This is a genomic window from Neisseria sp. P0019.S002, from assembly GCF_051957155.1.
Lineage (GTDB): Bacteria > Pseudomonadota > Gammaproteobacteria > Burkholderiales > Neisseriaceae > Neisseria > Neisseria perflava.
In genome coordinates, this window is the sequence record NZ_JBQCWS010000002.1 from 230,356 (window position 1) to 286,696 (window position 56,341).

General features: G+C 50.8%; 52 protein-coding genes, 2 tRNA genes and 1 pseudogene (1 of these 55 cut by a window edge). 26 read left to right on the plus strand and 29 right to left on the minus strand.

Annotated elements, in window-relative coordinates:
- The 5 genes in view from ACTHTY_RS04460 to ACTHTY_RS04480 are tightly spaced (at most 38 nt apart) and all read left to right on the plus strand, a layout consistent with a single transcriptional unit that may run on beyond the window.
- On the plus strand, positions 1-277 hold the 3' portion of the coding sequence (locus ACTHTY_RS04460) for a F0F1 ATP synthase subunit delta (RefSeq protein ID WP_004519004.1). Its footprint begins 257 nt before the window's first position; only the last 277 of its 534 coding nucleotides appear in the window; its start codon lies off the left edge, out of view; the stop codon is at positions 275-277.
- Between the two features lie 10 nt (positions 278-287).
- Positions 288-1,835: a F0F1 ATP synthase subunit alpha gene (gene atpA / locus ACTHTY_RS04465; protein ID WP_003676111.1), complete on the plus strand. Its 1,548-nt coding sequence runs from the start codon at positions 288-290 to the stop codon at positions 1,833-1,835.
- Positions 1,836-1,859: 24 nt separating this feature from the next.
- Positions 1,860-2,735 carry a F0F1 ATP synthase subunit gamma gene (gene atpG / locus ACTHTY_RS04470; RefSeq protein WP_101755791.1) on the plus strand — a complete coding sequence of 292 codons (876 nt, stop codon included), beginning with the start codon at positions 1,860-1,862 and terminating at the stop codon, positions 2,733-2,735.
- A 38-nt stretch (positions 2,736-2,773) separates the two neighbouring features.
- Positions 2,774-4,171, plus strand: coding sequence for a F0F1 ATP synthase subunit beta (atpD, locus tag ACTHTY_RS04475; protein ID WP_003683789.1), 1,398 nt, complete (start codon positions 2,774-2,776; stop codon positions 4,169-4,171).
- 10 nt (positions 4,172-4,181) lie between these two features.
- Complete coding sequence (locus ACTHTY_RS04480) at positions 4,182-4,607, plus strand: F0F1 ATP synthase subunit epsilon (RefSeq protein ID WP_049331696.1); 426 nt, start codon at positions 4,182-4,184, stop codon at positions 4,605-4,607.
- A gap of 378 nt (positions 4,608-4,985) precedes the next feature.
- Here ACTHTY_RS04480 and ACTHTY_RS04485 read toward each other — a convergent pair whose 3' ends face one another.
- From ACTHTY_RS04485 to ACTHTY_RS04505, 5 genes are all read right to left on the minus strand, one after another.
- Positions 4,986-6,692, minus strand: a complete 1,707-nt coding sequence (locus tag ACTHTY_RS04485) for a flotillin family protein (protein ID WP_440366585.1) — start codon at positions 6,690-6,692, stop codon at positions 4,986-4,988.
- 211 nt (positions 6,693-6,903) lie between these two features.
- Complete coding sequence (locus tag ACTHTY_RS04490; protein WP_250578954.1) at positions 6,904-7,569, minus strand: YqiJ family protein; 666 nt, start codon at positions 7,567-7,569, stop codon at positions 6,904-6,906.
- A gap of 99 nt (positions 7,570-7,668) precedes the next feature.
- Positions 7,669-8,103, minus strand: coding sequence for a hypothetical protein (locus tag ACTHTY_RS04495; protein ID WP_440366586.1), 435 nt, complete (start codon positions 8,101-8,103; stop codon positions 7,669-7,671).
- Position 8,104: 1 nt separating this feature from the next.
- Entirely contained in the window at positions 8,105-8,773 is a 669-nt protein-coding gene (locus ACTHTY_RS04500) for a PspA/IM30 family protein (protein WP_440366587.1), read from the minus strand.
- Positions 8,774-8,826: 53 nt separating this feature from the next.
- On the minus strand, positions 8,827-9,327 hold the full coding sequence (locus tag ACTHTY_RS04505) for a hypothetical protein (protein ID WP_049331682.1): 501 nt from the start codon (positions 9,325-9,327) through the stop codon (positions 8,827-8,829).
- A gap of 181 nt (positions 9,328-9,508) precedes the next feature.
- Here ACTHTY_RS04505 and polA point away from each other — a divergent pair, with 181 nt between their 5' ends.
- From polA to ACTHTY_RS04530, 5 genes are all read left to right on the plus strand, one after another.
- Complete coding sequence (gene polA / locus ACTHTY_RS04510; RefSeq protein ID WP_440366588.1) at positions 9,509-12,304, plus strand: DNA polymerase I; 2,796 nt, start codon at positions 9,509-9,511, stop codon at positions 12,302-12,304.
- 42 nt (positions 12,305-12,346) lie between these two features.
- Positions 12,347-13,459 (plus strand): hypothetical protein, encoded by a 1,113-nt coding sequence (locus tag ACTHTY_RS04515; RefSeq protein ID WP_440366589.1) that lies wholly within the window; start codon positions 12,347-12,349, stop codon positions 13,457-13,459.
- A gap of 202 nt (positions 13,460-13,661) precedes the next feature.
- Positions 13,662-14,618 carry an SEL1-like repeat protein gene (locus ACTHTY_RS04520; protein WP_440366590.1) on the plus strand — a complete coding sequence of 319 codons (957 nt, stop codon included), beginning with the start codon at positions 13,662-13,664 and terminating at the stop codon, positions 14,616-14,618.
- Between the two features lie 209 nt (positions 14,619-14,827).
- Positions 14,828-18,115 carry a DUF2339 domain-containing protein gene (locus ACTHTY_RS04525; protein WP_440366591.1) on the plus strand — a complete coding sequence of 1,096 codons (3,288 nt, stop codon included), beginning with the start codon at positions 14,828-14,830 and terminating at the stop codon, positions 18,113-18,115.
- Positions 18,116-18,390: 275 nt separating this feature from the next.
- Entirely contained in the window at positions 18,391-18,771 is a 381-nt protein-coding gene (locus tag ACTHTY_RS04530) for a putative zinc-binding protein (RefSeq protein ID WP_003748129.1), read from the plus strand.
- Positions 18,772-19,037: 266 nt separating this feature from the next.
- Here ACTHTY_RS04530 and ACTHTY_RS04535 read toward each other — a convergent pair whose 3' ends face one another.
- The 3 genes from ACTHTY_RS04535 to gap all read right to left on the minus strand — a co-directional run bounded on the left by ACTHTY_RS04535 (position 19,038) and on the right by gap (position 24,175).
- Positions 19,038-20,408 carry a pentapeptide repeat-containing protein gene (locus ACTHTY_RS04535; RefSeq protein WP_440366592.1) on the minus strand — a complete coding sequence of 457 codons (1,371 nt, stop codon included), beginning with the start codon at positions 20,406-20,408 and terminating at the stop codon, positions 19,038-19,040.
- A gap of 430 nt (positions 20,409-20,838) precedes the next feature.
- Positions 20,839-23,046, minus strand: coding sequence for a DNA helicase II (gene uvrD / locus ACTHTY_RS04540; protein ID WP_440366593.1), 2,208 nt, complete (start codon positions 23,044-23,046; stop codon positions 20,839-20,841).
- A 100-nt stretch (positions 23,047-23,146) separates the two neighbouring features.
- Entirely contained in the window at positions 23,147-24,175 is a 1,029-nt protein-coding gene (gap, locus tag ACTHTY_RS04545; protein ID WP_314553041.1) for a type I glyceraldehyde-3-phosphate dehydrogenase, read from the minus strand.
- A 776-nt stretch (positions 24,176-24,951) separates the two neighbouring features.
- On the opposite strand from gap, the gene ACTHTY_RS04550 reads away from it, so the two are divergent.
- From ACTHTY_RS04550 to ACTHTY_RS04560, 3 genes are all read left to right on the plus strand, one after another.
- Positions 24,952-26,487 carry a sodium-dependent transporter gene (locus ACTHTY_RS04550; protein WP_440366594.1) on the plus strand — a complete coding sequence of 512 codons (1,536 nt, stop codon included), beginning with the start codon at positions 24,952-24,954 and terminating at the stop codon, positions 26,485-26,487.
- A complete protein-coding gene (locus tag ACTHTY_RS04555) occupies positions 26,487-26,579 on the plus strand; it encodes a methionine/alanine import family NSS transporter small subunit (protein ID WP_036472778.1) in 93 nt (30 codons plus the stop codon). Before ACTHTY_RS04550 ends, ACTHTY_RS04555 begins: the two co-directional genes overlap by 1 nt.
- 308 nt (positions 26,580-26,887) lie before the next feature.
- Positions 26,888-27,421, plus strand: coding sequence for a hypothetical protein (locus tag ACTHTY_RS04560; protein ID WP_314512471.1), 534 nt, complete (start codon positions 26,888-26,890; stop codon positions 27,419-27,421).
- An 80-nt stretch (positions 27,422-27,501) separates the two neighbouring features.
- Here the strand turns inward: ACTHTY_RS04560 and ACTHTY_RS04565 are convergent, their stop codons facing one another.
- Both ACTHTY_RS04565 and ACTHTY_RS04570 read right to left on the minus strand, forming a co-directional pair.
- Entirely contained in the window at positions 27,502-28,197 is a 696-nt protein-coding gene (locus tag ACTHTY_RS04565) for an LrgB family protein (protein ID WP_070765582.1), read from the minus strand.
- 15 nt (positions 28,198-28,212) lie between these two features.
- Positions 28,213-28,686, minus strand: coding sequence for a CidA/LrgA family protein (locus ACTHTY_RS04570; RefSeq protein ID WP_440366595.1), 474 nt, complete (start codon positions 28,684-28,686; stop codon positions 28,213-28,215).
- Between the two features lie 14 nt (positions 28,687-28,700).
- Between ACTHTY_RS04570 and ACTHTY_RS04575 the strand changes: the two genes are divergently transcribed.
- Both ACTHTY_RS04575 and mgtE read left to right on the plus strand, forming a co-directional pair.
- Positions 28,701-29,594: a LysR family transcriptional regulator gene (locus ACTHTY_RS04575; protein WP_003748147.1), complete on the plus strand. Its 894-nt coding sequence runs from the start codon at positions 28,701-28,703 to the stop codon at positions 29,592-29,594.
- Between the two features lie 244 nt (positions 29,595-29,838).
- Positions 29,839-31,311: a magnesium transporter gene (gene mgtE, locus ACTHTY_RS04580; RefSeq protein WP_440366596.1), complete on the plus strand. Its 1,473-nt coding sequence runs from the start codon at positions 29,839-29,841 to the stop codon at positions 31,309-31,311.
- A gap of 149 nt (positions 31,312-31,460) precedes the next feature.
- Here the strand turns inward: mgtE and ACTHTY_RS04585 are convergent, their stop codons facing one another.
- Entirely contained in the window at positions 31,461-31,727 is a 267-nt protein-coding gene (locus tag ACTHTY_RS04585) for a SemiSWEET family transporter (protein WP_004518970.1), read from the minus strand.
- Positions 31,728-31,945: 218 nt separating this feature from the next.
- On the opposite strand from ACTHTY_RS04585, the pseudogene ACTHTY_RS04590 reads away from it, so the two are divergent.
- Positions 31,946-32,475, plus strand: a pseudogene (locus tag ACTHTY_RS04590) (IS1595 family transposase); the annotation flags it as partial.
- A gap of 20 nt (positions 32,476-32,495) precedes the next feature.
- On the opposite strand, the gene ACTHTY_RS04595 reads toward ACTHTY_RS04590, so the two are convergent.
- Complete coding sequence (locus ACTHTY_RS04595; protein ID WP_004518967.1) at positions 32,496-32,879, minus strand: hypothetical protein; 384 nt, start codon at positions 32,877-32,879, stop codon at positions 32,496-32,498.
- A gap of 207 nt (positions 32,880-33,086) precedes the next feature.
- On the opposite strand from ACTHTY_RS04595, the gene thiE reads away from it, so the two are divergent.
- The 3 genes from thiE to ACTHTY_RS04610 all read left to right on the plus strand — a co-directional run bounded on the left by thiE (position 33,087) and on the right by ACTHTY_RS04610 (position 34,848).
- Positions 33,087-33,704, plus strand: coding sequence for a thiamine phosphate synthase (thiE, locus tag ACTHTY_RS04600; protein ID WP_049347766.1), 618 nt, complete (start codon positions 33,087-33,089; stop codon positions 33,702-33,704).
- A gap of 42 nt (positions 33,705-33,746) precedes the next feature.
- Positions 33,747-33,941, plus strand: a complete 195-nt coding sequence (gene thiS / locus ACTHTY_RS04605) for a sulfur carrier protein ThiS (RefSeq protein ID WP_070822893.1) — start codon at positions 33,747-33,749, stop codon at positions 33,939-33,941.
- A gap of 118 nt (positions 33,942-34,059) precedes the next feature.
- On the plus strand, positions 34,060-34,848 hold the full coding sequence (locus ACTHTY_RS04610; protein ID WP_440366597.1) for a thiazole synthase: 789 nt from the start codon (positions 34,060-34,062) through the stop codon (positions 34,846-34,848).
- 71 nt (positions 34,849-34,919) lie between these two features.
- Here ACTHTY_RS04610 and ACTHTY_RS04615 read toward each other — a convergent pair whose 3' ends face one another.
- The 9 genes from ACTHTY_RS04615 to ACTHTY_RS04655 all read right to left on the minus strand — a co-directional run bounded on the left by ACTHTY_RS04615 (position 34,920) and on the right by ACTHTY_RS04655 (position 40,789).
- Positions 34,920-35,681, minus strand: a complete 762-nt coding sequence (locus tag ACTHTY_RS04615; RefSeq protein WP_440366598.1) for a uracil-DNA glycosylase family protein — start codon at positions 35,679-35,681, stop codon at positions 34,920-34,922.
- Complete coding sequence (rimI, locus tag ACTHTY_RS04620; protein ID WP_107857855.1) at positions 35,675-36,118, minus strand: ribosomal protein S18-alanine N-acetyltransferase; 444 nt, start codon at positions 36,116-36,118, stop codon at positions 35,675-35,677. The genes ACTHTY_RS04615 and rimI overlap by 7 nt, the downstream gene beginning before the upstream one ends.
- Positions 36,115-36,822 carry a tRNA (adenosine(37)-N6)-threonylcarbamoyltransferase complex dimerization subunit type 1 TsaB gene (gene tsaB, locus ACTHTY_RS04625; RefSeq protein WP_440366684.1) on the minus strand — a complete coding sequence of 236 codons (708 nt, stop codon included), beginning with the start codon at positions 36,820-36,822 and terminating at the stop codon, positions 36,115-36,117. The genes rimI and tsaB overlap by 4 nt, the downstream gene beginning before the upstream one ends.
- A gap of 129 nt (positions 36,823-36,951) precedes the next feature.
- Positions 36,952-37,626, minus strand: a complete 675-nt coding sequence (locus tag ACTHTY_RS04630; RefSeq protein WP_440366599.1) for a glutathione S-transferase family protein — start codon at positions 37,624-37,626, stop codon at positions 36,952-36,954.
- A gap of 8 nt (positions 37,627-37,634) precedes the next feature.
- Positions 37,635-38,030, minus strand: coding sequence for a hypothetical protein (locus tag ACTHTY_RS04635; protein WP_315039493.1), 396 nt, complete (start codon positions 38,028-38,030; stop codon positions 37,635-37,637).
- Entirely contained in the window at positions 38,031-39,197 is a 1,167-nt protein-coding gene (locus ACTHTY_RS04640) for a beta-ketoacyl-ACP synthase III (RefSeq protein ID WP_440366600.1), read from the minus strand.
- Positions 39,198-39,216: 19 nt separating this feature from the next.
- Entirely contained in the window at positions 39,217-39,462 is a 246-nt protein-coding gene (locus tag ACTHTY_RS04645; RefSeq protein WP_049332250.1) for a GNAT family N-acetyltransferase, read from the minus strand.
- A gap of 34 nt (positions 39,463-39,496) precedes the next feature.
- Positions 39,497-40,405 (minus strand): dialkylrecorsinol condensing enzyme, encoded by a 909-nt coding sequence (locus tag ACTHTY_RS04650; RefSeq protein WP_440366601.1) that lies wholly within the window; start codon positions 40,403-40,405, stop codon positions 39,497-39,499.
- A gap of 308 nt (positions 40,406-40,713) precedes the next feature.
- Positions 40,714-40,789, minus strand: a tRNA-Phe gene (locus tag ACTHTY_RS04655).
- Between the two features lie 204 nt (positions 40,790-40,993).
- Here ACTHTY_RS04655 and ACTHTY_RS04660 point away from each other — a divergent pair.
- Positions 40,994-41,554, plus strand: coding sequence for a hypothetical protein (locus ACTHTY_RS04660; protein WP_440366685.1), 561 nt, complete (start codon positions 40,994-40,996; stop codon positions 41,552-41,554).
- A gap of 47 nt (positions 41,555-41,601) precedes the next feature.
- Here ACTHTY_RS04660 and coaD read toward each other — a convergent pair whose 3' ends face one another.
- The 3 genes from coaD to ACTHTY_RS04675 all read right to left on the minus strand — a co-directional run bounded on the left by coaD (position 41,602) and on the right by ACTHTY_RS04675 (position 43,347).
- Positions 41,602-42,114: a pantetheine-phosphate adenylyltransferase gene (gene coaD / locus ACTHTY_RS04665; protein ID WP_070825745.1), complete on the minus strand. Its 513-nt coding sequence runs from the start codon at positions 42,112-42,114 to the stop codon at positions 41,602-41,604.
- A 106-nt stretch (positions 42,115-42,220) separates the two neighbouring features.
- A complete protein-coding gene (locus tag ACTHTY_RS04670) occupies positions 42,221-42,907 on the minus strand; it encodes a Bax inhibitor-1 family protein (protein WP_440366602.1) in 687 nt (228 codons plus the stop codon).
- A 164-nt stretch (positions 42,908-43,071) separates the two neighbouring features.
- A complete protein-coding gene (locus ACTHTY_RS04675; RefSeq protein ID WP_039861863.1) occupies positions 43,072-43,347 on the minus strand; it encodes an oxidative damage protection protein in 276 nt (91 codons plus the stop codon).
- A 128-nt stretch (positions 43,348-43,475) separates the two neighbouring features.
- On the opposite strand from ACTHTY_RS04675, the gene glnE reads away from it, so the two are divergent.
- Together glnE and ACTHTY_RS04685 are read left to right on the plus strand one after the other, a co-directional pair.
- Entirely contained in the window at positions 43,476-46,160 is a 2,685-nt protein-coding gene (glnE, locus tag ACTHTY_RS04680; protein ID WP_440366603.1) for a bifunctional [glutamate--ammonia ligase]-adenylyl-L-tyrosine phosphorylase/[glutamate--ammonia-ligase] adenylyltransferase, read from the plus strand.
- 91 nt (positions 46,161-46,251) lie between these two features.
- Entirely contained in the window at positions 46,252-46,764 is a 513-nt protein-coding gene (locus tag ACTHTY_RS04685; RefSeq protein WP_440366604.1) for an SH3 domain-containing protein, read from the plus strand.
- A gap of 111 nt (positions 46,765-46,875) precedes the next feature.
- On the opposite strand, the gene ACTHTY_RS04690 is transcribed toward ACTHTY_RS04685, so the two are convergent.
- Entirely contained in the window at positions 46,876-47,097 is a 222-nt protein-coding gene (locus ACTHTY_RS04690; protein ID WP_440366605.1) for a cell division protein, read from the minus strand.
- A gap of 322 nt (positions 47,098-47,419) precedes the next feature.
- Between ACTHTY_RS04690 and ACTHTY_RS04695 the strand changes: the two genes are divergently transcribed.
- The 4 genes from ACTHTY_RS04695 to ACTHTY_RS04710 all read left to right on the plus strand — a co-directional run bounded on the left by ACTHTY_RS04695 (position 47,420) and on the right by ACTHTY_RS04710 (position 52,125).
- Entirely contained in the window at positions 47,420-48,514 is a 1,095-nt protein-coding gene (locus tag ACTHTY_RS04695) for an FAD-dependent oxidoreductase (RefSeq protein WP_440366606.1), read from the plus strand.
- A 168-nt stretch (positions 48,515-48,682) separates the two neighbouring features.
- A complete protein-coding gene (gene glyS, locus ACTHTY_RS04700; protein WP_440366607.1) occupies positions 48,683-50,746 on the plus strand; it encodes a glycine--tRNA ligase subunit beta in 2,064 nt (687 codons plus the stop codon).
- A 164-nt stretch (positions 50,747-50,910) separates the two neighbouring features.
- Complete coding sequence (gene apbC, locus ACTHTY_RS04705; RefSeq protein WP_440366608.1) at positions 50,911-51,990, plus strand: iron-sulfur cluster carrier protein ApbC; 1,080 nt, start codon at positions 50,911-50,913, stop codon at positions 51,988-51,990.
- 59 nt (positions 51,991-52,049) lie between these two features.
- Positions 52,050-52,125, plus strand: a tRNA-Lys gene (locus tag ACTHTY_RS04710).
- A gap of 192 nt (positions 52,126-52,317) precedes the next feature.
- Here the strand turns inward: ACTHTY_RS04710 and ACTHTY_RS04715 are convergent.
- From ACTHTY_RS04715 to ACTHTY_RS04730, 4 genes are all read right to left on the minus strand, one after another.
- Positions 52,318-53,571, minus strand: coding sequence for an ABC transporter permease (locus tag ACTHTY_RS04715; RefSeq protein ID WP_440366609.1), 1,254 nt, complete (start codon positions 53,569-53,571; stop codon positions 52,318-52,320).
- A complete protein-coding gene (locus tag ACTHTY_RS04720; RefSeq protein ID WP_440366610.1) occupies positions 53,568-54,482 on the minus strand; it encodes an ABC transporter ATP-binding protein in 915 nt (304 codons plus the stop codon). The genes ACTHTY_RS04715 and ACTHTY_RS04720 overlap by 4 nt, the downstream gene beginning before the upstream one ends.
- Positions 54,483-54,509: 27 nt before the next feature.
- On the minus strand, positions 54,510-55,253 hold the full coding sequence (locus ACTHTY_RS04725; RefSeq protein WP_440366611.1) for an SH3 domain-containing protein: 744 nt from the start codon (positions 55,251-55,253) through the stop codon (positions 54,510-54,512).
- An 80-nt stretch (positions 55,254-55,333) separates the two neighbouring features.
- Positions 55,334-56,332: a BtrH N-terminal domain-containing protein gene (locus ACTHTY_RS04730; protein ID WP_371460354.1), complete on the minus strand. Its 999-nt coding sequence runs from the start codon at positions 56,330-56,332 to the stop codon at positions 55,334-55,336.
- Positions 56,333-56,341: the final 9 nt, after the last annotated feature.

Below are 56,341 nucleotides of genomic sequence, written 5' to 3' on the forward strand. Positions count from 1 at the left end.
GCTGGTATTGCCGGAAATTTATGCCCAATATCAAGATTTGACCTTGATACACAACAATACGAAATCGGCAGTAATTTACAGCGCGTATGAGCTCAGTTCTCAGCAGCTGGCCGATGTTACCGATATCCTGACAAAACGCTTCAACAGCAAATTGGATGTGGTAGCTAAAGTTGCCCCTGAATTAATCGGCGGCATCAAAGTAGAAGTGGGTGATCAGGTCTTGGATTTGTCCGTACAAGGCAAACTGAATGCTTTGTATGCGACTATGACGAATTAGGAGAGTTTTCATGCAGCTTAATCCTGCTGAAATTAGCGATTTGATTAAAGCCAAAATCGAAAATCTGTCCGTCAATGCAGAAGTGCGTACCCGTGGTACCGTTGTTTCTGTTACAGACGGCATTGTGCGCATTCATGGCTTGTCAGACGCGATGCAAGGTGAGATGCTCGAATTCCCCGGTAACACTTTCGGTCTGGCCATGAACTTGGAGCGTGACTCCGTCGGTGCCGTAGTGTTGGGTGAGTACGAACACATTAAAGAAGGCGATACAGTTACCTGTACCGGCCGTATTTTGGAAGTGCCGATCGGTCGCGAACTGGTTGGCCGCGTGGTTGATGCATTGGGTCGTCCTATCGATGGTAAAGGCCCAATCAATACAACATTGACTGCTCCAATCGAGAAAATTGCACCAGGTGTGATTGCGCGTAAATCGGTTGACCAACCAATGCAAACCGGCCTGAAAGCCATTGACTCTATGGTTCCGGTTGGTCGTGGCCAACGTGAGCTGATTATTGGTGACCGTCAAACCGGTAAAACTGCCGTAGCACTGGATGCCATCGTTAACCAAAAAGGTACAGGCGTTATCTGTATCTATGTGGCTATCGGTCAAAAAGCATCTTCTATTGCCAACGTAGTACGCAAATTGGAAGAGCATGGCGCGATGGAGCATACCATCGTGGTTGCTGCAACTGCTTCTGAAGCCGCTGCACTGCAATATATCGCTCCTTACTCAGGTTGTACCATGGGTGAATTCTTCCGTGACCGTGGTGAAGATGCGTTGATCGTATACGATGACTTGTCTAAACAAGCCGTTGCATACCGCCAAATTTCTCTGCTGTTGCGCCGTCCTCCTGGCCGTGAAGCATATCCTGGCGACGTATTCTATCTGCACTCCCGTCTGTTGGAACGTGCGGCCCGCGTCAGCGAAAACGAAGTTGAAAAACTGACTAATGGCGAAGTAAAAGGCAAAACCGGTTCTCTGACTGCGTTGCCGATTATTGAAACCCAAGCCGGTGACGTATCAGCATTCGTACCAACCAACGTAATCTCGATTACAGACGGCCAAATCTTCTTGGAAACCGACTTGTTCAACGCCGGTATCCGTCCTGCAATCAATGCCGGTATTTCCGTATCGCGCGTAGGTGGTGCAGCACAAACCAAAGTCATCAAAAAACTGGGTGGCGGTATCCGTTTGGCGTTGGCACAGTACCGTGAATTGGCGGCGTTTTCGCAATTTGCTTCCGATTTGGACGAAGCAACACGCAAACAGCTGCAACACGGTGAAGTAGTTACTGAATTGATGAAACAAAAACAATTCAGCACATTGAACACTGCCGAAATGGCATTGACTTTGTGGGCGATCAACAACGGTTCTTACGCAGATGTTCCGGTATCCAAGGCCTTGGCTTTCGAAGCAGAATTCTTGAGTTTCGTACGTACGCAACATCCTGAGGTTCTGGAAGCGATTAATGCATCAGGCGCAATGTCTGACGAAAGCGAAAAAGCATTGACCGAAGCCATGAAATCTTTCAAATCTTCTTACGCTTACCAAGCATAAGTATTGAGATGAAAGGAGTCTGAAATGGCAGTCGGAAAAGAGATTCTCACCAAAATCCGTAGTGTTCAAAATACCCAAAAGATCACTAAAGCGATGCAAATGGTGTCGACCTCTAAAATGCGGAAGACTCAAGACCGGATGCGTTTAGCGCGTCCGTACGCCGAAAAAGTGCGTACAGTGATGAGCCATCTTGCACAGACTAATGCCGATCATGGTATCAAATTGTTGGAGCCGCACCGCGAAGTGCGTCGTGCCGGCTTCATTTTGATTACCTCGGATAAAGGTTTGTGCGGTGGCTTGAACGCAAACGTACTGAAAAAGTTTTTGGCGCAAGTTCAAGAGTATCAGGAACAAGGCATCGAAGTCGAAGTCGTGTGCCTGGGTAGTAAAGGTTTGGCTGCATGCCAAAGTATCGGTTTGAATGTTATTGCCAGTGCAACCAATTTGGGCGATACCCCGAAAATGGAAGCGTTGCTTGGCCCTTTGACCGAAATCTTCCAACGTTATGAGAAGCATGAATTAGACCGTATCCATATGGTTTACTCACGTTTTGTCAACACAATGCGCCAAGAGCCGCGTATGGAAGTTTTGCTGCCTATCGGTGAAAACGTTATTGACGACGGAACAGGTCATTCTTCATTTACTTGGGAATACCTCTACGAGCCGAGTCCTATCGCCGTATTGGAATATTTGGTTCGCCGCTATTTAGAGTCTGTGGTTTATCAGGCATTGAGCGACAACATGGCATCTGAACAAGCCGCGCGTATGGTAGCGATGAAAGCCGCAACCGACAACGCAGGCAATGCCATCAAAGAATTGCGTTTGGTGTACAACAAATCGCGTCAAGCCGCGATTACCACAGAATTGTCAGAAATTGTAGCAGGTGCAGCGGCAGTTTAATGCCGTCTGAAGCCTGAACAGGAAATTAGGATACGATAATGAGCCAAGGCAAAATCGTACAAGTTATTGGTGCGGTGGTTGACGTGGAATTTCCACGCGACGCTATCCCGCATGTTTACGATGCCCTGAAATTGGACGAGAACGGTCTGACTCTGGAAGTTCAACAACTTCTGGGTGACGGTGTTGTCCGTACTATTGCAATGGGTAGTTCAGACGGCCTGAAACGCGGTATGTCTGTAAGCAATACTGGTGCGCCAATCACTGTGCCGGTAGGTAAAGGTACATTGGGTCGTATTGTCGACGTATTGGGTACACCTGTTGATGAAGCAGGTCCGATCGATACCGACAAGAGCCGTGCCATTCACCAAACTGCTCCAAAATTCGACGAGTTGTCTTCAACTACCGAATTGCTGGAAACTGGTATTAAAGTGATCGACTTGCTGTGTCCGTTTGCTAAGGGCGGTAAAGTAGGTCTGTTCGGTGGTGCCGGTGTGGGCAAAACCGTGAACATGATGGAATTGATCAACAACATCGCCAAAGCGCACAGCGGTCTGTCCGTGTTCGCAGGTGTGGGTGAACGTACCCGTGAAGGTAACGACTTCTACCACGAGATGAAAGATTCCAACGTATTGGATAAAGTAGCCATGGTGTATGGCCAAATGAACGAACCTCCAGGCAACCGTCTGCGCGTTGCTTTGACCGGTTTGACTATGGCCGAATACTTCCGTGATGAAAAAGACGAAAACGGTAAAGGTCGCGACGTATTGTTCTTCGTTGACAACATCTACCGTTACACTCTGGCCGGTACCGAAGTATCTGCACTGTTGGGCCGTATGCCTTCTGCAGTGGGTTACCAACCGACATTGGCTGAAGAAATGGGTCGTTTGCAAGAGCGTATTACCTCTACCCAAACCGGTTCCATTACTTCCATCCAAGCCGTATATGTACCTGCGGATGACTTGACTGACCCGTCTCCAGCGACAACTTTCGCCCACTTGGACGCGACCGTTGTATTGAGCCGTGATATTGCATCTTTGGGTATTTACCCGGCAGTTGACCCGCTTGACTCTACTTCACGCCAATTGGATCCGATGGTATTGGGTCAAGAGCACTACGACGTAGCGCGCGGTGTACAGTCTACTCTGCAAAAATACAAAGAATTGCGCGACATTATCGCCATTCTGGGTATGGACGAATTGTCTGACGAAGACAAACTGACTGTGATGCGTGCCCGTAAAATCCAACGCTTCCTGTCTCAACCGTTCCACGTTGCCGAAGTATTTACCGGTTCTCCAGGCAAATACGTTTCATTGCGTGACACTATCGCCGGCTTTAAAGCCATCTTGAACGGCGAATACGACCATCTGCCTGAACAAGCGTTCTACATGGTAGGCGGCATCGAAGAAGCGGCTGAGAAAGCGAAAACCTTAAACTAAGGAGGCCGGCATGAGCACCATGCAAGTTGAAGTGGTCAGTAGCGAGCAAAACATCTATTCGGGCGAAGCCAGCTTTGTGGTGGTTCCAACCGTTCAAGGTGAGCTTGGTATTTATCCACGACACGAGCCGATTATGAGTTTGGTACGCCCCGGAGCATTGCGTTTGACTGTTCCGGGTGAAGCTGAAGAAGTGTTGGTAGCCGTTTCCGGTGGTGTTTTAGAAGTACAGCCTGATAAGATTACCGTATTGGCAGACGTTGCCGTCCGCAGTACAGAAATGGATCAGGCACGTGCTGAAGCCGCTAAAAAAGCAGCCGAGGCAGGTGTTTCTGCAGCCAAAGATGATAAATCTCTGGCCGAAGCGCACAAAGCATTGGCAGCAGCCATTGCCCAGCTGAAAACTTTGGACTACCTTCGTTCGCAAAAAAACAAGTAATGTGGGTTCATCAAGAAAAAGCACAACGAAATGTTGTGCTTTTTTATTTGCCTGAAGATAAGCGGTTTGATATTAAAATACCGATAGACGAGTAGATGGTAAGCTTGAAATCGAAACGGTAGAATCAGTTTTTATGACTCAATTGTTGGCGGATCATTTTCAAAGCAGTTAGTCTTGTTATTTGGCTAAGAATAGCCCACTCAATCTTTTTTAACCACAAAAAGCAGGTTGGATAATTCCTAATTTATTACAACTGCAACAGATCTGAATTGGTGAGTATTGAAAATATTATAATTTGCGGAAGCTCTTGTATAAACAAAAGGCCGTCTGAAAAGTTTCAGACGGCCTTTAAATCATTATTACGGCATTTGTTTATGATTAGTCGATGGTTTTATCCAGTCCTTGGGTCAGACCGTTGATATCGCCACCATTTAATCCCAGCTCTTTCAAGAGACCGTCAACCAACGGGGCTTGGCTGCGGTAGCGCAGGGCGCTGTTGACCATTTGGTCTGCAAGGCTGGCTTGTGTAGTTTGGCCGTCTGAAACACCTTCCGCACCGTTTGCACCACCGGCAAAGCCACTCAGACCATTGACTTGCAAAATCTTGATGTCTTCGATTTTTTCCATTGGGCGAACGGATTCGCGGATGATGTCCGGCAGGTGTTTCAAGAGGGCAAGGCGCACTTGCATTTCAACCTGTTCAACACTCAGGACGTTGGCAGCTTCGTTCACAGCACGTGTACCTTCGGCATCAACCTTGTATTGTTGCTCTTGCGCTTGCGCCAACAGAATTTTGGCATCGGCCTCACCTTTGGCTTGCAGGCGGTGTTTTTCGGCTTCGGCTTCGGCGGCAATACGCACGGCTTCTGCGCGGTCTTGTGCAGCTTGTTTTTCAGCTTCAGCGGCAACAGTGAGCGAAATTGCATCTTTTTGCGCGGCTTCTTCGGCGGCAATCAATTCCACCGCTTTGGCACGCTCGGCGCGTTCGGTTTCGCGTACGGTAATCACGCTCTCTTCTTCGCGAACGGCGGCGGCGCGGGCTTTGTCGGCTTCGGCTTTGGCTTCGGATTCGGCACGCGATTTTTCAGCAACGGCGATGGCTCGGTCTTGCTCGGCCAACTCGATGGCTTTGCGGCGTTCAACCTCTGCTTGTTCAACGGCTTGGGCTTTTCTAATGTCTTCGTTTTTAATGTCGCGTTCGGCGGCAATACGTTTCAGATCCACTTCGCGTTCTGCGGCAATTTTCGCTTCTTCCGCTTCACGTTTTTTCTGGGCTTCTTGTTCGGCGATGCTGGCTTCTTGTTCAGCACGGCGTACTGAGATTTCACGCTCTTGTTCGAGTTTGGCGTATTCTTCTTCGCGCGAGATTTTCAGGCGTTGCTGCTCGGCTTCGAGGTTTTTGGTTTTGATTGCCAAGTCGGTGTCTTGTTCGATTTCGTTACGTTTTTTGCGGCGGCCTTCGATGGTTTCGGTCAGTTTGGTCAAACCTTCCGCGTCAAAGGCGTTTTGAGGGTTAAAGAACTCAAAGCTGGTTTGGTCGAGGCCGGTCAGGGAAACGGTTTCGAGTTCGAGACCGTTTTTAAACAAGTCTTCGCTCACGACTTGTTGTACTTTCTGAACGAAATCAACACGTTTCTCATGCAATTCTTCCATTGCCATTTCAGCGGCAACGGCGCGCAGGGCGTCAACGAATTTACCTTCGACGAGGTCTTTCAACTCATCGGGAGACATGGTTTTCATACCCAGCGTTTGTGCGGCAGTCGCAATGCTCTCGGCGCTGGGTTTAACGCGGACGTAAAATTCCGCCATTACGTCAACGCGCATACGGTCGCGGGTAATCAGCGCTTGTTGGGCTGCGCGGCGCACTTCAAGGCGCAGTGTATTCATGTTGACGGGGATGATTTCGTGCAATACAGGCAGCACCATCGCACCGCCGTTCATAATGACTTTTTCGCCACCAAAACCGGTGCGGACAAATGAAACTTCTTTGCTGGCACGGCGATACAGACGGGTCAGGATGAGGCCGAGTACAAACAGCGCGACGAGTATGACGCCGGCGATAGTGCCGATGGAGACCAAGTTCATGGTTTTTCCTTTCTTCTTGTTAATATGCCTTTGGGGGCGGTGGATTCAGAAGGCTTTGAGGGAGAGAGGCCGTCTGAAAGGGTTAAAAATATGGGTTGAAATAATAGGGTGGTTGTTTTTCTGATTGTTATTTCAAATTTCTAAATGGTGAGGATAGGGCGGTGAAGCATCTATTTTTACCGTATCGATAAATCAGAAGTTTCAGACGGCCTTAATCTACCAAGCTGCCGCTCGGATTCAAAATTGCTTTAAATGTATTTCCGTCCAACGACACCAGCAATACCGCATCACCTTGTTTTAATACATCTTCAGAGTCAGGCTCTACCATCACATAATGCTGTTGGCCGTAAGCATCTTTCACGCGCACCTGTGCCGCATTGCCTACCCGAGCTTCGCCCAACACCACTGTGCCGACGCGCCCGATTAAACTTTCCTGCGAAACGGCAGTGGTTTCATCTTTCGGCATAATTTTGTATAAACCGCTAGCCGTTACTCGTACTAAGGGCAGAGAAAGAAACCAGACGATGACTGCTGCCAGCGTGCCATTCAGATAACTGCCGAATACAGTGGCAAAGGCCGTCTGAAACAGATAACCCGTCAGTCCGTATACGGCAAGAAATACCACCATCAACATCAACACCGGGATACGTCCGACATACAGCCAGCTCAGGAAACGCACGAATATGCCTGCATCCGCCACATCCAATCCGACTTCGGCGTGCGCGGTTTCGGTCAGACTGTCGGGTAACAGGTTGTCCAACCAGTCGCTGATACCGCCTGCCAGCATGGAAATGACTTCCAACACACCGAGCAAAACCATCAGCGCAATGGCAATGCCGAAGATTTCAGTTTCGGGGGCGTTGATTAAATTCCACATATTGCATTTCCTTATTCTTTTTAATTTTTTCTTTATTGGAGTTGTATTTGGAATAATACATTTTTAATGTTGGTGGGGTTTATTTGGATTTTATCTATTTCATCTAAGTAAATCTAAAAGCATCCATCCCCAAAAGATATATGCAATCCAAAATAAACGGTGCTTGAAGAAGTTTTTAAATTTTATTTGAGTTAGGCACTTCTTCTCCAATAAATCTAAGAGTTTTTGCTGCTCTTGTTTGTCACAGTTTTCCAAGATTTCGGTTTTTAACAATTTTATGGCTTTTTTAATAGAAACTTTCCATCCATCTGCAATTAATTTGTCTCCATATTTTGCCTTCACGTCATTCATAATAATAACAGCATAGAATCCCATGATTAAAATAGCAGCAACTATTGCGGGTATGGGGTGATTATCACTAAGAGACCAAACCGCGATAGTTGATAACAGCAACCATGCAGCATGGTGATTCAACATCTTATGGTAGTAAGCAATCTGATCAGCAAGCTCATAAATCTTATTAACAAAATTCATCTTATTTCCCTGCTTTCAATGCTGCCAATCTTTCGGCAATGCGGTTGTTGCGGCTTAAGTCTTCCAGTTCTTTCAGCTTGGCTAACTGCGCCGCATCAGTGCTGCTGTGTACCGAGTTTTGGCGACCCATCACACGGTCGAAGGCATTGCCGCTTTTTTCAGCATCACGGGCAATGCGGTTGAGGTCGCTGCCGTTGCCGCCGGCTGTTTTACCTGTACCCATGCTTTGCTGTGCAGCACGCCAGTCTTGCAACTGCTGCTGCATCTCGCGTTTTTTCGCCTGCAGGGCTGCGATAAAGCCTTCGAGCTCTTTTTCTTGTGCGGAACAATCGGCGATGGTGTTTTCCAAAACAGGCAGACGCGCTTCGATGTCCATCTGTTCGGCGATACCTGCTTCGGCAAGGTCATCGCGACCGGCATCTACGGCAGCTTGCAGATTGGCATCGATGGCTTCGTGGCGGTTGCTTTCGTCGGCCATTTTCTTGGCGGCAAGATGTTTCTGTGCCAACACTTTGCCCAATTCTGCACGCACTTCATCTACTGCACGCTCAATTTCGCGGATGCTTTCGTTCATTACCGCTTCAGGCGCGAGGTTTTCTGCCGCATCAATCAGGGCATGAAAACCGCCGCTCACCAGACGGCCTACTCGGCGGGATAGGGTTTCGCTCATTTGGATTTTCCTTTCACTAAAATGTGTTTGTTTCATTTGGTATGGCGGCAGTCTTAAACTTCATTTGCCTGCTGCACAATCTTTGCCAGTTTCAAAGTGTTTTCAAGCTGTTGCAGAACGCTGTCGTCGTATGCCGCACCTTTGCCTGTTACGGCGAGTTGCAAGATGCTGTCAGTCAGGCGGACGATGCGCCACATCAGTTCGCGTTCGTATTTTTTCAAATCGTCGAGATCGGCTTCTTCGGGCAAGTCGGCGGCGAGCGTTGCGCCTAAATCGGGCAGTTGTTCAAACAACCTCGCCACGATATGCGAATGCACTCCAGCCTGTTTTTCAGCGTGCAAGATTTCGTGTTTTGCCGCTTGGAAAAACTGCTCCTGCGCCGTCAGTGCAGAGCCGTAATCGCGTGTCTGCGTATGCGCCAAGCGCGCCAGCTTGAGCAATTCGCGGATTTTTTCAGACGGCGTATTCGCACCTTCGATTTTTAGTTCGGCAATAAAATCAGCATCTTCCTGAGTGATGCGCACACTAATTGGGATACGGTTCGTTGCATTCATATTCGTTTGCTTTGGTTTGTATTCATTTGAATACAAATATACAAGATGGGGTTCTGAGGCGCAATACTTAAAACCGTATATTTATGTAAACATCAGGCCGTCTGAAACTTGATTTTCGGTTTTCAGACGGCCTTTTCCTTTATAATCCGTACATTATTTTCATACACACAGCAGGTTCCCCATGTCCAACAAACCCACACTCCTTCTCGTTGACGGCTCTTCTTATCTTTACCGCGCCTATCATGCTATGGGGCAGAATTTGTCCGCGCCCGACGGTGCGCCGACTGGGGCGATGTATGGCGTGTTGAATATGCTGCGCCGGCTGCGTGCGGATTATGTGCACGACTATTGCGCGGTGGTGTTTGATGCTAAGGGTAAGAATTTCCGCCACGAGATGTTTCCCGACTATAAGGCGACGCGTCCGCCGATGCCGGACGATTTGCGCCCGCAGGCGGAAGCCTTGCCGGATTTGGTGCGCCTGATGGGCTGGCCGGTATTGGTGATTCCGCAGGTGGAAGCGGACGACGTTATCGGCACTTTGGCTAAGATGGCTAGCGAAGCAGGGTGGAACGTGGTGGTATCTACCGGCGATAAGGACATGGCGCAGTTGGTGAACGAGCGCGTAACGCTGGTGAACACGATGAGCGGCGAGACGCTGGACATTGAAGGCGTGAAGGAGAAATTCGGCGTGCGCCCCGACCAAATCCGCGATTATCTCGCGCTGATGGGCGACAAGGTGGACAACGTGCCGGGCGTGGAGAAGTGCGGCCCGAAAACCGCGGTGAAGTGGCTGGAAGCCTACGGCTCGCTGGCTGGTGTGATGGAACACGCTGCGGAAATCAAGGGCAAGGTTGGTGAAAACCTGCAAGCCGCGCTGCCCCAACTGCCGCTGTCGTATGACTTGGTAACGATTAAAACCGATGTGGACTTGCACACCGAGCTTTCAGACGGCCTTGAAAGCCTGCGCCGCACTACGCCTAAATGGGCGCAGCTGGTTGTTGATTTCAAACGCTGGGGTTTCCGTACTTGGTTGAAAGAGGCAGAGAGCCGTATGCACGAAGCGCAAAACACAGATTTATTCGGCAGCGAGCATATCGGCGAACAGGCCGCATTGGCGATGGAAACACAGCCGGAAAAACAACCCGAACTTGCCCCAGCCCCTGAGAAACTGGATTATCAAGCCGTTACCACCGAAGCACAGTTTGCCGCCTTGTTGGACAAACTGGCTCAGGCGGACACAATCGGCATCGATACGGAAACCACGTCATTAGACGCGATGAATGCCGCGCTGGTTGGCATCAGCATTGCGTTCCAAGCAGGTGAAGCGGTTTATATCCCCGTAGGACACAGCCTGACTGCCGCACCCGAACAACTTGATTTGCAAGACGTATTAGGCCGTCTGAAGCCGCATTTGGAAAATCCTGCTCTGAAAAAAATCGGGCAAAACCTCAAATATGATCAACACGTTTTCGCCAACTACGAGATCGCCCTAAACGGCATTACCGGCGACGCTATGCTCGCTTCCTACATCATAGAGAGCCATCTCGGACACGGTTTGGACGAATTGTCCGAACGCTGGCTGGGCTTGGAAACCATTACCTACGAATCGCTGTGCGGCAAAGGCGCGAAGCAAATCGGTTTTGCCGACGTCGCCATTGAGCAGGCGACCGAATACGCCGCCCAAGACGCAGATTTCGCCCTGCGCCTCGAAGCGCACCTGCGCGCGCAGATGGACGCCAAACAGCTTGAAATGTATGAAAAAATGGAGCTGCCCGTCGCGCAAGTATTGTTTGAAATGGAACGCAACGGCGTGCAAATCGACCGCGCCGAACTCGCCCGCCAAAGCGCGGAACTCGGCGCCGAGCTGATGAAGCTCGAACAAGAAGCCTACGCCGCCGCAGGCCAGCCGTTCAACCTCAATTCGCCCAAACAGCTTCAAGAAATCCTGTTCGACAAAATGGGCATCCCCACCAAAGGTCTGAAAAAAACCGCCAAAGGCGGCATTTCCACCAACGAAGCCGTGCTCGAACAGCTCGCGCCCGACTACCCCCTGCCCAAAATCATCCTGCAAAACCGCAGCCTGGCGAAACTCAAATCCACCTACACCGACAAACTGCCCGAAATGATTTCCCCCAAAGACGGTCGCGTGCATACCACCTACGCCCAAGCCGTCGCCATTACCGGCCGCCTCGCCAGCAATAACCCCAACCTGCAAAACATCCCCATCCGCACCGCCGAAGGCCGCCGCGTGCGCCGCGCCTTTACCGCACCGCAAGGCAGCGTCATCGTTTCCGCCGACTACTCCCAAATCGAGCTGCGCATCATGGCGCACCTCTCCGGCGACAAAACCCTCATCGCCGCGTTCCAAAACGGAGAAGACGTACACCGCCGCACCGCCGCCGAAGTATTCGGCATCGCCCCCGAAAACGTCTCGTCCGAACAACGTCGCTACGCCAAAACCATCAACTTCGGCCTGATCTACGGCATGGGCCAATACGGCCTCGCCAAATCGCTGGGCATAGACAACATCTCCGCCAAAAACTTTATCGACCGCTACTTTGCCCGCTACCCCGGCGTCGCCGAATACATGCAGCGCACCAAAGAACAAGCCGCCGCCCAAGGTTTCGTCGAAACCCTGTTCGGCCGCCGCCTCTACCTGCCCGACATCCACAACAAAAACGCCAACGCCCGCGCCGGAGCCGAACGCGCCGCCATCAACGCCCCTATGCAGGGTACAGCGTCCGACCTCATCAAACGCGCCATGATAGACGTATCCCGCTGGCTGGTTTCAGATGGCCTGCAAAGCAAACTGATCATGCAGGTGCATGACGAATTGGTGTTGGAAGTACCCGAAGCAGAGCTGGATTTGGTCAAAGAAAAACTGCCGCAGATTATGGCAAAAGTGGATGAGGGGATGTTGAACGTGCCGCTGGTGGCAGAAGTGGGCGTGGGGATGAATTGGGAAGAGGCGCATTGATAAACTATAAATTTATTATTTTGAATAAGAAAGAATTTTTCTATGAATGTCTTATTGTATGTAATTATCTATCCTATTTTAGCAATTGCATTATTTTTTATATCAAATTGGTTGGGTAAACATTCTTATTCTCTTGGCTATCACAAAATTGATTTTATTGTAGATAGAGAGGACTCTGCTGCTTTTAATTTTTCTCTAAAGGTACTTACTCCTGCAATTTTTATTATTTTAATATCTGCAATTCTTTATAGTTTTCAGCTCGATAGATTTACAGAAAATATTTATATAGTTACTATTTACTCTGTTTTATTAAGATCATTTATTAATTTGTTCATGGGTAGACTGCATATCCTAGATTGGAAGCTGCAGATATTTTATGCAATTACTATTAGTATTGTTAGTTATTTTGTATACATTAAGTTAATCTTACCTAAAAAACCATTGATTCCAGATTTTAATACTATTTCTAATGAGTTATGGATAATAATTGGTTTATTTATATTTAATATCATAAATAAAATTGAATTGCCCGAAGCTAAGAAAAAAGAAAGAATCTCAAAATATATAGCTATTAAATATAAGAATTTTATCTCTTTGTATGGTAAATGCATTAAATCTAATCTTGAGGATGGCTTAGAAAATATTTATAAAAAGGTAGAGATTGCAAAAGAATGGGATACAAACAATAATGATTTTAGAATTAATAATCTTAAGTTTCTTCAATTGGTTGTTTATTCTATAATGATATTTGAAGATTTTAATAGACCAAAGAATGCTAGATTGATTGAAAATTTTGTAGCTAAGCATAGCCCTAGGGAAATAACGCTAGGTATCATGCAGGTGAAAACAGATAAATTAATCACTGATGAACAAAGTATATCGTTAGGTATTGATAAAATAATAAATTCATTTTATGGATATTTAGTTGAATATGCTCAATCAGATTATAACTATTCTAGAGACTGTATAGATTTAATATTAGAAGACTATAATTTGGGTGAGGAATATTCTGGCTCTGTAAAAAATATATGTGATATTTTATCAATAAAAAATTACCAGAAAGACTTTATTGATATATGGTTTGATAATCTTCAAATTATGAAAAAGGGTAATGTTAAGCTAGTAGTCGGAGGTCGAATACTTCAATTTCGATAAAAGTTGCAATAATATCAAAAGTATTTGAATTCAAACATATCCAAGGTCGTCTGAAAACCTTTCAAGGTTTTCAGACGATGTTATATTCAGCATTACTAGATTTTAAGAATTTGATTTAATGGCAGCCACTATTTCAATGGGTGTAATTAAAAAATAGTTATGGTATCGAAAAGAAAAAAATGAATAGGATTGGGAACATTAGATGAAATTGTTACTCGCTTGTTTTTTAATAGTTGTCGTCATTGTTTTTTTCAAACTTATACGACGGAGTGTAGGTAAAAAAACTGCGCCTGATTCTATTCAAGCTATTACTCAGTTGGCAGAAGAAGGAAATGTCCAGGCTCAATATGAATTAGCTGGGTTATGTTGTAATAAAGAGCCTAAAGATTATCGAAAGGCAGTGCATTGGTATATGAAGGCGGCAGAGCAGGGGCATCTTGATGCGCAATGTCTTTTGATAATGGAGTATTCAAGGTTTTTGACTAACAGGGACTATGAACTGTTGAAACAATGGCTGCATGCAAAGGCAGAGAATGGAGATGGGAGAACTAAATTTTCTTTGGGAAAGCTGTATTTGAAGCTGTCAGATTATGAACAGGCATTGTATTGGTATCGTCTTGCCAGTAGCCAGGGATATGGCCCTGCTGATTGCCAAATAGGAACAATGTACGAGTATGGAATAGGTGTTCCTCAAGACTATAAACAGGCAGAAGAATGGTTTATTAAAGGTGGACCATATAGTGAGCCTCGATGGCACTTGTTCATGATGTATTCTCGCATGGCGAGTGAAGGGGATATAGAGGCTCAATACAAATTAGGCTTTCAGTATCGATATGGTGGAAGTGTAGATCAATGGGATCCTTCTTTTGGTATTGATTATAAGCAGGCACTGTCTTTATTTCGTAAATTGGCGGAACAAGGGCATGCCGATGCTCAGTTTCAATTGGCTCAGATGTACAATGATGGAGTAGGCGTGACGCAAAATGATGTGTTGGCGATTTATTGGTATCGTAAAGCGGCAGAGCAGGGAGTTGCATCGGCTCAGTTTCGTTTGGGCATTAAGTATAAACTTGGCCAAGGTTTTCAACAGGATGACACGCTGGCTCAAGAATGGTTTGAGAAGGCTTATAGCAACGGGTATCCTCGTGAAGAGTCTTAAGGTTCAATAAGTAGTTGCTCAAGTAACCTGACAATAATATTAGGCCGTCTGAAAATCCCTAAACATTTTCAGACGGCCTTTTTATATGCTAGTTCTCTATATTCTATTCGCCGTATGCTTTTATTCTCGGCCTTTTATCTCTTTTTTTCATGAACAATGTTGCCGGTGTTACAATCGGCATATTCTTATTGTTATCAAACAGGTGTTTCATGCAGTTTTTCGGCCTGCTTATTCCTATTATTATCGGCTATTTTCTTGATGAGATGACCACGGGCGTGATTATTGGGTCGTTGTTTTGGCTGGTTGCTTGGTCAATCGCCAAACAACGCCAAGAAGAGCGTTTGGCTGAATCTGCTACGGCAGGCGACAGGATGCAGAAGCTGGAGCAGGAAATCGAGCTGCTGAAACAGCGTTTGTCGGTGTTGGAGTATGAGGCTGTCCGTGATGAGGCGAAGGTAGGGCAGGGGCTTGAGGCTCGGCCTGCTGCAGATGTTCAGACGGCCTCTGAGCCGCTTCATGTTCGGGTTGAGCCTGAGGCGGAAGCTGCGCCTGTTAAGCAGAAAATTGAAGAGGCATTTGCTCCTTCTTTTTCTATACCTATTAATCCTGTTTCTGCCAAGGCTGCTGCTTCGTCTGAGCCTGTTGTGGAAGAAGTTGTCGAGGCGGTTGCTCCGGTTGCTGCTGAACAAGAAGAGCTGCCTAAGGAAGAGGCTGTTGTTGCTTCGATGCCGTCTGAAAGCGAAGAAGCGCCATCGCGTCAATTCGTTATCCATAAAGATAAGGTGGAAGGCGGAGAGTATAAGTTTTCCGATAATCCGATTGTCGCTTGGTTCTTGCGCGGTAATCCGCTGTTGAAAACCGGTATTGTGGTGCTGTTCCTCGGTTTGGCGTTTTTGCTGCGCTATGCCTCCGAGCGGGTTCATGTGCCGGTGGAGCTGCGTTATCTGACTGTGGCAGGCGCGGGTTTGGCGGCGGTGGTCGGCGGCTGGAAGCTGCAAAGCCGTAAGCGTGAGTATGGCTTGGTGTTGCAGGGTTTCGGCGTGGCGGTGATGTATTTGACGGCGTTGGCGGCGTTGAAACTACATCCGCTGCTGCCTGTGTCGGTCGTGTTCGGGCTGATGGTGGCGATGGTTGTGCTGATGGCGTGGTTGGCGGTAAGGCAGAATGCGCAGATTATGGCGCAGGTTGCTTTAATCGGCGGTATGGCCGCGCCTTTGTTGACTTCAGATGGCAGCGGCAATTATTTGGTGCTGTTTTCTTATCTCGCCCTGCTCAATGCCGGTGTGGCCGCGATTGCGTGGTTTAAGGCATGGCGTCCGCTGAACCTGACGGGTTTTGTCGCTACTTTTGCCATTGCCGCGCTGTGGGGCATGCGAAGTTATACGCCGCAACATTTCGCCACTACCGAGCCTTTTCTGATTTACCTCTGGCTGCTCTATACCTTTATCGCGTATCTGTTCGCACGCCGTAAGCTGACGGAAAACAGCGAAGACAGCGTTACGCCGATTGCCGACAATGCGACTTTAGAGGAGATTGGCAACAGTATTTACACATATGGCCTGCGCGTGCATGTCCTCGACCATACTTTATTGTTTGGCACGATGGCGGCAGCGTTCGGCCTGCAATACCGCATGGTGGAGCATTGGCCGTCTGCGGATGCACTTTCCGCATTGGGTTTTGCCGCTGTTTACGGACTGGCCGCGCTGCTGCTGAAACGTCAGCAGGGTTTGTATATTTTGCGTCAGGCGTTTTTTGCGTTGGCGGTATTGTTCCTCACGATTGCCGTTCCGCTTTATTTTGAACCGAGCAATACGGTTATCCTGTGGAGTGCCGAATCCGCACTGGTTTATTTCTTCGGTTTGCGCCAACAGCGTCCGCATATCCGTTTGGGTGCGCTGATGGTTTATCTCTTGGCGGCGCTGATTCAGCTGGGCAATTATCAGGGCTTCGGCACGGATACCGTTCTGGAAGGGCAGTGGTTTACGACGGTTGTGGTGTTGCTTGGCGGAGCGGCGATTTACTTGCTGTGGTATTTCTCGCGTCGCGAAGGTTCGGCGCAATGGGAAAAATCCGTTCAGACGGCCGTGTTGTCTGCCGCCTTGCTGTACATCTCTATTTTGCCTTTGCTTTTCTTGGCCGACCAAGGCAGCATTGTCGCTCTCTCTGCTTTGGCGGCGGCGTGGGCATTCTGCCGGCGCAAATATGAGCCGAATGTGTTCATCACATTTGTCTTGGGCAATGTATTGTTCGCCCTGTTGCTGCAATCCAGCATCATTTATGAATCCCAAGGCTTCCTGAGCCATCAGTACCTTATTGCCGCTACGCCTTTGCTTTTTGCGGCTGCTTACGCGCTGCAATATCCGCGCGTACCGGTTACAAGCGAAAAGCCGGAAGGAAACGAGGTTTACTTTGCGCAGGTTTCAGGCTGGATCATCCTGCTTACTGCGTTGGCGACAGGCAGCTACGCCCTCTATATGCAATGGACAGGCGAGGAAACCCTGTTTATCGAGTTGTGGATGTGGCCGATATTTGCCGGCTTGCTGCTGTTTGCCAAACGTTTGAAATGGGAAGAGTTGCTGCAGGCAAACTTGGCATTCCTGCCCGTGTTTGCCCTGCATTTCGTCTTCTATCATACCGAACACGCATGGACAGCCGCCGCAGCCTTGCCGCTTGTGGCCGCCACCGTGTTGAACTTCATTATTCTGAACAACTATCCGCGCCATGATCTGATTTGGTTGCACAAACTCAATATCACGATACTCGGCGTACTTTGGACGCTTTGGACCGCGCTGTATGTCGGCAGCCTTCTCTCCGGCGTTTGGTCGCAGCTCTCATGGCTGGTTGTGCCTTTGGCGATGTGGATTGTTTTCCATACGCAGCGCCAACGCGAATTTTTCAGACGGCATCAAGCCATTTATCAGCATTTTGCTATGCCGTTGTGCGCCCTTGCTGCCGCCTGTTGGATGCTGTGGACCAACTTCTCCACGCCGTTCCAACCTTCGCCGTTGCCGTATATTCCCGTGCTTAACCCATTGGAACTTGCCAGCGCCGGCATGCTTTGGTTTGCACTGAAATCCCTGCCCGAAGCCTTACCGTCCGACCTTCGCCGTACCACGGCAACCACAGTTTCCGCCTTGGCATTTATGCTGATTAGCGCGGGCGTGATGCGCGTATGGCATTTCTACGACGGCATCACTTGGCGTCTTGACATCATGCTCCAATCCTTCGGCCTGCAAGCCAGCCTCTCCGTCGTTTGGGCAGTAACCGCCATCATCTTGATGGTACTCGGCAACCGCCGCAAACAGCGTTCCTACTGGATGACAGGCGCGACGCTGATGGGCATCGTGGTCGTCAAACTCTTCCTGATCGAGCTTTCCAACAGCGGCGGTATCGAGCGCATTGCCTCCTTCATCATCGTTGGCCTGCTGCTGCTTCTGGTCGGCTGGTTTGCACCCGTTCCGCCCAAAGCAGAGAATGATGGCGAACCTAAAGCCTAATTATTAATCTCCAAAGGAAAAGGCCGTCTGAAAAAGCAGCGTTATCTGTTTTCAGACGGCCTTTATTTTTTAGAAGGTGCAATCTGCTTTGTTCTAGAATGTCTAATCGTATTGAGTTATGATGCCTTTTAATATATAAATGGATAAGCCGTAGGCCGTCTGAAAAAACGAAAACGGGTGCAACCCGAATATTCGCATACCACGCATGATGCGTCCGATAGACTGACCATGGGTGGACACATAAAGATAAAAACCGCTACCGAAGGAAATAGAAAATGCCTAACCGCAATGAGCTTCCCTTAATTTATTCTTGTTCCGGATGCTCCGATGTGGCGCAGCTGGCCAACAACACTGCCGTGGCGCTCGACCATGCCGGAGAATTTGAAATGTCGTGCATTTCCGGTGTGGGCGGCAAAGTCGCGCCGTTGGTGCGCAAAGCGCAGTCCGGACGGCCGATGTTGGTTATTGACGGCTGTCATCTGCATTGCGCCAAATCGTGTTTGGAAAATGTGGGCGTCGAAATCCCGGAAGGGCATCATGTGAAACTATACGAACTGGGCTACAAAAAACGCTTTGGCAAAAGCTATGACGAGGCTACGGTAGAAGAAGTTTATCAATATGTTTTGACGAAGAAGGGCGATGTATTGAGCAGTTAACGACTTTTATTTGCCTGATTGTCCCCAGAATATCGGTTGAGAATCTAATCCATGGGACTGCAAGTTTTACCTAATACATGATTTGGAACGTGAGATAATAAAGATTTTAGGCCGTCTGAAAACCCATTTAGTTTTCAGACGGCCTTATATTTTGGCAGATATACAGTTTAGCCTGATTGCCGATAAATTCAGCGTTTAGCTTAACCTGCAAAAATCAGGCTGGTGTACGCAGCCGATTAACGAAGGTATGTGGGCAACGAGGATTTCTATATAGATTTTTTGCCGGATAAATCGGCAATTTTACTTAGTAGATCAATTACCTTGTCTGATCCGAAATCATTGTCCGACTGATTGTCTGCCGATGAATGATCAGGCAAATATTGACTATTGAGCAGACGATTGCGGATTTGGGTAAAGGTTTCCTGCACATATTCATCCGCTTTTTCCGGATTATTGAAGCTGGCGGCAGCATGCTGAGAGGCTTCAAGCAAACCGCTATACAGCTCGATTTGGTGTTTCATATTGGAAAAATGGCGGATTTCTGCCAACAGATTTTTCTGATGTCGCAGACAGGTGGTGCCGATCAGCATGAAGGTAATGATAGGGAATGTGTAAAACAGGATGTTCATTTTTTTCTCAACAAAAAATTCAGAGTGGCATAAAACGAATTGACTGAAGACTATGATTAGAATTATGGCAATACCAAACAGAATAATGCCCGACCATTTGAACAAACAGGCTGTATTTTCGTTATTTTTGATTTGGTTGTCGGTGTTTATTAAGGCATTGGCTAGTGAACTCTTGGCATCCTGAATCCGTTGGTTTCGCTCTTTTTTCAATACATCCAATTCTTTTTCTAGCTTTTTTAATCTTTCTGAAATCCGGTTTTTCTCTTCTTCTTTCTGTTCAAGCTGACTCCTCAATTGGTCGTTTTCTATCTGATTGTTTTGACTATCTGATTTTGATTTGGATTCAACTTGTTTTAATTTTTCCTTCAATTGCCTAATTTCTTCATCAACTGAAGATTCTTGGGCTTGCAGAGAAACAATGTCTGCCCCAGCAAAAGAAAACTCTATATTTTCTGCAAATCTGATATGAGTTAATTGATTTTCTTCTATGGTTGTGCCCAAAAAGTTTGCACCATAAAAATTAGCCCCGTGCAAGTTTGCCCCTTGCAATTGTGTGCTCCGGAAATTCGTTTCTTGACAGTTTGCATCTTGAAGATTTGCATCTTTGAGATATGAATAGGTTATGTCTGTTTTAAAAAGATTTGCTTTCGTCAAATTTGCTTGGACCAGTGAGCTTCCTTCAATATTTGCTTCACTAATATCTGCTCCGCTGAAATCTGCTTCGAATAAATTTGCCCAATAAAAACGAGTATTTTTCAAATTTGCACCGCGAAAATCAGCTTGACTCAGATTTACTTCCCTAAAGCTCAATCCACTCAAATTTGAGTAACTCAAATTTATTTTCGAAAGATTCTTCTCCCAAAAAGGAGGAACTACATATCTTGCCTCTGCATAATCTGAATCTAAACTGCTTAAATCATATCCCGTAAAAACAGCTTGTTTACCTTCTTTGCCACCACTTGAAAGCCATAACTGATGGTCTTTCAGCATGGATACTGCGGTTTCCATGTCTATTTTCTTGTATGTTCGTTCCATTGTTTTTCTCTGAATTAATCATCATCATTGGATTGACTTAAAAAAGTAATCCACTAACCTAAGCCGTAGATACAGTCGCCCCTCTCAAGCATAGAAGCTAACCTACCGCCGTCATTCCCGCGCAGGCGGGAATCCAGAAGTTTGAAATTGCAGCAGTCTTGAAATGTTCCCGAAATGCCGAAGTCTGGATTCCCACCTGCGCGGGAATGACGGCGGAAGTTTCGGCAAAATTGCTCCTCCCGTTTTCAGACGGCCTTTTGATTCGTCGGAGTACATTGTAGCGTGGGCTTTGCCCACGATAATGTTGGGTAAAAGAGGCCGTCTGAAATTTTGGGTTTGATTCGTGGGCAAAGCCCATGCTACGAGTTTCAGACGGCCTTTATCATTCCAAGCCTTCTAATTTCTACATCTCTTCCAATTTCGCAAACTTGGTGTCTAACTCTTTCACGCCCTGTTTGCCGAAGTTGATGGTCAGTCGGGCGGATTCGCCTTTGTCCACGGCATCGATGATGACGCCGGTGCCGAATTTGGCGTGGCGGACGTTTTGGCCGATGCGGAAGCCTGCGTAGGTTTGCGGCTGTTTGTAGTCGTCGATGATTTTGTCTTTGGACGCGGCGGTTGGGCGCGGGCTGCCGTAGCTGTCGTAGGTGGGTTTTTTGACGGACAGGTAGTGCAATACTTCGGGCGGGATTTCTTCGACGAAGCGGGAGACGATGCCGAATTGGGTTTGTCCGTGCAGCATGCGTTGCTGCGCCATGGTGATGTAGAGGCGTTTGCGAGCGCGGGTGATGGCGACGTACATGAGGCGGCGTTCTTCTTCGAGGCCGCCGCGTTCGGCAAGGCTCATTTCGCTGGGGAAGCGGCCTTCTTCCATGCCGGTGAGGAAGACGGCGTTGAATTCCAAGCCTTTGGAGGCGTGGACGGTCATCAGTTGTACGGCTTTTTCGCCTGCGCCTGCTTGGTTTTCGCCGGATTCGAGGGCGGCGTTGCTCAAGAAAGCGAGGATGGGGAAGGCGGGGTCGTCTGAAATGTTGTCGGGCAGGGTTTCGAAGTTGCTGTCTTCGGGTTTGAACTCGATGGCGGCGTTGACGAGTTCGTCGAGGTTGTCGAGGCGGTCTTGGTTGTCGCCTTTTTGGGTTCGGTAGTGTTCGGTCAGGCCGCTGTCTTTGAGGATGCCGACGATGATTTCGGACAGGGGCATTTGTCCGACTTGGTTGCGCAGGGCTTCAATCAGGCGGACGAAGGCGGCGATTTTGGTGGCTTTTGCGCCGGCGTTGCAGGCTGCCTGCCAGAGGGTGATGCCTTGTTCGTTTGAGGCCGTCTGAAGGTTTTCGATGGTGCGTGCGCCGATGCCGCGCGGTGGGAAGTTAATCACGCGCAAGAGGGCGTTGTCGTCGTCGGGGTTGACGGCGAGGCGCAGGTAGGCGAGGGCGTGTTTGATTTCTTGGCGTTCGTAAAAGCGCAGGCCGCCGTAGATTTTGTAGGGGATGCCGCTGCGGAACAGGCTTTGTTCGATAACGCGCGATTGGGCGTTGCTGCGGTAGAGGACGGCGATTTCGTCCAAATCCCAGCCTTCGCGTTCGAGGGCTTTGGTTTCGTCCACGATGAATTGGGCTTCTTCGAGGTCGGTAAAGGCGGAGTAGTAGCGGATTTTGTCGCCTGCTTCTGCGTCGGTGCGCAGGTTTTTGCCGAGGCGTTCGTCGTTGTTTTCAATGACGGCGTTGGCGGCGGCGAGGATGTTGCCGACGGAGCGGTAGTTTTGTTCGAGTTTGACGGGCGCGTCGATGTGGAATTCTTCCATCAGCGCAGTCATGTTGCCGACGTTTGCGCCGCGGAATCGGTAAATGCTTTGGTCGTCGTCGCCGACGGCAAAGACGGCGGCGTGGTTGCCGGCAATCAGTTTCAGCCAGGCGTATTGCAGCTTGTTGGTGTCTTGGAACTCGTCGACCAGAATGTGATTGAAGCGGTTTTGGTAGTGTTGGCGCAGGATTTCGTTGTTTTGCAGCATTTCGTAGCTGCGGAGCATGAGTTCGGCAAAATCGACCACGCCTTCGCGTTGGCAGATTTTGTCGTATTCGGCGTAGCACTCAATCATGCGGCGTGTGTGCGGATCGGGCGCGCTCAAGACGGAAGCGCGCAAGCCGGATTCTTTTTGCGCGTTGATAAAGCCTTGCAGCGAACGCGGCGCGATGATTTCTTCGGCGATGTTGAGGCTTTTGAGCAGGCGTTTGATCAGGGAAAGCTGGTCACCGCTGTCGAGGATTTGGAAGGAAGAGGGCAGGCCTGCGTCGCGGTGGTGTAGGCGTAAAAAGCGGTGGCAGAGGCCGTGGAACGTGCCGAGCCACATGGCGCGGACGTTGACGGGAATCATCGCGCCCAAACGTGTCTGCATTTCTTTGGCGGCTTTGTTGGTAAACGTTACCGCCATAATGCTGTGCACGCTGGCTTGTCCGCTTTGCAAAAGCCATGCGATACGCGTGGTCAGCACGCGCGTTTTGCCGCTGCCCGCGCCTGCCAAAACGAGGGCGGATTGCGGCGGCCAGGTTACGGCGGAAAGTTGTTCGGGGTTTAAGCCTTGCAGCAGATTGGGGGCGGATTCGTTGGGAAACATGAAGAGGCCGTCTGAAAATAAATGGGAATGCGATATTTTAAAGGAAATACAAAAGGCCGTCTGAAAAGATGTTTCAGACGGCCTTTGTGTTGGAAGCCGATTAGAACGGACGTACTTCCAAACCGAACATACGGCGCGCGGTGTTCAGCATTTGGCAGCTGAAGCCCCACTCGTTGTCGTACCATGCGAACACTTTAACCATTTTGCCTTCGGTTACTTTGGTCAGCGTAGAGTCGAATGTGCTGGCTTGGGTGGTGTGGTTGAAGTCCATAGAAACCAGCGGCAGGGTGTTATAACCCAAAACGCCTTTCAGACGGCCTTCTTCGGAAGCGGCTTTCATCAGCGCGTTGATTTCTTCGACAGAAGTCTCACGGCTTGCTTGGAAGCTCAGGTCAACCAGGGAAACGTTGACGGTCGGTACGCGGATGGCGAGGCCGTCGAGTTTACCTTTGAGGGCAGGCAATACCAAGCCGACGGCTTTTGCTGCGCCGGTTTTGGTCGGAATCATGTTTTCCACGCCGCTACGCGCACGGCGCAGGTCTTTGTGGCGTACGTCGGTTACGGTTTGGTCGTTGGTCAGCGCGTGGATGGTGGTCATCACGCCGTTTACGATACCGATGTTTTCGTTCAACACTTTGGCCACAGGTGCCAAGCAGTTGGTGGTACAAGACGCGTTGGAGATAACGGTCATGTCGTCGGTAATCACGTCGTCGTTTACGCCGTAAACGATGGTTGCGTCAACGTCATCGCCGCCGGGAGCGGAAATCAGCACTTTTTTCGCGCCGCTTTCCAAGTGGATTTTGGCTTTCTCTTTGCTGGTAAATGCGCCGGTACATTCCATTACCAGGTCAACGCCCAATTCGCCCCATGGCAATTCGGCTGGGTTGCGGGTGGAGAAGTAAGGGATTTTTTTACCGTTGATGATGAGGTGTTTTTCATCATGGGAAACATCGGCGTCAAAGCGGCCGTGAACAGTGTCGAATTTAGTCAGGTGAGCGTTGGTCTCGATGCTGCCGCTGGCATTGATGGCAACGATGTCGAGTTGGTCTTGCAGTTTGTAGTCAAAAATAGCGCGCACTACTTGGCGGCCGATACGGCCGTAACCGTTGATGGCAACTTTGATACCCATGGCTTTTCCTCTTCTTTTGGGTTTGGGTTGTGGATTGAATGGCGGCAATTATAGCAAAAATGTAGTGCTGTGTAATTAATGTTTTATTGAAATTTTTTGGTTTGATTATTTTTGATTGTAGATGATTAGAGTAGAAATACAGGTTTAAATTTAATGTTGTTTAATATTTTTTGAAATTTTATTTTTATTAATTTCATATTTTGGTGTTTTATGTCTGTTTTAAATCATGGTAATGAAGAAAACGGGAAAAGGCGGATTGTTTTTGTTTATATTAAACGGAATTTTGGGACGGTTTCTTGATTACAACATGCAACAGTGAAATTTTCAGACGGCCCGGATTGGACGGAAGGAAAACAGGCCGTCTGAAACATTTTGATGACGGGGGATTTGAATGCGTTGGGTTGCCGCTTTTCCTTACGGGATAAGGGAAAGGCGGTTTGCGGAGAGGGCGGTTGTCAGTGGGAAGAGGAGGGAAAAACGGGGCTTGGGTGTTGCGTTTGGCTTGTATATAAAGAAGTGTATGAAGATTTTAGTCGTAGTGCATGAAGATTTTCCTTGCGATTTTAATGCAATACTGACTTGCCAACAGTGTTAAATTTTTTTACGATAAGGTCAGATTATGTTTGCATGGTCATAAGCGGTGCATTCTTTAAATACCGGATATTATCCTTGTCCGAATATCTATTTTAACCGGCCGGTTTGTCCGACCTGATTTCTAAATATATACGCGCAAGGCCGGGAGGCCTTGACGACACTCGATTTTTAAGAGGTTCATCGTGTCAAATTCTCAATCCAGCGAACGCGCGACGTTTAGCAGTCGCCGTGCCTTTATGTTTGCCGCCATCGGCTCGGCCGTAGGCTTAGGCAACATTTGGCGTTTCCCTTACATCGCCTTCGACAACGGCGGCGGTGCTTTCGTCCTCCCTTACTTGGTTGCGCTGTTGACGGCAGGTATTCCGCTGTTGCTGCTCGACTACGCCATCGGCCATCGTTACCGCGGTTCGCCTCCTTTGGCCTTCCGCCGCCTCGGCCGTTTGTTTGAGCCGATGGGTTGGTGGAACTTCCTGACCAACGTCATCATCTGTATCTACTACGCCGTGATTGTCGGCTGGGCGGCAAGCTATGCCTATTATTCTTTGACTTCGGCATGGGGTGCGGATCCGCAGACCTTCTTCTTCAAAGACTTCCTGCAAATGGCCGATGCCAAAGACTTGGGCTTGGATTTTGTCGGCAAAGTGGCCGGTCCGCTTATTGCCGTGTGGGTGTTTACGCTGGCGATTATGGCTTTGGGCGTGCAAAAAGGCGTAGCCGGTGCATCCACATTCTTCATGCCTTTGTTGGTGGTGATGTTTGTCATCATGGTGGGCATTGCGCTGACTCTGCCGGGTGCGGCAAAAGGTTTGGACGCTTTGTTTACGCCTGACTGGAGCCGTTTGGCGGATCCGAAAGTCTGGGTAGCCGCATATGGCCAGATCTTCTTCTCGCTCTCTATCTGCTTCGGCATCATGATTACTTATTCTTCTTACCTGAAGAAAAAAACCGACTTGGGCGGCACCGGCTTGGTTGTCGGCTTTGCCAACAGCAGCTTTGAGTTGCTCGCCGGTATCGGCGTATTTGCCGCATTGGGCTTTATGGCTCAAGCCGCAGGCAAAGAAGTCAGCGAAGTGGCATCCAACGGTATCGGTTTGGCGTTTATCGCGTTCCCGACCATCATCAACCAAGCGCCGATGGGCGCGTTGATCGGCGTGTTGTTCTTCGGCTCGCTGGTGTTTGCGGGGGTAACTTCTATGATTTCCATCGTTGAAGTGATTGTGGCCGCGATTCAAGACAAAATGAACATCGGCCGTGTCAGCGCAACGATGATTGCAGGCGTTCCCATGGCGATTATTTCTACCTTGCTGTTCGGTACGACCACTGGCCTGCCTGTGTTGGACGTATTGGACAAATTCATCAATACTTATGGCATTGTGGCTTCCGGTTTTGTTTACGTTTTGGCGATTATCTTGTTGAACAAGCTGCCGGAACTGCGTAATCACTTGAACGCGCTGTCTTCCATCCGTGTCGGCAAAGTGTGGACTGCCAGCGTGGTGGTTACCGTTGCTATGCTCGGCTATATGCTTTATCAGGATACTGCCGGCCTCTTAAAAGAGAATTACAGCGGCTATCCTGACAGCTTCCTCAATATCTTCGGCTGGGGCATGGTGGGCGCCATCCTCGTATTGTCGGTCTTGCTGTCATTCTTGCCGTGGAAACACGGTCAGGGCTTCAATGTCAAAGACGAACATGAACACGAACGTGAAGGAGACGAATAATGAGTACTTCAGCCATTATTATGATGCTTGTCGCATTGATCGTCATTTGGGGCGGATTCATCGTCTCCGTCCTGCGCCTGCCTAAAGAATAAGGCTTGAGCAAATGAAAGGGCCGTCTGAAAGTCATTTTTCAGACGGCCTTTTTGCGACATGATGGGGAAAGTGGGAAAGAAGGATTCCCCTGATTGGCGGGGTAGCCTGGAAATTTGATTATGTATTATTGATTATGATATGTAAATTATATCTATTTGTTTTTAAAAGATTTTAGTCCGATTGTCGTTTTAATGAACCGTTGTTCTCTTTGGCCCCTGCCTGCTGTTTTCTTTGTTTTAGAATAAAGGCTCTCATCGACCTGATGGGGCATTGGGTACAGCAACTGTTTATTTTTAAGGAGACTTCCGTGGCTAAAGTATATCAACCAGGTACAGAAATTGATTCTAAAGATTTTGTTTTCGGTCTTGATCCACGCGAGTGGAATGGCTTTTTTTCAAAAGGCATAGGGTCGGATAATGGCCATAATGAGCATGTCTTCCGTCTCGATCCGCGCGAGTGGAATGGCTTTTTTTCAAAAGGAGTAGAGTCCGATCATGGTCATAATGAGCATGTTTTCCGTCTTGATCCGCGTGAGTGGAATGGCTTCTTTTCAAAAGGAATAGAGTCTGATAATGGCCATGACGATAATGGGCGTATCATCCGCCTTGATCCGCGTGAGTGGGAAGGTTTTGAGCCTGCACAGCCGGCCGCGAAGCCGATATTGGAATCCAAAGCTTTTGATGGCGATGAACTTTTGAGCCGTGTGTTTGGTGAGGCTGATCCTCTTGATTCTTCTGCCGGTCTTTCCTCAGACAATGCGACCTATTCAAGCAATGGTACAGGTTCATCTGCGTTGGATACCATTCATGATTTAGCAGAGGCTTCTATTTTCAAACTGTAATCGTTCCATAATATAAAAGGCCGTCTGAAACTAATATATGTTTCAGACGGCCTTTTTGTGTATGGTCATCGGGACGAAGCCTAACTCATCATCCAAACCACCAAATGCACCATGGTCGGGCCAAACAATACCATAAACAGTCCGGCCAAAATCATGGTCAGGCTGGCCATCACGCCTTCGGTTTCGTGGCGTTGTCCGGCGCGCGATGTGCCGAAGCCGTGGGCGGCATTGCCGAATGCCACGCCGTTGGCGGTGTGGAAACGGATGCGGGTGAAGGCTAAAAACAGGTCGCCGAATATCATGCCGACAAAGCCAGTGATGATGGTGAACAGGGAAACGAGCGAGGCGGAGCCGTGGATTTCGCTGGCGAGGACGACGGCAAACGGCGTGGAGATGGAACGCGCCATCAGGCTGTTGGTCACTTCGTTGTTGAAGTGAAACATATGGCTCATGAGGAATGCGCTGACTACGCCGACAAACATGCCCACCATAATGGCGATGGACAAAATAGGCAGTTGGCGGCGGATGACTTCGCGGTTTTCATAAATGGGGACGGCAAAGGCAACGGTAACCGGAGTGAGCAGGAAGACGATGCCTTGGGTATATTTATGGTAGGTGTCGTAATTGACGCCGAATGCCAGCAGCAGGAGGATGGTGCTGACGGAGACGGTAACGACGGGGGAGAAAATCATTAAGGGTTTTTTGCGGTGGATTTTTTTGGCAACGACATAGGCAAAGCAAGTCCAGATGAAGCAGGCGAGGGCGGTGTAGTCCATTTTTATTCTCTGTTTTTAGGAGTGGAGTTTTTTGTAGAGGCGGCGTTTCCAGCGGTAGCAGAAATCGAGGGTCAGGGCGGTGCTGATCATCACGAGCGCGGTGCCGACGGCGATGGTCAAAATCAGCTGCCAACCTTCGGACATCAGCAGGTCTTGATATTGCAAGACGGAAACCATGATGGGGATGAAGAAAAAGACGAGTTCGCCCAATGCCCATTTTGCGCCGCGGTCAACCATGCCCGGGCGGATGATGCCGAGCCCCAAAAGGGCGAGCATGAGGAACAAGCCTAATACGCCTGAAGAAACAGGCAGATGCGTGAAGCGGACGATAAGGTCGGAGACGCCCCATACTGCGCCGATGATGGCAAGCTGCAAGGCCGTCTGAAAAAATCTGGTGAGGGAATCCATGATATGGGTGTGTGTTGAATGAAAGGCTTGATTATAGAAACCTGGTTTCTGCATAATATGAATTATTAAACGAATAATCATGCCTTAGAGGAATAATGGACTTCAAAAGCCTGTATTGTTTTGCCGAACTCATCCGCCTGCAAAGTTTTTCGGCCACAGCTTCCGCGTTGAATTTGACGCAGCCGACGGTCAGCAAAATCATTCAGGCTTTGGAAGAAGAATTGGGCGTGCCGCTTTTGTGCAAAGAAAACGGACGCAAAAAGCGGCAGGTGCAGCCGACCGCAATCGGCGAAGAAGTCTATCGCCACGCGTTAAACCTTTTACACGAACGCGATTTGCTGCTGGCCCGCATTGACGATTACCGCCATGTCAAAAGTGGGACGCTGCGTTTGGGTTTGGCCCTGTTCGGCAGCGATTTGCTCAGTCATGCGCTGTTTGATTTCCACCAAAAATGGCCGGACATCGAATTGTCGTTTTTGGAACAAGGCTCGCTCGCCATCGAGCAATCCCTGCGCAACAACGAACTCGATGCCGGGCAGCTGCTCGCGCCGGTTCACGAAGACTTCGACAGCATTACTTTATGCGACTATCCACTGGTGGTCTTGATGCCGAAAAATCGGGCGAGACACGATGCGCTGACGCTCAAAAGCCTACAACACGAGCCCTTCATCCTGTTCGGCGCCGGCTTTTCCCTCAACGAAACCATTCAGACGGCCTGCCGCAATCAAGGTTTTACGCCCAACGTTGTCTGCCGTACCGGACAATGGAATTTGGTCGCCGACATGGTGGCGCACAATATGGGCATTGCCCTGCTGCCCGAATACTATGCCCGAAAAATCAATCCCGATGTCTTTGCCGCCATTCCTTTGGTCGAACCCGAAATCCGCTGGCAGCTCACCATGGCATGGAAAAAACACCAACGCCCGACGCCGGCCTTAAGGGCTTGGTTGGACGTGGTCAGGGAAGCGTTCGGCAGGCGAAACAAATAAAATCAAATCATCAGGCCGTCTGAAAAAAAGGGTGTCGTTATCACTCGGTTTCAGACGGCCTTTCCCGTTAAAAATGGTAAAACGGCCTAAAAAAGAGTAGAATATGCACCGTTTACAACTCTGCGCCTCTCAGCAGGCTCGAATTATGGACCTTCCCAGTTCGCCTTTGAACTTCCCATCAGACACACAACAACCATAATCATCCCGCCGAAATGCCTTCCCGCGTCCGGCGGGCGGAGCATTTATGAGCATCGAACAAACCCCTCCGAATCTCGACCATACCCCCGACAATGAAGCGGTGGAAGACCGCATTTCTGACGATCGCATCTCTGACGATATCGACCGCATCCATGCCTTATGTGAAGTCCTCGAGCCGGCCTTTGAACAAATCGAAGCCGGTGTGCCGATTGAAGACGAAAGCCTGCGCGACAAGTTTACCGAGCTGACCGTCCTCTTGGCCGAGCTGCACCCTGCCGACGTGGCCGCCGTCTTGGAATCCCTGCCGCCGCGCGAGCGTAACATCGTCTGGTTTTTGGTTGCCCCAGAAGACGACGGCGAAGTGTTGCTGGAAGTATCCGACGCCGTACGCGAAACGCTGATCGAGTCCATGGACAAAGACGAGCTGTTGGCCGCCGTCGATGATTTGGACGCAGACGAATTGGCAGAACTGGCGGACGACCTGCCGCACCAAGTGGTGTACGAAGCGCTGCAAACGCGTGATGAAGAAGAGCGCGAGCAGGTCAAAGCGGCGATGTCTTACGAAGACAACCAAGTCGGCGCAATTATGGACTTTGAATTGGTCAGCATCCGCGCCGATGTGACGTGTGAGGTCGTGTTGCGTTACTTGCGCCGTTTCGACAGCCTGCCCGACCATACCGATAAGATTTTCGTGGTCGATGAAAACGACGTGTTGCAAGGCGTTCTGCCCATCCGCAAACTCTTGGTCGCCGACCCCGAAGACATGGTGGCGGACGTGATGGCCACCGATGTCGTGCGCTTCCGTCCCGAAGACGACGTGGAAGAAGCGGCGCAGGCGTTTGAACGCTATGACTTGGTAACTGCGCCGGTTGTCGATGAAAACAAAAAGCTGATCGGCAGGATCACCATTGACGAAATGGTGGACGTGATCCGCGAAGAATCGGAAGCGGATATGTTGAACATGGCGGGTTTGCAGGAAGAGGAAGACTTGTTCGCGCCCGTTTGGGATTCGGTGAAAAACCGCTGGATGTGGCTCGCCATCAACCTGTGTACCGCCTTTATCGCCAGCCGCGTAATTGGCGCATTTGAAGGCAGTATCGAGAAAATCGTCGCGCTGGCCGCACTGATGCCCATCGTCGCCGGTATCGGCGGCAACTCCGGCAACCAAACCATCACCATGATCGTCCGCGCCATGGCGATGGGGCAAATGACCAGCACACAGGCAGGCCGCCTGTTGAAAAAAGAAATCGGCGTCGCCCTCGTCAACGGCATTATTTGGGGCACGGTCATGGGCGTGATTTCATGGCTGCTCTATGGCAACATCGGCATCGGTTTGGTCATGGTGGCCGCGATGACCTTAAACCTTCTGCTTGCCGCGACCGTCGGCGTCCTTATCCCCGTCATGATGGACAAAGCCGGACGCGACCCGGCATTGGGCAGCTCGGTGCTGATTACCGCGGTTACCGACTCCGGCGGCTTCCTGATTTTCTTGGGATTAGCAACCATGTTCCTGTTGTAATAGGAAAAAAAAGACGTGTTCGATACGTCCTTTTCAAACCGTTTAAAAGGCCGTCTGAAATTTCAATTTTCAGACGGCCTTTGCTGTTTTTTAAAGCTTTACATCATGAGGGCGTTTAGTTTTGGGGCTGACGTAGATTAGCCCCTTGTTTAAAGCGAAGTCAGAAAAGTCAGAAATCCCAATATCACGCCGACTGCGTTGGGTATAATCAGAATCCAGTCTTTCCGGGGTTCTTTGCTCCAACCGTACAAAACCCAAATCAGACAGGATACTGCTGCAAACAGGGGTTGCCACGGCTGCGCCTTTGCCCCTTGCATATTGGCGATAATTTGGGGGATATAGGCGACAAATACGAAAATACCTATTGCCGCTCCTATGCTGCCGACAACGGTATTGAATTTTGCTTTGCTTATCATGCTGGTAAGTCTCCTTTTAATATGAAAATCGAGGCGGTAGATAATATGGGCAGGCTGACTCAGCCGAGGGAACAGCCGCAGCCGCAATGATGTTCGTGGCCTTGGCCATGTTCGTCCGAATCTTCGGCAAGCAGGGCTTCGTAGTCGCCGCTTTCAATCAGGCTGACCAGTTCTGCCGGACTTTCCGCGCCTTCTACCTAGTCGCAGGATAAATAACTCTATTCTACCGCAAAATATGTATGTCATCATCCATCATTTGGCCTTGGCTGCCGATGAGGTTTTCGAGGGCTCTGTCGAGCTGGACGAAAGCTATTTCGGCGGACAGCGTAAAGGCAGACGTGGTCGAGGTGCGGCAGGAAAAGTGGTTGTCTTCGGCATTCTGAAACGCAACGGACGGGTCTATACCGTTGTGGTGGATAATGCCAAGTCTGAAACGTTATTCCCTGTCATCAAAAAGAAAATCATGCCGGACAGCATTGTTTACACGGATAGCCTGAGCAGCTATGATAAGTTGGACGTGAGCGGTTTTATCCATTACCGCATCAACCATTCCAAGGAATTTGTCGACCGTCAGAACCACATTAACGGCATTGAGAATTTTTGGAATCAGGCAAAACGTTTCTTGCGAAAATACAACGGAATCGATCGCAAATCTTTCCCGCTGTTCTTGAAAGAATGCGAATTTCGATTTAACTTCGGCACACCGTCTCAACAGCTTAAAATCCTGCGAGATTGGTGTGGAATTTAGGGCTAATCTACGTCAGCCCCTTAGTTTTTGATGACGTTTACGGCGTAATGGGCAGTAGTGTTACGGCGGGCTTGGGCGCGCATCATATAGACCTGCACTTTATATTTGCCCGATTGGGTAGCGATACCGTCAAATTTATCGCCTTGTGCCGAACCGTTAAATACGGCTTCATCGTCTTTGGGTGCCCATACGTTGAAATAGGCGTTAGGGCTGCCGGTTTTACTGATGCGCAGGCGGTCGCCCTTGCGTACGGAGAACAAATGCTCGGCGGTTTGATAGCCGGTGATTTTGCCGGAAAAACGCTGCTTGGTTTGTTTGTGTGCCGAAGCTGGTTTTGAAGCTTCCGCTTTAGGCGTGGCGGCATTTGAATAAGTGGTAAACAGTAAGGGAAGGGCGGCTAACAAGAGAAATTTTTTTCATGGGTTGGGTCTCCGAATGTGGGGCGCCAATATGGCACTCATTTTGATAACCCATCAGTATGTTCATATTTTTATAAAGCCAAAGCCGAATAGGGCAATATTCATTTTTTCAATCAGGCCGTCTGAAAACAAATATTATTCAGACGGCCTTTTCTGATAATATAACAACGAATTATTCCTTTCGGAGCCGTTATGACCTTCCCGCCACTCAAATCTCCCCTGAAATTTTACGCCGTTGTTCCCACTGCTGACTGGGTCGAGCGCATGGTCAAAGCAGGTGCCGACACGGTGCAACTGCGCTGTAAAATCCTGCATGGCGACGAGTTGAAACGCGAAATCGAACGTTGCGTCGTAGCCTGTCAAAACAGTGCAACCCAGCTTTTCATCAACGACCACTGGCGCGAAGCGATTGCCGCAGGTGCATACGGCGTGCATCTCGGGCAGGAAGACATGGACACTGCCGACCTAGCCGCGATTGAAGCTGCCGGTTTGCGCTTGGGCTTGAGTACGCACTCTGTTGCCGAACTCGATCGCGCCTTGTCCGTACAACCTAGCTACGTCGCCAGCGGCGCGATTTTCCCGACCACGACCAAGCAAATGCCCACCGCCCCGCAAGGTTTGGACAAACTGCGCGAATACGTCAGACAGGCAGGCGGCACGCCCGTCGTCGCCATCGGCGGCATCGATTTGAACAACGCCGAAGCCGTACTTGCTACCGGCGTTTCCTCACTCGCCGTCGTCCGCGCCGTGACCGAAGCGGAAAATCCCGACGCGGTGGTTAAAGCGTTTCAGGCTTTGTGGGATGAATAAGGCCGTCTGAAAATAAGAAGCCCGATAAGAGGAGCAAACATCATGAAGATTATATTAAACAATGAAGCCATCACATTAAACGGCACAACCATCGCCGACCTTATCGCCCAAACCGCGCCGCAAAAACCGTTTGCCGTTGCCGTCAATACCCAGTTTGTCGCCAAAGGCTCGTATGCGGAAACGGTTTTGAACGAAAACGACAAAGTGGACATCGTGCGCCCGGTAGTCGGTGGGTAAACGATTTGTAATCAATAGGTTGGGTATTTGCGCCCGACTTTTTCCTATTTGAATATCGGGCAGGGTTGCCCGATTGCCTTATGCTTAAAATCTAAAAAACAATACAAAGGAATTCATCATGTTTACCCTATACGGAGAAACTTTCCCTTCACGGCTGCTGCTCGGTACGGCTGCTTATCCGACGCCGGAAATCCTCAAGCAGTCTGTCCAAATCGCGCAACCGGCGATGATTACCGTTTCGTTGCGCCGCGCCGGCAGCGGCGGCGAAGCGCACGGGCAGGGTTTTTGGTCGTTGTTGGAAGAAATGGGCGTACCTGTGTTACCCAATACCGCAGGCTGTCAAAGTGTGCAGGAAGCCGTGACCACTGCGCAAATGGCGCGCGAAGTGTTTGATACCGATTGGATCAAGCTCGAACTTATCGGAGATGATGACACGTTGCAGCCGGACGTCTTTCAACTCGTCGAAGCGGCGGAAATCCTGATTAAAGATGGTTTCAAAGTGCTGCCTTATTGCACTGAAGACCTGATTGCCTGCCGCCGACTGCTCGACGCAGGCTGTCAGGCGGTGATGCCGTGGGCGGCGCCGATTGGAACGGGTTTGGGCGTGGTTCATGCTTATGCGCTGAAAGTCCTGCGCGAACGCCTGCCCGACGCGCCGTTGATTATCGACGCGGGTTTGGGTTTGCCTTCGCAGGCGGCGCAAGTGATGGAATGGGGCTTTGACGGCGTGTTGCTGAATACTGCCGTTTCCCGCAGCGGCGATCCGGTCAATATGGCACGCGCTTTTGCGCTTGCGGTCGAGTCGGGCCGTCTGGCTTATGAGGCGGAACCTGTGGAGGCGCGTGAGAAAGCGCGCGCCAGTACGCCGACGGTGGGCCAGCCTTTCTGGCATTCGGCGGAATATTGATACACATTAGGGCGTGTCGAACACGCCCTTTTTTATTGGTAAAAAACCTGATTTCAGGTTGAACAGAATGTTCAGACGGCCTTGGTCAAAAGCTGTTTCAGTGGCTTTAAGATTTGCCATGCCTGCGCTTTGAGTTGCGGCTGCATCAGCAGGCGGGCAGGGTGGGGAATGACAAAATGCGGCCGCTCTGCGCACAATTCGTTCATCAACCCGATCATGTCGGGGCTATCAAAGATTTTGCCGAGGAACAATACTGCGCGCGCTTGCGAAGCGGTCAGCTCGTTTTGCATTTCGGCAAGCTCGGAGCGGATGTTTTCGGCATCGGGCAGGGCAGTGAATACGGGCGCGGTTTTGACCCATGCGGTTTTGTGCGCCTGCTCGGGTTTGAGGCCGATGGCGGCGAGGATGTTGTCGAGAAGCGTGCCGACGTCGCCGCTAAACAGCGTACCGTGCAGGCTGTCTTCGGTGGACGGGCAAATGCTGACCACCATGATTTCAGACGGCCTGATGGTTATGTCAAGACGGGGCAGATTGTCTGAATGCGTGGCTTTTTCTGTTTTTGCCGGTGTTTCGACAATGGCTTTGGGTGCCGCTTCGGGAGCGCGGACAGCAGGTTTGGCCGTTTGCGCAGTGGCAATGGCGGCAGTGCGTGCTTGATGTGCACCTGCGGATAAAGTACGCACGGCTTGCGCGGTATCGGCAGCAATGGTTTTGGGGCGGACGGGCGCGGCTGCGGCTTGAGGCGCGGCATGGATGATTTTGGCGTTTCGGTTCAGCCACATCGGGCCCAAGCCCAAGGCTTCGTGCAGGTGCAGGTAGCGGCTGCTTAACATGATTTCTCCATCAATACGGCATCTTCGCTGCCACCGTCGGGCAGGGCGTAGTAGTTTTTGCGGCGGCCGCAGGTTTGGAAGCCGTGTTTGCGGTAGAGCTGTTGCGCGGTTTCATTGCTTGCGCGGACTTCGAGCAGTAATCGGGTTGCGCCTTGCTGTTGCGCTGCATTTTGCCAGTTTTGCAACAGGGCGGACGCAATGCCTTGTCGGCGGTGTTCGGGGGCGACGGCAATCAAATGTAGCTCGGATTCGTCAAACACGGTTTGCCACACGATAAAGCCGGTAATTTGGTGGTCAGTCTGGCTGAGCCAAACGCTGTCGGGATGGTGTTGAACGGCTGATTCAAACTGCTGCGCCGTCCACGACGAAGGATTACCTTGTGCGTCAATGGCGGCAAGGGTGGAGCAGTCGGCAAGTAAGGCTGGGCGCAGGTTCACGGTTTGACCTTTTGTTGGGCTTGCTCTTGCGCGGTCAGGGCAATTTTGTTGCGGACGTAGAGCAGCTCGGCGTGCGCCGCATCGGTGGCAACATAGCGGCCGCTGCGGGCAAGTTTGAGATAATCGGCGGCAGTCGGCATATCGGCTTGACCGTCAAAAGGCGGTTTGTCGGCGAGGGCAAAGGCATTGCCGATGCCGCCGGTAGGCGTTTTGCCTTCGGGCGCGGCAATAGCGGCGGCTTTGCCAACCGTGTAATCGCTCAAGCGGACGTGGTTTTGCGTATCAAACCATGCGTAGAACACTTCGCCCATACGCGCATCGGTGGCCGCCAGTACGCAGCTTGATGGTGGCGGCAGCGAAGCGGCGGCATCGAGGCAGGGAATACCGATCATGGGCGTGTCAAACGGCGTGGCCAAACCTTGTGCAACCGCCGCGCCGATACGCAGGCCGGTAAATGCGCCGGGGCCTTGTGCATAAACAATGCAACCCAAATCGGCGGCCGTGATGCCCGCTTCTTTAAAGAGGCGTTCGATTTGCGGCAGGATTTGTTCGGATTGCTTGGTGCCGACGTTTTCGTGAAACAGGCGGACTTCGCCTTGATGTTCCAATGCGATGGACAAAAAGGATGTGCTGGTGTCAATGGCAAGAGTCGGGCGGTTGTCGGTTGGCATGGTGTTATTTTTTAGAAGGATATGGGTTGCCATTATAGTGGAACGGCGAGGGGGAACAAAGCACTCGGGCGGCGCTTGGGTAAAAACGCCGTTTGCCGCAAAGCTATTCGATAAGTGAACCAAGGTTTCAGGCCGTCTGAAAACGTTTCAGACGGCCTTGTTTTATTTGTCGAGTTTCAATAAAGGCGAACCTGCTTTTTCAACGGCGCGGTGGTAGGCTTCATGCGCTTCGATGCGCTGCAAATAAGCGCGGATATTGGGGTAATCGGCAAAATCGAAGCGGTCGGCCGCGGCTTGCAGCGGATAGCTCATCATGATGTCAGCACCACTGAGGCTGTTGCCGACCAACCATTCGCGGTTTTCCAACTCGCTGTCAATGTGGGAAAGATGCAGCGCGGCTTGCGGATGGATAAAGCTGCTTTTGACGCTGCCGCTGATTTTGCGGGCAATCGGTTTGACGAAAAACGGCATGGGCGCGCTTTCAATCCGGCGGAACACCAGTCCAAGCAGCAATAACGGCATCAGCGAACCTTCGGCATAATGCAGCCAGCGTTGATATTGCCAGTATTCGCGGCTGCCGCGTTCGGGCATCAAGCGGCCGTTGCCGTAGGTCTGAATCAGATAGTCGGTAATCGCGCCGCTTTCCGCCAAGATAAAGCCATCATCATCCAATAAGGGCGATTTGCCCAAGGGATGGATGGCTTTGAGTTCGTCAGGGGCGAGCAAAGTGTCGGGATGACGGCGGTAGGTTTGCAGGCGGTAGGGCGTGCCGAGGATTTCAAGCAGCCAAACAATGCGAAGGGCGCGGGATTGATCGAGAGAATGTAGGGTAATCATGAGGGGCTTTAGATATCGGTTTGTTTGAGGCCGTCTATGCTGATTTGGCAGGCATCGGCGTATTTTTGCAGGGTTTTGGCCGGTAGTTTGGCGAACACTTCGGGACGGAAATGCCGATGCAGCTGCCATTTCCATACGCCTGCCGCCATGGCCAAGCCGGTTTCATCATAACGGCAGCGGAACATATGGTAGTACAGCGGCGAATATTCGCCTTTTTCGACGGCTTCGCGCGCGGCCTGAGTTTGGGCATCGAGTTCGCACACCGCCATTTCGGTGGCGTAGGCTTCGTCCTGCCAACCGTTGCTGGTGGCCGCTTCGTAGTGGCCGTCGCGGGTGCCGTAGATGACTTTACGGTGGCCGTGGTAGCTGGCGCTGTTGTCTTGAGGGATGTCGTCAATCTTCATTCAGACGGCCTTTACTGCTTCCAAAAGCATGAAACATGTTGAAAAGCGTCCGCTTTCCGGCACGTAACACAGGATTTTTTGGCCGTGTTCGATGGGGAAAGTGCGCATAAATTCTTCAAGGATGATGTAAATCGAGGCCGAACCCGTATTGCCCTTGCTGTGCAAATTGGTAAACCATTTTTCCTGCGGAATGTCGAAGCCGATGTTTTTCAGGCCGTCTGAAAGGCGGTCGCGGAAAAAGCCGGAAGAGTAGTGGGGCAGGAACCAATCGATTTCTTCGGCGCGGATGCCGTGTTTGGCGGCGATTTGGGAGAGTGGTTTTTCCACCGTATAGCGGACGATGTTTTCGTTCAGTAGTTTGACGTCCTGCTTGACCGCCATCAGGCTGTGGCGGCGGCCGTAATCGGCATCGGCGTGTTTCCAGCCTTCAAATACGCCGTCGCGGAATTCTGCGCCGGCATACATACAGGGCGGCATTTCGTTGGCGTAGGAAAGCAGGTCTATCCAATGGATTTTCAGGCTGAGGCCGTCTGAATTGGGGCGGTCGGACAGATACACCGCGCCTGCGCCGTCAGACAGCATCCAGCGCAAAAAGTCTTTTTCAAACCCTATTTCGGGGGATGCGTTTTCCAGTTTTTTATGGTCGGTTTCACTTTGAAACACTTCGCCGCGCATGACCGCCGAAGCGTTTTCGGAAGCAACGGAAACCGCATGTGCATGTTCGCCGGTACGCACGGCGTTGTAGGCGTGTTTCATCGCCGCCATACCTGCCGCGCATACGCCTGCCATGCTGAACACTTCGCAAGGCGGCATATCCAGCAAGCCATGCACCATCACACCGTGTCCGGGCATGGTTTGGTCGGGATAGGAAGTGGCGCAGGCCAGGCTGCCGATGGCTTTTGCTGGAACGCCTTGGGCAAACAGGCCGTTGACCGCTTCGGCGGCCAACTCGGCATTGGTGTGCGTCGTGCGGCGGCTTTCGGGATCGATGGCGTAATGGCGCGACAAAATGCCGTTGGAGCGCAAAATCATACGGCGCACGCGTGAAGGCACATCGCCTGCCATGCCGAGGACGGCTTCCATTTCATCATTGCCGACAGGGGCATTGGGCAAGAAGGCAGAAACGCGGTTGAGATAAACGTCTTTGAGTGTGTTATTCGATGTCATGATGTGTTGGTCAAAATAATCAACCGATAAACCGCGCCGCGTAGTCGCAGCTTGCAGTCAACGGGATGTTGTGTGTTTCGGCGTATTCCATCAGCGCGCTCACCAGCAGTTTGGCAATGCCGCGATGACGGAAGTTGGGCGAGACCACGGTATGGTTTACGTCCCAGCCGCCGTTATGTTCGGTATAGCTGATATAGCCTGCTTCCAAACCGTCAATGTCGATTTGAAAGCGACGGCGTTCGGGGTAGTGGATAACTTCGGGCATGATGGATTCCTGGTTTGAGGCCGTCTGAAACAGATTATCTGCCTGACGGTTGTTCATAATAATCCGCCAGCTTTTTCAGACGGCCTTTGAGCAGCGGATGCAGCAGTTTTTTCAAAATTACACTGATGGGTAAAACCACCAAAATCATCGTCAATAAAAAGACGATGTAGAAGCACAACAGCGCACGGCGCAAAAGCGGAGAAATACGGCCTGCCGCAATCAAAAGCTTGCCCCAGACGAAGAAGCTGCGGCCGGCGGCGCGTTCGCTGAAAATCAGTTTTTCATTAACCGTCACTGCACCCATGTTTTGAAACAGGGTTTCGTCCAAAGGCTGTTGGTTTAACAGTGTATCGCGCAATTTCGTACCAAACCGCGCCGCATCCGCCAATTCTTCTTCAGCAATGCCGGCAGAGGGCAGGGAGCGGAAATAGCGTTTGTCGCCGGTCAGCATCCATGCGGGCGTGGTAATGAAACTTGCCGCGCTGTTGCAGGCATCGATTTTTACGATGTTGCCGATGAGTTTGGCGCCGTTTTGTTTCAGCAAAGATTTCATTTTTTCCTGCGCGCCTAGCCACATATTGCGGCAGCCGATAAGCGTGATGACCGGTTTGCCGTCCAGCAGGCGGCGCGTTTCTTCGCGTTGCAAAAAGGCGGTCATCGGTTGCGAAGGAGAGAGGAACCAAACGGTATAGGCAATGACCACCACATCGTAATCTTCGGATGGGATTTGCGGCGGCAGAATCGGGGCGGGTTTTAAATGGACGGTTTCAGGAAAGGTATCGAAAAAACGCCAAAACGGCCATGGAAACGGAAATGCTTGTTCTGGGACGATATTGACGCAATCGACCTGTATGCCGGCTGTTTGCAACGGCGCGGCAAAATTTCGCGTCAGGCTGGAGAGCTGCCCCGTTTGCGAGTAATGCACAATCAGCACTTTTTTCATTATCTTCCCTGCAATGAGTAAGTTATGGTTGGTTTGGACGGTATTATATAGTAAACCGACCGGCCTTGAACTTTATTCATATTCAGTATGTTCGCGTAGGTTTCAGCCGATTCGGATGGAAGCGCCGTATTCTGTCGGAATGGGGTGGTGAAGCGGATTTTAATGCCATGCCAACATGAACAACGGCCGTCTGAAATTTTTCAGACGGCCTTGTGTGGAAATCGGGACGCATGGTCTGGAACGGGATTTGCGCTAAGTATGGCGTGCAAATCATATAGATAAAAAAATAACCGCTTCAAGGCGGTTGGTGGTGGCCAGAGGCGGAATCGAACCGCCGACACACGGATTTTCAATCCGTTGCTCTACCAACTGAGCTATCTGGCCTTCGCGTGTTTCGTTGCGAGATGTGAATTAAACCAAATTTCGTTGCCTTGTGCAAGCGGTTGTAGGCTTTATTTTTGAGGCGGTAAATTAAGATTTTGTTTTGTATTGAATTATTTTTCGTTTTAATTGGCGGTTTTTAGGTTTGCCGGTTTGATTTTCAGACGGCCTAAGATACAATCGGCTTTTTTGCTTTGGATTTATGCCATGCTGTATGTGTTTGTTCGTGATATGTGGGATGTTTTGCGTTTGCGCTATCGTTCGCCGGAGACGTATTTGTATTCGCCTTTGGTGATGGCGGCGGTGTTGCTGCTGTTGGGTGTGGTGAACGCGGCCAGCATGTCGCCTTTGTTTGGCAGTGGCGCGGCAGCGGTGTGCCTGTCGGTAATTTTGGTGATTGTGAAATGGTTGGTGCTGAGCCGCTCGATGCGCAAGGTGCTGCATTATTACGGTGCGCCCCGGCTGCCTTTGTGGGGCTTTATTTTGGTGTCTGAGGCGTTGCTGCTGCCGCTGTTGCTGGTGTTGTATGTGCCGGCGTTGGCTGCGTTTGCGCTGTTGTGGCAGGCTTGGGTTTTTGTGGTGCAGGTACGCGGTTTGATGTGGATGGGGAATGCGACGGTAGGCCGTGTTTTGGTGGGTTATGTGTTGTATGGTATCGGCGTGCTGTGTGTGGGTACGGTGATTCTGATGCTGTTTATTGCCGCCGGTTGGTTGGACATGGAAATGTTGAATCAAAACCTGCAGGCGTTGATGTCTGTCCGTCAATAATCCATGAAAATGGAAAGGCCGTCTGAAATGTTCGGACGGCCTTTGTTTTATGCGTTTGTTTCGTGGTCTTGCAGGATTTTTTGATAGACGGGGTCGGGGAGGTAGCGGCCTATCATGTCGCGCCAGCCTTGTGGGCCGACCAAGCCTTTGACCATGGTGGAGGACACTTCGGCTATTTCGCGCGGCGGCATCAGGAAGACGGTGGAGATTTCGGGGGCGATGTCGCTGTTGATGTAGCGCATCGAGCGTTCGTATTCGTAGTCGGCGGCGGAACGGATGCCGCGGACGATAAAATTGGCTTTGGCTTCGCGGGCGTAATCGACCAAAAAGCGGTTTTCAAACACGCTGATGCGGACATTGGGGAAGGGGTGGGTAATGGCATCGAGCATGGCGCGGCGTTCTTCTATGGTGTAGGTGCTGCGCTTTTCGGGATTGGTACCGATGGCGACGATGAGTTCGTCAAAGAGGGATTGGGCTTCCTGTATCATCCACAGGTGGCCGAGGGTGGGAGGGTCGAAGCTGCCTGCGTACACGGCACGGCGCGGAGTGGTCGTGGTCATTTTGGGTTGGGAATGGGGTTTGTGTACGTTCAGGATAGGGGAGTTTGCCGGTGATGTCAAAAATCAAAAAGGCCGTCTGAAATTTCAGACGGCCTTTGCGGCTTTATCAGTCGTCACCACTAATAGAGATGAGGATTCTCAAGAGGCTGCTGAAAATGTTGTAGATGGAGATGAAGATGGTCAGCGCCGCGCTGATGTGGCTGTCTTCGCCGCCGTCAATAACGGTACGCACCTGCCACATAATCATCAGGGAACTGAAGACAACGAAGCCGGCCGCGATGGTCAGGCTCAGGGCAGGGATGTTGAGGAAGATGTTGGCCACAACGGCAATCATGAGCACGATCGCACCGGCACCGAGGAAGCTGCCGAGTTTGTTCATGTTCATTGTGGTGCGGCGTGCCATAGCAGACATGGTGAAGAATACACCGGCGGTCATGGCGGCGGCCGTACCGACGATTTGCGCGCCGTTGTTAATAGACAGGGTGTATTGCAACATAGGGCTGATGGCAAGGCCCATGCCGAAAGTGAAGATCATCAACAGGGCTACGCCGACGTTGCTGTAACGGTTTTTCTCAATCAGGAAGGTCATGCCGTAGAAAAAGCCGAAGAAGGCGGCCAGGGCAACATAGTATGAACCGAACATGGCGAAAATGTTAAAGCCTGTTTTGGCGGAAAAGAACGCGCCGGCAATGGCAGGAATGAAAGACAGGCCGAGCAGGCGGTAAGTTTTTTGCAGGACGGTATTTTTGGCAACCGAGCCTTGCGAGGTATAGTCGTAAACGTCGTTTTGCATGGCGTTTGCTCCAATGTGGATTGAAAATGAATGAAATTTGGATTTTAACAGAGAATCATGGGTTTGTATGATTTATCTGTTCTATTTGCCTAATATGCGGGGCAATCGGGAATTTTAAAGGCCGTCTGAAAATCGGGTTTCAGACGGCCTTGGCTTTTCAATGCTTATTTAGGCTCTTGCGGAACATAGCCTTGTACGGCATCTGCTCCGTCGCCGAAGAAGTATTGTTCCATCTGCTGGGCGAGGTATTCGCGTGCGCGCGGATCGGCAAGGCTTAGGCGGTTTTCGTTGATGAGCATGGTTTGGTGACGGGTCCAAGCCGTCCATGCTTCTTGGGAAACGTTTTCAAAAATGCGTTTGCCCAATTCGTTGGGCAGCGGCGGAAATTTCATGCCTTCGGCTTCTTTGCCGAGTTTGACGCAGTGAACCATACGGGTCATGGCGGTTTCCTTATGTGGGGTTGCAAAGGTTGGTATTTTAGCCGATTGCACGGATAGGGGAAAGCGTGGGTTTCAGACGGCCTGAAACCTTGCTATGATGGTCTTTTCTGTTTATTCAGGCAAAGATTATGAACCGCCTCGATACTGCCCGCCGTTATTCCCTTTTTCTCGCCCGTAATCTTGATTCAGGCAAACTCAAGCCCGAAATTTTCCTGCCTATGTTGGACAAAGTTTTAACCGAAGCTGATTTCCAAGCCTTTGCCGACTGGGACAAAATCCGCGCGGAAGAAAACGAGGAAGAATTGGCGCGGCAGTTGCGCGAGTTGCGCCGTTATGTCGTGTCGCAGATTATCGTGCGCGATATAAACCGCATCAGCGATTTGAACGAAGTAACCCGTACGATTACGCTGTTTGCCGATTTTGCCGTCAATACCGCGCTGGATTTCGCCTACGCCTATTATCAGGACATGTATGGTACGCCGATCGGGCGTTATACCAGATCGCCGCAGCATTTGAGCGTGGTGGCGATGGGTAAGGCGGGCGGATATGAGTTGAACGTGTCTTCCGACATCGATTTGATTTTCATCTATCCCGAGTCTGGCGACACCGACGGCAGGCGCGAACGCGGCAATCAGGAGTTTTTCACCAAAGTCGGGCAGAAATTGATTGCATTGTTGAACGACATTACCGCCGACGGGCAGGTGTTCCGCGTCGATATGCGGCTGCGGCCGGACGGCGATTCGGGCGCGCTGGTGTTGAGTGAAACCGCGCTGGAGCAATACCTGATTACGCAGGGGCGCGAATGGGAACGCTACGCGTGGTGCAAAGGCCGCGTAGTTACGCCGTATCCGAACGACATTAAAGCGCTGGTGCGCCCCTTTGTGTTCCGCAAATATCTGGATTATAGCGCATATGAAGCAATGCGCAACCTGCACCGTCAAATCCGCAGCGAAGTCAGCAAAAAAGGCATGGCGGACAACATCAAACTCGGCGCGGGTGGCATCCGCGAAGTCGAATTTATCGCCCAAATTTTCCAGATGATACGCGGCGGACAAATGCGCGCGCTGCAACTGAAAGGCACGCAGGAAACGCTGAAGAAACTTGCCGAGCTGGGCATCATGCCGTCTGAAAACGTTGAAACCCTGCTTGCCGCCTACCGCTTCCTGCGCGATGTCGAACACCGCCTACAATACTGGGACGACCAGCAAACCCAAACCCTGCCCACCTCGCCCGAACGGCAACAACTGCTCGCCGAAAGCATGGGTTTCGACAGCTATGCCGCCTTTTCAGACGGCCTCAATGTTCATCGGAACAAAGTCAATCAGTTGTTCAACGAAATTTTGAGCGAACCCGAAGAACAAACGCAAGACAACAGCGAATGGCAATGGGCATGGCAGGAAAAGCCCGACGAAGAAGAACGGCTAGGCCGTCTGAAAGAATATGGGTTTGATACCGAAACCATCGCTACGCGGCTCGACCAAATCCGCAACGGCCATAAATACCGTCACCTCTCCGCACACGCCCAGCCGCGTTTTGACGCGATTGTGCCGTTGTTGGTACAAGCGGCGGCCGAGCAACCCAATCCGACCGACACATTAATGCGGCTGTTTGACTTTCTCGAAAACATCAGCCGCCGCTCCGCCTATCTCGCCTTCCTCAACGAACATCCGCAAACCTTGTCGCACCTAGCACAAATCATGAGCCAAAGCTCATGGGTGGCGGCGTATCTGAGCAAATACCCGATTCTGCTGGACGAACTCATCAGCGCCCAGCTTTTGGATACCGCGTTTGATTGGCCGGCACTTGCTGCCTCACTTTCAAACGACCTCAAAGCCTGCGGCGGCGACACCGAAGCACAAATGGATACACTGCGCCATTTCCAACACGCCCAAGTCTTCCGCCTCGCCGTTCAAGACCTTGCCGGATTGTGGACGGTAGAATCACTTTCCGACCAGCTCTCCGCACTTGCCGACGCCATCCTTGCCGCCGCCCTGCCGTGCGCGTGGGCGGATATGCCCAAAAAACACCGCGACACGCCGCAATTTGCCATCATCGGCTACGGCAAACTGGGCGGTAAAGAGCTCAGCTATTCCTCCGACCTCGACTTGGTCTATCTTTACGACGACCCGCATCCTGATGCAGGCGACGTGTACAGCCGCCTTGCCCGCCGCCTGACCAACTGGCTTTCCGCTGCCACCGGCGCAGGCAGCCTCTACGAAACCGACCTGCGCCTGCGTCCCAACGGCGATGCAGGTTTCCTCGCCCACAGCATCGCCGCCTTTGAAAAATACCAGCGTGAAAACGCATGGACATGGGAACACCAATCCCTTACCCGCGCCCGTTTTATCTGCGGTACGCCTGATGTTCAGACGGCCTTCGACCGCATCCGCACCGAAATGCTGACCGCTGAACGCGACCAAACCGTTTTAGCAGGCGAAATCATCGAAATGCGCGAAAAAATGTTCCCCACCCACCCGCCTGCCGATAGCAACGTCAAATACGCGCGCGGCGGCGTGGTCGATGTTGAATTTATCGTCCAATATCTCATCCTTGCCCATGCCCGCCAGTATCCGCAACTCCTCGATAACTACGGAAACATCGCCCTGTTGAACATCGCTGCCGACTGCGGCCTCATCGACAAAACCCTAGCCGAACAAAGCCGCACCGCCTACCGCTTCTACCGACAGCAGCAACACAACACCAAACTGCGCGACGCCAAAAAAACCGAAGTAACGGACGAATTGCTGACCCACTACGGCAACGTGCGAAAACTGTGGCAGGAAGTATTCGGGGCAGAAGTGAAGTTCGGATAAGCAGGCGGGCGTATTCAGCGTCAAAAGCCTGCACGGCAACACAATTTACCGCCACAACAAACTCACTCTAAACATATAAGGAAAACCAACCATGAAGAAAATGGCACTGTTTTTAACGGTTGTACTGTCGTCGGCTGCAGCCCAAGCTGCTGAATATTTGTTGCCTTATACCGAATGCGATGGCTCTGCAAACGTTCGTGCTGCTCCTGATACACGCAGCAAAATCATGACCGTATTGGATTATGAAAGCAAAAAACATAAAATACTCAGTAAACAGGGTAAATGGTTTCATATTCAATTAGACGGAATCCGTACAGGCTACGTCCATCAAAGCCAAGGCTTTATCGTGCACAATTATGTTGTTGCCAGCCCTGACGGATCGGCAAACGTCCGTAACAACAGCTACCCCGAAGAACCGATCAGGCAAGGCGAAATCATCAAAACACTCCCAAACGGAACACGTGTACAGATCGCCCCAGCCTTCAGAAAAGGCGACTGGTTGGGGTACAGCAATCAGGGAGCTTACACAGAAAAAGACGAGTATGGTCATCATGTTTTGACTCAGGGTTATATCCACAAAAGTCAACTTCGACGCGTGGAGTAATAAACAAACAATTTATCCGATAAAGCATACTTTCGGACATAAAGTAGGTACTGTTTTGCCGAAGATATAAAAAAGGCCGTCTGAAACTTTTCAGACGGCCTTTTATGGCATTTATTCTTCTTCCTGTTCTGCTTCTGCCTCTTCCGGTTTTTCAAGGAAATTGCCTGCTAACCACAGTAAAGCGCCACTACCTGTAATGCCTGCTTTAATCCACATGGCGGTATCTTCGCCCCATTCGTAAATCCAGGCCAAGACTTTGGGGACGGCGTTTATATAATTCAAACCGAATGCCAATACGCCGAGGATAAATAAAGTACTGCCCAAGCTTTTCATAGTTATTTTTTATAAAATCAAATATATACATCAAAAAAATTCAATAAATGCAGTAATGCCGAGTGAATGAATGTGTCAAGAAATGCCATTATATTCGGTTTTATGTAAAGAAGATATTTTTATCAAGGCTGATTGGCAGTTTGAGGCGATGGGTAACTGCTTGCAGAGGGAGGTATTCCGTCTGTTTGTTTATAAGTTATCGGCTTGACCTGGGCAATCATGATATGCAAAAACTGTTCTCATTTTGTGTCGATATTGTGATACAGCAAAACAAGTTCTAAAATATGCTGCTTATTTATATATTAAAAACAAGGAGAAACTGATGTCTAAGGTTGCAGTACTCGGTGGCGGTCTGTCGGGCCGTCTGATGGCGTTCCAACTGGCAGAGAAGGGCATTTCGGTCGAGTTGTTTGAGAAAGGCGAACGCAACGGCGCGCAAGCCGCCGCTTATGTTGCCGCGGCCATGTTGGCGCCGTCTGCCGAAGCGGTGGAGGCAACGCCCGAAGTCATCCGTTTGGGCAAACAAAGCATTGCGCTTTGGCGCGCGATTATCGGCCGTCTGAATACGCCGGTGATGATGCAGGAAAACGGCAGTCTGATTGTCTGGCACACGCAGGACAAGCCGCTTTCTGCCGAGTTTGCCCGTCATTTGAAGCGCGGCGGCGTGGCGGAATATGAAACCATACGTTGGAACGCGGATGAAATCGCAGCAAACGAGCCGCAACTGGCAGGGCGGTTTTCAGACGGCCTGTATCTGCCTACGGAAGGGCAGCTGGACGGACGGCAAGTATTGAATGCGCTTGCCGATGCTTTGGAATCAATGAATGTCGCGTGCCATTGGTCGTGCGAACGCGAAGTCGAAGATTTGGCGGCGCAATACGATTGGGTCATCGACTGCCGCGGTTATGGTGCAAAGAGCGCGTGGAACAGGCCGTCTGAAAGCCAATTGCGCGGCATACGCGGCGAAGTGGCGCGCGTTTACGCACCCGAAGTCGAGCTGTCCCGCCCAGTGCGCCTGCTGCATCCGCGCTATCCTTTGTATATCGCGCCGAAGGAAAACCATATTTTTGTGATTGGTGCGACCCAAATTGAAAGCGAAAGCCAAGCGCCGGCCAGCGTGCGTTCCGGTTTGGAACTTTTGTCCGCACTGTACGCCGTGCATCCGGCATTTGGCGAGGCGAACCTTTTGGAACTGGCCACCGGCTTGCGCCCGACTTTAAACCACCACAACCCCGAAATCCGCTTCAACCGCGAACGCCGCCTGATTGAAGTCAACGGCCTGTTCCGCCACGGCTTTATGATTTCCCCGGCCGTGACCGGCGCGGCCGTGCGTTTGGCCGGTGCGCTGTTTGCCGGGAGCGACATTCCTGAATACGACGAAACCAGCGGTTTGCCGTATATCCGCGCTACGAATTGAAGCCGTTGCGGACGAAGTGGCTTGAAAATCAGGCAAATTGTTTGTGAAAGACAGCCACAGGCCGTCTGAAAATGATAAAATCGCCGTCAATTCAATTAACCTTGCGTCTGAAAACCGCATGATGCCGTTTTCAGACGCCAAACCAATTTCCTATTTAACGATAAGCACATGACAACCCAAACCCTTTTAATCGAACTTCTCACTGAAGAACTCCCGCCAAAAGCCCTCAATAATCTGGGCAACCATTTTGCCGCTTCCGTTGCCGAAGGCTTGGAAAAAGCGCAATTGATTGACGGCGCAGCCGAATACACTGCCTACGCTTCTCCGCGCCGTTTGGCCGTTCAAGTCAAAAACGTGAAGGCCGTTCAAGCCGATCAAAAAATCGTGAAAAAAGGCCCGGCCGTGGCGAATGCCATGAAAGACGGTGCGCCGACTAAGGCTTTGGAAGGTTTTGCGCGCGGTGCAGGTGCGAAAATCGAAGACCTGACCATCATCAATGACGGCAAGCAAGACGTGTACGCCTACGAATACGTCCAAACCGGTAAGCCGTTGGGCGAACTTTTGGAAGACATTATCAATCAAGCCGTTAAGAAACTGCCGATTCCGAAAGTGATGCGTTGGGGCAGTAGCACGTTTACCTTCGTGCGCCCTGTACACAGCCTGATCGTGCTGCACGGCGGCGACATCGTAAACGTCAGTGTTTTGTGTCTGCAAAGCGGCAACAAAACATTGGGTCACCGTTTCCTCTCCAGCGGTGAAATCGCCATTGAAAATGCCGACAGCTACGCCGCACAAATGCGCGAGCAAGGCAAAGTAGAAGCCTCGTTTGCCGAACGTAAAGCCGCCATTCAGACGGCCTTGAACGAGCAGGCAGGCCGTCTGAACGCGACTGTTGCCGCCGATGAAGCCTTGTTGGATGAAGTGACCGCATTGGTCGAATGGCCTGTGGTATTGGAAGCCGGTTTTGAAGAACACTTCCTCGCCGTACCGCAAGAATGCTTGATTCTGACCATGCAGCAAAACCAAAAATACTTCCCGCTGCTCGATCAAAACGGCAAGCTGATGAACCGCTTCCTGCTGGTGTCCAACCTACAAACCGAAGATCCGTCACACATCATCCAAGGCAACGAACGCGTTTTGCGCGCGCGCCTGTCTGATGCCGAGTTCTTCTACAAACAAGACCAAAAAGCGACTTTGGAAAGCCGCCTGCCGAAATTGTCCAGCGTGGTTTACCACAACAAAATCGGTTCGCAAGCCGAGCGTATCGAGCGTCTGCAAAGCATTGCCGCCCATATCGCCAAAGCATTGGGCGCGGATGCCGCCGCAGCCGAGCGCGCCGCACGTTTGGCCAAAGCCGACTTGGTAACCGAAATGGTCGGCGAGTTCCCCGAACTGCAAGGCACCATGGGTAAATACTATGCCCGCTTGGACGGCGAAACCGAAGAAATCGCCGAAGCCATCGAGCAGCACTACCAACCGCGTTTTGCCGGCGACAACCTGCCGAACGGCAAAGTGGCAACCGCCGTTGCTTTGGCCGACAAACTGGAAACCTTGGTCGGCATTTGGGGTATCGGCCTGATTCCGACCGGCGACAAAGACCCCTACGCCCTGCGCCGCTCTGCATTGGGTATTTTGCGTATGCTGATGCAGTACGGTTTGGACGTAAACGAACTGATTCAGACGGCCTTCAACAGCTTCCCGCAAGGTTTGCTCAACGAGAAAACGCCGTCTGAAACCGCCGACTTCATGCAGGCGCGTTTGGCCGTGTTGTTGCAAAACGATTATCCGCAAGACATTGTTGCCGCTGTATTGGCGAAACAGCCGCGCCGTTTGGACGACGTAGTGGCCAAACTGCAGGCCGTTGCCGCGTTCAAACAGTTGCCTGAAGCCGCTGCATTGGCTGCAGCCAACAAACGCGTGCAAAACCTGCTGAAAAAAGCCGATGCCGAGTTAGGCGCGGTTAACGAAAGCCTGCTGCAACAGGACGAAGAAAAAGCCCTGTACGCCGCCGCTCAAGGTTTGCAGCCGAAAATCTCCGCAGCCGTTGCCGAAGGCAATTTCCAAACTGCTTTGTCCGAGCTGGCTTCCGTCAAACCGCAAGTCGATGCATTCTTCGACGGCGTGATGGTAATGGCTGAAGATGCCGCCGTGAAGCAAAACCGTTTGAACCTGCTGAACCGTTTGGCAGAACAAATGAACGCAGTTGCCGACATTGCGCTCTTGAGCGAATAAGGCCGCGTTTCAGTTGACCCGCTTTTCAGGCTGCCCGATGATTCAGGCAGCCTGAAGTTTTTCGGGCGTATCCCTTACATGGCGTTCAAGGGTATAATTCAGCAGATTTGTCAGGCAGGCAAATCGCGCACATCAAACAATTTCCCACATTCAAGAGGCAGATTATGAATATTCCAGCCATCCGAACCGCACTCGATGCCGTGTTGATTCCCACCACAATACGCACTTTGGGCAGCGAAAAAGCCGTTTCGCTTCTGGAAGAGCATTCAGACGGCCTGCATATCGGCCTGAAATTCGCGTTCCCAGTTGCCCATATTGCCGCAGACATTGCCAACGCCGTTCAAGAAGCCGTCATTTCGCATACCGGCGATACTCACATTCACTTGAGTATCGATACCAAAATCGGTACGCATAAAGTTCAACCCGGCGTAGCAACCATCAAAGGCGTGAAAAACATCATCGCCGTTGCATCGGGCAAAGGCGGTGTCGGCAAATCAACGACCACAGCCAACCTTGCCACCGCAATGGCCAGAATGGGCGCGCGCGTCGGCGTACTCGATGCCGACCTGTACGGCCCAAGCCAGCCCACCATGCTCGGCGTACAAGACCGCAAACCCGACCAACAAAACAAAAAACTTATTCCCGTTGAAGCCGAAAGCGGCATTCAAGTGATGTCCATCGGTTTTCTGGTCGATACCGACCAAGCCGTCGTTTGGCGCGGCCCGATGGTCAGCCAAGCCTTGCAACAGCTTATGTTCCAAAGCGAATGGGACAATGTCGATTATCTCTTCATCGACCTGCCGCCCGGTACCGGCGATATCCAATTGACCCTGTCGCAAAAAATCCCCGTAACCGGCTCCGTTGTCGTCACCACGCCGCAAGACATCGCCCTGATTGATGCACGCAAAGCCGTGGATATGTTCAATAAAGTCAATATCCCGATTTTGGGCGTTTTGGAAAACATGTCTGTTCATATTTGCTCCAACTGCGGCCATGCCGAAGCAATCTTCGGCGCAGAAGGCGGCAAAAACTTGGCAGAGCGTTTGAATGTACCGTTGCTTGGCCAACTTCCATTAAGCCTGCCTGTACGCGAAGCCATGGACAGCGGCACATCTTCGGCCTTGTTTGAAAACAACCAAACCATCGCCGACATCTACACCGAAGCCGCCTTCCAAATCGCGCTGACCATTGCCGATAAAGGCAAAGACTTCAGCAGCCGCTTCCCGAAAATTGTTGTCGAATAAAAAAGTTTAAAAAAGGTGTTGACAGCTGTGTGACCCGTCTCTATAATGCACAGCTTATCGGGTCGTTAGCTCAGTCGGTAGAGCAGCGGACTTTTAATCCGTTGGTCGAGCGTTCGAATCGCTCACGACCCACCAAATATAAAAACCTGCTTTAAAAAAGCAGGTTTTTTTACATTTGGATTTTAGGATTTTGTTGAAAATATTTTGTTATTGAAACAATTCATAGCGCATCAAGCATCAGGCCGTCTGAAAGATATTTTCAGACGGCCTGAAGTTTTATAGGAATAGTTTTGAGAAATAAGTTTTCTACTTAGGGCAGACAAACGTTTAAAACCTTACCTGCGTATGCAACTGCCTACGATAAACCAATACGGCAGCAGTCAGCGTGGCACAAGAGAACGCAGACAGTAAAAGAAGGTAGTGGCCTATTCCGTCTAGTCCGCTGCGGTTGAGCAGCAATTCTTGAAAAGCCTTCAAGCCCCAAGCCATCGGGGAAATCCAAGTGAGTTGCTGCATGGTTTCGGGCATGACGTGCGCAGGCACCATAATGCCGCCGATTGCCGCCATCAGGATAATGCCGCCGCCGCCGAGTACGACAGCGTGTTCGGTAGATTTGGCGCAGACGCTGATTAACAGCGCGTAGCCAAGGGCGGCGGCACTGACGGCAGCGGACAGCAACGTGTAGGGAACAAGGCTGCCATTGAGTATGAGGGCGGGCACGCCGATTTCGGGTAGCAGGTAGCGGCCGAGCAGCAGCATTCCGACAAACTGAAGCTGGTTAATCAGGAAATAGGGGACGAGTTTGGCGGCAATCAGGCCGGACGCGGAAGCGCGGGCGAGACGCAGGCGGGTAATGGTGTTGGTCTGGCGTTCCAGCGCCATGACGTTCGACAGCGGTATCATAATGAAAAACATACCGAAAATCAGCCATGCGGGTACGCTGTGCTGTACGGCGTTGGGTTTTTCCACCGTGCCGCTGCCTGCGCTCAGGTAATGCTCTTCCAGCATTTTTTTATCTAAAAAGCTGCGCACGGCGGCGAATTGTTCGTCGTTTTTTTCATCCACTTTTTTCTGGATATCTTTGCGGATGGCGCGGGGCAGTTTTTTATTGTCGATTTTGATACCGTCGTTGTTGTCGAAATAAGCGTCCAGCCTCGTTTCGGTGTAGTGCTGCTGCAAAACGCCTTTGACAGCCGCCAGCCATGAAGGCTCGGTATCGGGCGGTACATAGATTTGCAGGGCTTTGTCGTCGGCGATTTTGCCGGAAGCGGGGTTCGGGTTGTGCAGCACCAGTTGGAAACGTTTGTTGTGCAGGCCGTTTTGCGCGTCGGTCAGTTTTTCAGACGGCATCCGTGTAACATGAATCTGCTCTTTTTCCAGCGCGGCGGCCAGCGCGGTATTGACGCTGTCGTCTGTCGCGCTAACCAGCGCGATACGGCTGTCGGTGTGCGGATCTTGGTCGCGGCTCAGCGCCAACGACATAATCAGCATGAAGGCGATGGGCATCACAAACAACACGGCCAAACCGTGCAGGTCGCGGCAGAGCAGTTTGAGTTCTTTGAGGAGGGAGGAAATCGTCATTGTGGATTTTGCTTATCTGTTGCTGGCTCGTCTTTGCGCAGGAAATCAAGGTAAAACGTTTCCAGCGAACCGTGTCCCTGCTGGAAGTAGCGGATTTGCGCACCGCTTTGTTGCAGGGCGGCGTAAACGGCGGCGGCATCGTGTGTCGTTTCCATCATGCCGCGGCTGTCCACTTGCTTGGCACCCAAAGCGGCCAGCGTTTGAGGCGGCAGCGGCGGTTCGACGGTAAAGCGCACGACACCGGTTTGCGTGCTTAAAAGCTCATCCAAACCGCCGTGGTACACCAGTTTTCCGTGTTGCAGCAGCGCGATTTTGTCGCAAAGCTGCTCGATTTCCGAAAGATAGTGCGAGGTGTAAACCACCGTTACCCCCTGCCGCGTCAAATCCGCCACGCTATCGAGGATAAAGCGGCGTGACTGCGGGTCGATGCCGACCGTGATTTCGTCGAGGAATACAAGTTGCGGCGTATTAATCAGGCCGATGGCAAAATTCAGACGGCGTTTAAGCCCGCCCGAAAGGTGCTTTGCTGCTTTGTTTTTATGGGCGGTCAGATCGGTCTGTTCCAACAGCGCGTTCAGACGGCCTTTGTCGCGCACTTTGTAAAGCGAAGCGAAAAACAGCAGGTTGTCCCACACCGAAAGCTGCGGATAAAACGCGAAATCCTGCGGCACCAAACCGATTTTCTGACGTTCGCTGCGGCCCAACAGGCGCAACGGCTTGCCGTCAAACAAAATTTCGCCCTGCCGTACTTCCTGCAAGCCTGCCAAAAGCGACATCAGCGTCGTTTTCCCCGCACCGTTGTGACCGAGCAGCCCCAAACATTCGCCGTCGGCAATATCGAACGACACATTGTCCAGCGCGGCAGTTTCGGCTTTGGGATAACGGTGGGAGAGGGATTGGATTTGAATCATGGTTTCAGACGGCCTTTCGAGCGATATTTAAATCGCAGCACCCCATAAATAACGGCGCTGGAATTTGCCGTCCTTAAATATAAAGCAGACGCCGAAAGGATCACCGTCCGAACCTTGTCTGCCGAACAGGTAAAGCGTCTTATCGCTGTGGCGGTAATAGGCTTTCCAGCCTTGATATACATTGCTGCCGCGTGCGGTAGCGGCAAAATCGGGCGAGAACAGTCCTTGCAGTTCGGCAGCGGGAACCGCTTGACCGTTTAGCGTGATGCGTTCAAGCGCGAACACGCTTTTGGGAATGTCGTAGTCTGTACCATAGAAAGGTTTGCCTCGATAGAGCCGCGCGGTGTATTTGTTTTTGCTGATACCTGAGAAATCACTGCGTTTAGGGTGAATACGCCAAGCAACGATGTGTACCTTTTGTCCGCTACCGGACAAAGTCAGCGTATCGTCGCGACCGGATTGTTCGCGCAGGCGGACGAAGTTTTTGTCGGAAGCGGGAAATATCAGACGGCTGTAATGGATAAAGCCGGAATCATCGGCGTTTGCCTGTTGTAGTTGAACAAAACAGAAGTCCGGCCTGTTTTCACTGAGTTCTTCTATACATTCCAACGGTGTGCCGTCGGGGATTTTTGCCAAAACTTTGGCTTTCAAATTGGGGCGTTCGCGTAAGTTGGTGTGTCCGTCGGCATCATGAACCAAGGCAAAGCCGTTTTGCGGCGCGGCATGGGTTAAGGCGGAACACAAAAATAAGACAGTAGCTAGGTAACGCATTTTTAATTTCTTTTAGTTTTCAGACGGCCTGAATGTCAAAATAATTCACGGTAGATTAATCGGGATCGAATAAATCCTGATTATTTCAATAATCCCCGCCATAACGCTTCTTCATCATCCGCAATTTTGCGCAGAAATTCGGCAATGTTGCGGCAGCCGTTTTCAGATGGCTTTTTGCACTGTTTCACGCACATTGCTGCGAATTGGCGCCATTGGTCGCCGATGGCGGTCATTTGTTCTGAGGCCGTCTGAAATGTAGGTTCGTTGCAGATATGGGCGGCTTGTTCGAGGAAGTAGGCGTAGATATAGCGGAAACCTGCTCCGCCGGTACCGATTTCTTCCTGCATCCGCACCAAATGGCCGAGGAACAGTTTTTGGTATTTGTCGTTTTGTTTGGCAGGCAGGGACTCGATTTTTTTGGCCAGCGTGCGGATGCCTTTTACACCGATGAAAAAGACCGGCGCGAGCATATGTTTGGCGTTTTTGCGTATGGCTTTGCGGATAATAGCGGGCAAGTCTGCCATGATTTTTTCAGACGGCCTGTTGTCTTCTAATGTGTACATCATGCCTTTTGCCGCCAATACGCCTTTGGCAAAGCGCGCCCGTTGCAAATCTTCGGCGGCGCAGCGTTGTACGGTTTCAAATACGGGGTCGCTGATCAGGTAGTCGTTGCCGTCTTTGCCGTACACCAAGAGATTGTGTGCGTTGAAATGGAAACGCATTTGCGGCGGGAAGTAGGGCAGCCAAAAGACGGAGGTTTGCAAACCAGCCAGTTTGCCTGAGGACAGCGCGGCATCCAATGCGGCTTGTCCGCTTTGTGCGTCGGAAAATTTGCGGACGGATAATTTCAGCCCCAATGCTTTGCAGGTGTTTTTGATGATGCTGCGCGGCGCGGTGCGGTAGGAAACCAGCGGCATGCCGTTTAATTTGATCAGCGGCATCCAGACAAATGTCAGCGCGTGGGCAATGCCGAAAATCATGGCTTCGTCTAAATTGTGGCCATGGTATTTGAGCAGGGTGGACATCACACCGCTTTCGCAATGGGCGGTATGCTGGTGTGGAAATTCTTGTGTGGTCATAAAGTTATT

Excerpts from the sequence above, each read along its gene's own strand:
- atpA (WP_003676111.1), top strand. The coding sequence starts at position 288 with ATGCAGCTTAATCCTGCTGAAATTAGCGATTTGATTAAAGCCAAAATC.
- atpG (WP_101755791.1), top strand. The coding sequence starts at position 1,860 with ATGGCAGTCGGAAAAGAGATTCTCACCAAAATCCGTAGTGTTCAAAAT.
- atpD (WP_003683789.1), top strand. The coding sequence starts at position 2,774 with ATGAGCCAAGGCAAAATCGTACAAGTTATTGGTGCGGTGGTTGACGTG.
- ACTHTY_RS04480 (WP_049331696.1), top strand. The coding sequence starts at position 4,182 with ATGAGCACCATGCAAGTTGAAGTGGTCAGTAGCGAGCAAAACATCTAT.
- ACTHTY_RS04485 (WP_440366585.1), bottom strand. The coding sequence starts at position 6,692 with ATGAACTTGGTCTCCATCGGCACTATCGCCGGCGTCATACTCGTCGCG.
- ACTHTY_RS04490 (WP_250578954.1), bottom strand. The coding sequence starts at position 7,569 with ATGTGGAATTTAATCAACGCCCCCGAAACTGAAATCTTCGGCATTGCC.
- ACTHTY_RS04495 (WP_440366586.1), bottom strand. The coding sequence starts at position 8,103 with ATGAATTTTGTTAATAAGATTTATGAGCTTGCTGATCAGATTGCTTAC.
- ACTHTY_RS04500 (WP_440366587.1), bottom strand. The coding sequence starts at position 8,773 with ATGAGCGAAACCCTATCCCGCCGAGTAGGCCGTCTGGTGAGCGGCGGT.
- ACTHTY_RS04505 (WP_049331682.1), bottom strand. The coding sequence starts at position 9,327 with ATGAATGCAACGAACCGTATCCCAATTAGTGTGCGCATCACTCAGGAA.
- polA (WP_440366588.1), top strand. The coding sequence starts at position 9,509 with ATGTCCAACAAACCCACACTCCTTCTCGTTGACGGCTCTTCTTATCTT.
- ACTHTY_RS04515 (WP_440366589.1), top strand. The coding sequence starts at position 12,347 with ATGAATGTCTTATTGTATGTAATTATCTATCCTATTTTAGCAATTGCA.
- ACTHTY_RS04520 (WP_440366590.1), top strand. The coding sequence starts at position 13,662 with ATGAAATTGTTACTCGCTTGTTTTTTAATAGTTGTCGTCATTGTTTTT.
- ACTHTY_RS04525 (WP_440366591.1), top strand. The coding sequence starts at position 14,828 with ATGCAGTTTTTCGGCCTGCTTATTCCTATTATTATCGGCTATTTTCTT.
- ACTHTY_RS04530 (WP_003748129.1), top strand. The coding sequence starts at position 18,391 with ATGCCTAACCGCAATGAGCTTCCCTTAATTTATTCTTGTTCCGGATGC.
- ACTHTY_RS04535 (WP_440366592.1), bottom strand. The coding sequence starts at position 20,408 with ATGGAAACCGCAGTATCCATGCTGAAAGACCATCAGTTATGGCTTTCA.
- uvrD (WP_440366593.1), bottom strand. The coding sequence starts at position 23,046 with ATGTTTCCCAACGAATCCGCCCCCAATCTGCTGCAAGGCTTAAACCCC.
- gap (WP_314553041.1), bottom strand. The coding sequence starts at position 24,175 with ATGGGTATCAAAGTTGCCATCAACGGTTACGGCCGTATCGGCCGCCAA.
- ACTHTY_RS04555 (WP_036472778.1), top strand. The coding sequence starts at position 26,487 with ATGAGTACTTCAGCCATTATTATGATGCTTGTCGCATTGATCGTCATT.
- ACTHTY_RS04565 (WP_070765582.1), bottom strand. The coding sequence starts at position 28,197 with ATGGACTACACCGCCCTCGCCTGCTTCATCTGGACTTGCTTTGCCTAT.
- ACTHTY_RS04570 (WP_440366595.1), bottom strand. The coding sequence starts at position 28,686 with ATGATTATTCGTTTAATAATTCATATTATGCAGAAACCAGGTTTCTAT.
- ACTHTY_RS04575 (WP_003748147.1), top strand. The coding sequence starts at position 28,701 with ATGGACTTCAAAAGCCTGTATTGTTTTGCCGAACTCATCCGCCTGCAA.
- mgtE (WP_440366596.1), top strand. The coding sequence starts at position 29,839 with ATGAGCATCGAACAAACCCCTCCGAATCTCGACCATACCCCCGACAAT.
- ACTHTY_RS04585 (WP_004518970.1), bottom strand. The coding sequence starts at position 31,727 with ATGATAAGCAAAGCAAAATTCAATACCGTTGTCGGCAGCATAGGAGCG.
- thiE (WP_049347766.1), top strand. The coding sequence starts at position 33,087 with ATGACCTTCCCGCCACTCAAATCTCCCCTGAAATTTTACGCCGTTGTT.
- thiS (WP_070822893.1), top strand. The coding sequence starts at position 33,747 with ATGAAGATTATATTAAACAATGAAGCCATCACATTAAACGGCACAACC.
- ACTHTY_RS04610 (WP_440366597.1), top strand. The coding sequence starts at position 34,060 with ATGTTTACCCTATACGGAGAAACTTTCCCTTCACGGCTGCTGCTCGGT.
- ACTHTY_RS04615 (WP_440366598.1), bottom strand. The coding sequence starts at position 35,681 with ATGTTAAGCAGCCGCTACCTGCACCTGCACGAAGCCTTGGGCTTGGGC.
- tsaB (WP_440366684.1), bottom strand. The coding sequence starts at position 36,822 with ATGGCAACCCATATCCTTCTAAAAAATAACACCATGCCAACCGACAAC.
- ACTHTY_RS04630 (WP_440366599.1), bottom strand. The coding sequence starts at position 37,626 with ATGATTACCCTACATTCTCTCGATCAATCCCGCGCCCTTCGCATTGTT.
- ACTHTY_RS04635 (WP_315039493.1), bottom strand. The coding sequence starts at position 38,030 with ATGAAGATTGACGACATCCCTCAAGACAACAGCGCCAGCTACCACGGC.
- ACTHTY_RS04640 (WP_440366600.1), bottom strand. The coding sequence starts at position 39,197 with ATGACATCGAATAACACACTCAAAGACGTTTATCTCAACCGCGTTTCT.
- ACTHTY_RS04645 (WP_049332250.1), bottom strand. The coding sequence starts at position 39,462 with ATGCCCGAAGTTATCCACTACCCCGAACGCCGTCGCTTTCAAATCGAC.
- ACTHTY_RS04650 (WP_440366601.1), bottom strand. The coding sequence starts at position 40,405 with ATGAAAAAAGTGCTGATTGTGCATTACTCGCAAACGGGGCAGCTCTCC.
- ACTHTY_RS04660 (WP_440366685.1), top strand. The coding sequence starts at position 40,994 with ATGCTGTATGTGTTTGTTCGTGATATGTGGGATGTTTTGCGTTTGCGC.
- coaD (WP_070825745.1), bottom strand. The coding sequence starts at position 42,114 with ATGACCACGACCACTCCGCGCCGTGCCGTGTACGCAGGCAGCTTCGAC.
- ACTHTY_RS04670 (WP_440366602.1), bottom strand. The coding sequence starts at position 42,907 with ATGCAAAACGACGTTTACGACTATACCTCGCAAGGCTCGGTTGCCAAA.
- ACTHTY_RS04675 (WP_039861863.1), bottom strand. The coding sequence starts at position 43,347 with ATGACCCGTATGGTTCACTGCGTCAAACTCGGCAAAGAAGCCGAAGGC.
- glnE (WP_440366603.1), top strand. The coding sequence starts at position 43,476 with ATGAACCGCCTCGATACTGCCCGCCGTTATTCCCTTTTTCTCGCCCGT.
- ACTHTY_RS04685 (WP_440366604.1), top strand. The coding sequence starts at position 46,252 with ATGAAGAAAATGGCACTGTTTTTAACGGTTGTACTGTCGTCGGCTGCA.
- ACTHTY_RS04690 (WP_440366605.1), bottom strand. The coding sequence starts at position 47,097 with ATGAAAAGCTTGGGCAGTACTTTATTTATCCTCGGCGTATTGGCATTC.
- ACTHTY_RS04695 (WP_440366606.1), top strand. The coding sequence starts at position 47,420 with ATGTCTAAGGTTGCAGTACTCGGTGGCGGTCTGTCGGGCCGTCTGATG.
- glyS (WP_440366607.1), top strand. The coding sequence starts at position 48,683 with ATGACAACCCAAACCCTTTTAATCGAACTTCTCACTGAAGAACTCCCG.
- apbC (WP_440366608.1), top strand. The coding sequence starts at position 50,911 with ATGAATATTCCAGCCATCCGAACCGCACTCGATGCCGTGTTGATTCCC.
- ACTHTY_RS04715 (WP_440366609.1), bottom strand. The coding sequence starts at position 53,571 with ATGACGATTTCCTCCCTCCTCAAAGAACTCAAACTGCTCTGCCGCGAC.
- ACTHTY_RS04720 (WP_440366610.1), bottom strand. The coding sequence starts at position 54,482 with ATGATTCAAATCCAATCCCTCTCCCACCGTTATCCCAAAGCCGAAACT.
- ACTHTY_RS04725 (WP_440366611.1), bottom strand. The coding sequence starts at position 55,253 with ATGCGTTACCTAGCTACTGTCTTATTTTTGTGTTCCGCCTTAACCCAT.
- ACTHTY_RS04730 (WP_371460354.1), bottom strand. The coding sequence starts at position 56,332 with ATGACCACACAAGAATTTCCACACCAGCATACCGCCCATTGCGAAAGC.